Genomic DNA, 57,671 nt, shown 5'->3' on the forward strand with positions numbered 1-57,671 from the left:
GGGTTCAAGGAGAAGGCAGAGGACTAATGCGCAGCTTAGTTCTTAACTAGCAAAGTCTAAAGTTCACCTCTGCTTTCCTTTGAATAAATTTAAAGTTTTTATCAAATCCAAAGTAAAGGCAAAGTCTAAGAGCTGTAAAGTTCCTGGGCTTTGCTTTTTTTTGAAACACTTCATTTTTCAGATTTATTTTCAAAATTTCAATTTACACTTCATAATTCACAATTTACAATTCACAATTCCCTTATTTTATGTGAAAAGATTAAAATTTCCAATCGTAAAAACAATTTTACAAGTGTTTTTTAAAATAAATCCTTAAATTCGCAGGCACAAATAATCGTGAATAATTGGAAAAGAGTTTAGGAAAAATAAGGCTTAATTTCAATAGTAAAACTAAATAACCAAAAAAATGACACGAGCGTTAGCGACTGCATTTTTACAAATAACAAATAAATAAGCAAAAAATGACACGAGCGTTAGCGACTGCATTTTTACAACTAACAAATAAATTAGCAAAAATGAAATACGACGTTATTGTTTTAGGAAGTGGTCCCGGCGGATATGTAACAGCCATCAGAGCATCACAATTAGGCTTTAAAGTAGCCGTAGTTGAAAAAGAAAACTTAGGTGGTGTATGCTTAAACTGGGGATGTATCCCAACAAAAGCATTACTAAAATCGGCTCAGGTTTTTGATTATTTAAAACATGCTTCTGATTACGGATTAACAGTTTCTGAATTCGATAAAGATTTCCCGGCAGTTATCCAACGCAGCCGTGGTGTTGCAGAAGGAATGAGCAAAGGCGTTACTTTCCTGATGAAAAAAAACAAAATCGACGTTATCGAAGGTTTCGGAAAATTGAAACCGGGGAAAAAACTTGACGTTACCGATAAAGACAATAAAGTTACAGAATACAGCGCTGATCACATTATCATCGCAACAGGAGCCCGCTCTCGTGAGTTACCAAACTTACCACAGGATGGTGTAAAAGTAATTGGCTACCGTCAGGCAATGACTTTGCCAACACAGCCAAAATCTATGATCATTGTAGGTTCAGGTGCAATTGGAGTTGAGTTCGCTCATTTTTACAACTCAATGGGAACAGATGTTACGATTGTAGAATTCATGCCAAACGTTGTACCGGTAGAAGACGAAGATATCTCAAAACAATTTGAAAAATCTTTGAAAAAAGCAGGTATCAAAGTAATGACCAACTCTTCTGTAGAGAAATTAGATACTTCAGGAGCAGGTGTTAAAGCAACAGTAAAAACAGCTAAAGGAGAAGAAATCCTTGAAGCAGACATCGTACTTTCTGCAGTTGGAATCAAAACCAACATCGAAAATATCGGTTTAGAAGAAGTGGGTATTGCTGTAGACCGTGATAAAATCTTAGTAAACGCTTTCAATGCAACCAACATTCCTGGTTATTACGCCATTGGAGACGTTACTCCGGGTCAGGCTTTGGCTCACGTAGCTTCTGCTGAAGGAATCAACTGTGTAGAAAAGATCAAAGGTTTACACGTAGATCCAATCGATTACGGAAACGTTCCGGGTTGTACGTATGCAACTCCTGAAATCGCTTCTGTTGGTTTAACAGAAAAACAGGCTAAAGAAAAAGGATACGAATTAAAAATTGGTAAATTCCCATTCTCAGCTTCAGGAAAAGCAAAAGCTGCCGGAAATGCTGACGGATTCGTAAAAGTAATTTTCGATGCTAAATACGGAGAATGGTTAGGATGCCACATGATTGGTGCAGGAGTTACAGACATGATTGCGGAAGCTGTCGTAGCCCGTAAACTGGAAACTACAGGTCACGAAATCCTGAAATCGATCCACCCTCACCCAACCATGAGCGAGGCAGTTATGGAAGCGGTTGCAGATGCTTACGGCGAAGTAATTCACTTGTAAAATACCGTTTTACGGTTACATATAATTTTCAATTTAAGAAATCCGGTTTGTACAGACAGACCGGATTTTTTTATAGGCATGCCCCGCAGAAAAAGCAGGTCGGGCTATTCGCTAAATTCCCGATTAACAAAAACTACGGCTAAAAAGCCTTGTTTTTCTAAACCGGGAGATACCGCTGCTATCCCTCATGCGGGCATCCGGTTTCATGATTGAATTATTCCTTAATATTAAGAAGTTGTTCCAAGCAAGAATCCTTTTTTAAGATTTATAGGAAATTATCATATATTTGAGAACCATAAAATCTGAAACAAACCCCGAAAAATTAAAAAAATTGACAAAAAACATATATAAAGAATATTTTGAGACGCTAAAATCTTATCTGACGATTCTTGACATTGATAAAGATGAAAGAGTTGTTGGTTGTTCTGAAGAAGAAATCGATAGCCTTAAGTCTACAAAAGGAAATTTTCCGATTGTATATGAGGAATATCTTCGGAATATTGGTAAAAAATTTTTGTTTGAATTCATGGATGCTGAAGATATGGCATTTGAAGACTTAGATTATATAAATGAATTTGCAGAGGAAGTATTTGAAAATAATTCTTTAAAACCCAAAAAGGAGTTTTTAGTAATATCAGAAAGAAGAAGTGATTATATTTCTTTAATTTTTACCGGAGAAGAGAATCCTCCAGTTTGGATAATGAGTGAATATTGGGATGAAAGTGATGGAGAAAATTTATCAGTTAGAACAGAATCCTTTACCGATTTAATGAATGCATTTTTTAGAAAAACATTACAAAACCAAACAGCATCTTTTCATTTTGTTTCAAATGAAATCAAAGATTCTGAAACCTATATCAGGAATAAATACATTGCCTGGGCGAAAGGGTTAAACGAAATAGTATCAAAAATTGATCTGTATAGAACTGAAAATCATCTGGTTCGTCAGCTTAACGAATATTTACTGGATTATTACATACCAAATAAAAATACTTTTTTTGAAATTTTAAAGGAGAGGAAAACATAATAGGTTAGCAAAGAAGAAGAAGAAGAAGAAGAAAGATAAGCCTAGTAAATAACAAACTAGACTAGAAGCTAATGTAAATACTATTGAAAGAAAGGAAACACTTTTAGAAAAGTTTTTTTTATCTCTTTAAATAAAACTGCACAACAGTGGTTTGGCGCGATTGCTGGTTTTTATTTTTATGTGTTCATGAAAAACGTTTATCTTTAGCAGAAAATAATCCGTTCGCTGGCATCGAAGCTACGGAACGTTAGTAGCAAGCAGAAATTTCTCCGATGATTAACTACTCAATGAAATATGGTGTTTCTGAAACAGCACATTTATTAAATGTGGATAAAGAAACGATAAAAACTTGGGCTTATACTTTCTCAGACTATTTAAGTTCTGAAGCAAATCCTGGTAAATGAAAGATTCGACATTTTCTGATAAGTGATATTCGGGTTTTCGCTTATGTTCTAATGTATTGGGAAGATAGGCCCGACATGGAAAACATTAAATATGGTCTTAATTCTAATAGTCATTTCGAGTATGAAACGATTGACAATTTTTTAACGGGTATTACACCTTTGTTCATAGTGATGCCAGAAGACATTGACGAAACATGGAGAGGCGTGGTTTTCGGTGGTGAGTTTAAATTAGGAGATATATTCACAACGGCAGACTCGTTTAAATTAGCAGGTGATAAACTTGTTGAAATAGCCCATAAAAATTATGAAGAACGAGAACTATTCCAACCGGCAATTTATAATTATCGTCATGCGGCAGAGCTGTATATCAAAGCGATAATCGGTGAAGAAATTAATCATGACTTGCGGGACTTAGCGGAAAAGCTTAAAACGGTTTTGAAAAATGAATTTAATGTCGTTCCTCCTGAATGGTTTGAAAATATAATACAAGCTTTTCACTATTCAGACCCAAAAGGAACTGCATTTAGATACGGTCAAACTGTACCGAAAGACGAGTTATACGCTGATATGAGACACATTGCCACCTTGATGAATTGGCTTTCAGACTCATTTAGACGAATCAGAACAGAACGACTTAAACGAGCTGACATTATGTAGACAGCCTGCCGCTAACAATGTATTTATAAAATTGTGCTGGATGTCAGAGCATTCCAGTATAGATCACTATTTTACTATTGTAGTTAATTGAGACTTACGTTTTTTTAAATGCCACAATATTAGCCAAGAATGCTGAACCTTACGGAGGTTTACACTCCTCTGGCTCGTTTGCAACGAGTACCTACATAAATTTAAAGATAAATTGTAGCGTTTGTAACGCGGCTAATAAAACAACAGTTTCTTATAAACTCTTATTATAAATTTATCTGAAAAGCCGCGTTGTAAACGCTTTTTTTAATTTCCATAAGTAAACAGGTACTCGTTGCAAACGAGCACCAGATTGAAACCTGAAAAACGAAAACAAATGAACAAAACCTTTATCAACTTAAGAAAAAAAATTAAAATATATAATTTGTTTTGGTTAGTTGCTTTAATAATACTAATCATCGGATTAATCCAGACCAGTAATGAAGATACCACTTTTGATATAAATATTCATGATACCTATTTTGTAATTGCTCATATTTATGGTGCTCTGTTTTTGAGTTTAGCTTATTATCTAATGGGGCTTGGATATTGGATTGTTCAAAAAGTCATGAAGAGAAAGCTAGTTCGTGTATTGACAATAATTCATTCCGCAATCCTAAATGGAAGTTTTTTAGTTTATTGGTTAGTAATTGGGTATAGCAGAGCTTTTCCAAATACTTCTTTTCCTCTATTTGATAATTCTGAATTAATCAACCTCACACTTGTAGTACTAACAGTATTGATATTATTAATTGGACAACCAATCTATATTATAAATTTAATAATAGGTATTTTTAGAAAGAGAAAAAATCCATCCACTAAAACCTAAAACAGCGTTGAGAATTGATAAAACCAGTCGGATCTTCTCACGCCAATATTATATTCCAACAACTCCCACCATTAACAAAAAAATAGTAAAAATTTCACAGAAAAAAACTTTTCTACTGTATTAAAATTCCTATTTTTAGTCCAGTAAAAAATACCGTATGAAATTACCCTTTATAGAAATAATTGAAGCCACAACAAGCAATCCTAATTTGTTAATGTGGAAATTCCCTGATGAAGACAAAGAAATAAAAAACGGGGCGAAATTAACCGTACGCGAAAGCCAGCAGGTAATGCTGTTAAATGAAGGACAGCTCGCCGATGTATTTTCACCCGGACTTCACACTTTATCAACAGAAAACATTCCTATTTTAAGTTCCTTAAAAGGATGGAAATACGGATTTGAAAGTCCGTTTAAAGTGGATGTTTACTTTTTCAATACACACCAGTTTATAAACAATAAATGGGGAACCCCCGCTCCTATCCTGCTCCATGACCCACAATTCGGACAAATCAGGGTAAGGGCTTTTGGAAGTTTTGATATAAGGATAATTGATGTTGCTAAATTCTTCCGTCAATACGCCGGGACTTTTGAACAGCTGACCATTTTTGAACTCCAAAACCAGTTAAGGGATTTTGTAGCTCCAAAGTTTGGGGAAGTTCTGGCAAATGAAAATATTACCATTACAGATGTTGCGGGAAACATTACCCAATTGGGCCAAAAGATCGAACCGTATCTCAAACCTTATTTTCTGCAATTCGGAATTGAATTAACGCAATTTGTAATCACCAGTGTAACCTTACCAGACGAAGTTACCGCCCATTACGACAAAATCACCAATATGAATATGGTAACCGATATGGATAAATTTACCAAATTCAATACCGCAACGGCAATCGGTGAGAAAGGAACAGCAATGCACGATGCAACACAAAATGCCTTAAGCATGGGAATTCTTTTAAACCAAATCCAGCAAAACAAAGAAACCCCAAAAGAACAGCCGAAGGACGACTTAACTTCAAAATTACAAAAACTGAAATCCTTGTTTGATGCCGGTTTAATTGAAGAAGACGAATTCAAAACCAAGAAAGCCGAATTATTAAGCCAATTGTAATGGAAGATAAAAAAGTGACTTCGTTTCTGGACAAGCTGAAAGAAAAGGCGCAAAAACAAACCAATTATGGAGGTGAAACTGAAATGACCGATGCCCAGATGAGCCTGAGGGACTGCCCAAACTGCGGTGCCGGAAGAGCAAAACAAGATGGCGTAACCCATTGTGCCTATTGCGGATTTGAGTTCATACCAGTAAATCTTACTGACGGATTTTATATCAAAAAGGAAGATAATTCAATTTAAAAAACAATAAAGTGTTCGGATTTTTCAATAAACAAAACAACGAAACATCTGCAATCCCCGAATGGAATGCAGAACTTCAGGAATCAAAAGATAGATGGTTTACTTTTCTGGAAAAACTGGAAGCCAAAATGGAAGAACTCGCAACAGCTGCCATTCCGGAGCTGAAACAGCTTTTACAGGAAGATGATGATCTTTATAAAAGAACTTTTCACAGGGTGCTGGCAGGAGTTAATGGCCAGTTAAACAACATTAGGGAAAAAGCCAGAGATACATACGAACAAAAAATACATAGTTTTTATTACGACCTCAACGCTCAGGTTTCTGTTTTGAGTCCACATCATAATTTGCTTTCTGATTTTAGAGCGGGCTGCTCAGACCGACACAATGAATTTGAAAGAAAATTTGAATACTGGAGGGACCAAATCGAAAAAACACAGCAACGTGATCTCGAAATTGAGTACCAAAAAATCCTCAATGAATTTGAATCTATTAAAGATAAATTCAGCTGCAAACAATGTGGCGGAAATATAACTATTGATAAGATCTTCTTAATAGAAACCTATATTCCGTGTCCGTACTGCAAATCTCAAAATACTTTTGCGCCAAGCACACAGGCCAGAATGCTGCAAAATATTGCGCGTGGCCTTGCAGAGCAACGAACAGCCCATTTATACGAAGCTTTTGAAACTGAAAACAACAAAGAACGCGAATTGTACCATCAGCGTCATAAATTAAGCCTGAGCAAAATTCATGAAAAAGACAGTAAAGTCCTGAGTGAAAACAATGCTAAAATGGATCAGCTTGAAAACGACAGGCAAAATGCAATAGAGAATGCACCAAAATTATATCAGGCGTATTTGAGAGCTATGTATGACGAGTGGAACAAAATCACACCCGATTTAAAAGAGCACAACGAAAAAATGTATCAGAATCAATTACATTACAAATAAATTAATAACCTTAAAAACAGAAAAATGTTTAAAAAACTTTTTGGTTCCCTAACCGGAGACAACAAACAAGAAAATCAGATTGATGCGCAAACTTCAAATGATAATTATGAGAATAATTATGAAAACGAATATCAGGAAACAGAATACGATCCTGAAACTTTGCACGGAACACATTACGCTGTTGAAGATTTTGACAATGAAGTAGAAAGAAGAGCAGAAGCCTGGATTCAGGATGAACGTGAAAGTGGGGAAAATTTACAGGAAAGCGACATCAAAAGCATTTATACCAATTACAGACGACAAGTTTACCAGGAATGGAATAACTGCGATTCTGATCAAATGATCCGATTTGAACATGCCAATTCATTAAAATACAGCGGTGTTCAGACTTCCGGATTTGTAAAAGTAGAGGACAACAATCCGTTTCTTGAGCCGGTACATGGAATTTCATTGCGAGATTATACAGCCATGTGCCTGAAAATTAGTGCCGGTGTAGATTACAACGAAGTGTGCAGGGCAATGGGCATCGAATCGGTAATCTGGGAAGAATTAAATACCATCTGGCCACAGCGTATGGGCGAAGATACTTCGTTTACAGTTACCACTTTATTCGGTCAGTATTATGCAGAAAACGTTACGATTCCGCAATTAGAAAACATCAAGGCAGAAGTTTCAGAAGAAGGGCTTGCCAATCTTGAAAGAATCAAAAGAGACCGTTATTTCTATGAAGAACTTGCCGGAGCGAGACAGGCAGCTTACGAGTACGGAATCGACGGAGCGCAATGGATCCTGGATAACTACGGAATCAATCTGGCCGATTTCCAGTCGGTTGCCATGCAGTGGATGACAGAACAGAATCAAAACTGGAACTCAGAAGAGATTATGGAGTTTTCAAATTACCAGCAGGAAAAACAAAAAGAATACGCCGCAAAATTCGCCGCAGAACAAGGCGGCAATATAGCGGACGACGTAGAATTCTAAACTATTTTCAGTGCATCAATTAATCCTGTTTGCAATTGCAGGCCGGATTTTTTATGGGAATGCCTCCTCAGAAAAGCTTGTCTAATCAAGAATACTTTTTGAGGATTTATAAGAATTATTATATATTTGGTGGCAACAAAATCTGATACTTTACAGATATTGCAGTCCAATTCGCAGGACACAAATTGGATGTTTTCAGACATAAATACAATGTGGCAACAATTCTAAAAATGAACACATAATCAAAAAAATGAAAATTATATGAGAAAAAATTTCTTATTAGCTGTATTATTGAATTTAGCTTCAATTGTTACATATGCACAGGAAAAATTTAAGGAAGTAAACTTCGACGAAAAATTTAAAAAAGAAAATCAAGGAAAAGCTGAAATTAAAATCAATGAAGTGAAGGAATTAATACATATAATGATTGCAATAACTGAAGTTGGTTTAGAAAATGGTGATATGGTTGCACAAACCGGAACTTATTATAAAGATATTATTCAGGATTTCAAGCCTTTTAAAGAGGAACAGATTATCACAAAATTTGATTCTTTAATGAAAGCGAATCCGCTAAATTACATTTTTCTTTCAGGTAATGCTTTGAGTTACGATTTTAAAGGAAATAAATTAGTAGCCAATGAATATTATCTCTTTCCAGCTCAGAATGTTTCTTCTCACACTACAATCACAGTAAATCCAATTACAACTTACAAAAAAGAGATTGAGAATTTTGCAAAAAAAACAGGATTTCGCAAATTCTATAAAAAGCATAATGAATATTACAACAAAATCATTTCAGATTACAACGAATTCGCAAATCTTAAAGAACAATGGAATTGGTTAGAAAAGCAATTTTCTACAAGAGTCAATAATTATACGATAATGTGTTCACCTCTGATTAATGGGTTGAATTATACGACAAGTTATACTGACAATAATTTTAAACAAATTATGATGGTCTTGCCACCACTTGAAGAATTAACAAATATGACAGACTCTGAAAAAGTTGTATTAAATACCAGAACAATGTTTACCGAAATTGACCACAATTATGTAGGAAAACCAACGAAAGACAATATTGATAGCATAAATCAAGTTCTTGGAGATAGAGAAAAATGGGTTAATACAAAGCAGTATGGTACAGAATATTATCCAAATGCTGAACGTGTTTTCGATGAATACATGACATATGGTGTGTTTTTATTATATTGCAAAGACCATTTTGATAAAAATACAACCGCAAAGACAACTAAAAATATTATCGATTTAATGACAGAAAGAGGGTTTATAAAAATGCAGGAGTTCACAGACACTCTTTTTGATGTGAGTTCTAAAAACCCAAACAAAACAATAGAAGAATGGTATCCGGAATTTATTAAACAACTCGAAAAATAAAAAAGCTGTATCTATACCATAAGATTCAAAAATGCTTTCGTCAGGTCAAGTACCGAAAGAATCAAACAACCCATCTACAAAATCCGGTTTGCAATTTGCAGACCGGATTTTTTTATGAGCATTCGGAGCAGGAAAGTAGGTCAGGTTATTTGCTAAATCTTTGTTCGGTTTGACGCCAGAATCGGCTAAACCGAAGTTAAAAACTTAAATTACATTATTTTTAGAATTTTTTAAAATAGTGTAATTTTTTTTATCTATAGGACAACTAATAAATTATTAGAATAATCAAATAACTTTAAGCTTTGATTGATGAAAGAAGACTTTATAAAATCCATTAATGAATATCAAAATATAATTCACAAAATTTGCAGGCTATATAGAAACAGCCATGAAGACCGTGAAGATTTATTTCAGGAAATAGTGTATCAATTATGGAAATCATACCCTAAATTTAAAGGAGAATCAAAAATAAGCACCTGGATATACCGGGTTGCTTTTAATACCTCAATAGTTACATTTAGAAAAAATAAAATTTCTATTTCTAACTATAAAAATATTCCCGAAAAGTTCCATCCTACACTAGAAAATTCATATTCGGAAAACGAAGAACGCATTTTTGAACTTCTTAGTAAATTAAATAGTATTGAAAAATCTATTATCACACTTTATCTCGAAGATTACAACTATGAAGAAATTGCGACTATAATTGGGATATCAGAAAATAATGTAGGAGTCAAACTGAACAGAATCAAAAACAAATTAAAAATAAAATAATATGGACTTACAGAACTTAAAAACAAACTGGGGTAAAATGAACTATTTACCAAAAAATGATATGGAATTAGAAAAAATGACTTCAATAAAAAATCATCCTGTCTTAAAAAAAATAAAAACAAAACTTATAATTGAAACTTTGGTCATTAGCATTTTCTTACTAACCTATTACAGTGCATTCGACGGTGATCAAAAACCTCTTTACGCTAATATTCTTCTTATTTTTAGTGCCATTGCATATATTATCAACGGTTTATTAAGTTTTCAGGTAATTCAAAAACCAATTCAGGGAGAAAACTTAAGAGAATCCATTTACACTTATTATAAAAAAGTAAAGACTATTTCAAAAATTTCTTTGAGCATTACGATAGTTTACACTGCTAGTCTGTTGCTTTTTTTTGGGCTTGCAATCAATTTTAGGGGAGAAAAAAAATGGATGCTGCTATTTGGTATTATTGTGCTGATCCAACTACTATTTTTGTCATCCAGAATTTGGAAATCCTGGCTGGAAAAGTTAAAAATCGAAATCGAAAATTTCAACTAATCCACTCTAAACTTTTAATTCAGTGTACTTAAAAACCAAAAAGTGTTAGTGGTAAATTGAGTAAGAAAACAAACAAACCTGTATTAAGTCACCCCATTACTAAAACATTGTCCAAAAGAAATAATCTACAGAATCCGGTTTGCAATTGACGATTGGATTTTTATGGCATGCCCCGCAGAAAAAGCGGGTCGGGCTATACGCTAAATTCCCGGTTAACAAAAACTACGGCTAAACAGCCTTGTTTTTCTAAACCGGGAGATATCGCTGCTATCCCTCATGCGACATCCGGTTTCATGATAGAATTATTATTTAATCAGGAGTGATATTCTGGGCACAATCATTATATCCACATCCTGCTTTTATTCCGACAAAAAAACTAACGGGATTGCACAGGAAGCCGTATGCTGCAAGGAAATCATAGCGTATAATGCATAATTATAATTAGCTACTAAGCAACCTTTTAGCGAAATCTATATCTTTTAAGTAAACTATCTTAAAAATGTAACCCATGAAAAAATTTACTTTGCTATTGATTTTCGTATCACTAATTTCCTGCAGTAATGATAACAATGATGTATCTTCTAAAAATAATTTAAATGGCAAATGGAATTGGCTTATATCATCCGGAGGGTTTGGAGGTGGCGCACAAACTCCTAAAACAACAAATCAAACCCGGATTATTGAATTCTCAGGCAATACTTTAAAAACGTATAGTAATGGCAATCTGTTCCAAACTAAAAAATTTTCTATTCAGACCAAACCATCCCCTTTTGGAGGTAACCAAAAAGTAATTGTAATCGATAAAGGAAATACATTAACGAATGAGGTTTATTTTGATCAGTCTTTTGAAATTATTGGTAAAAAACTTTATTTAAGAGATGAATGTGTTGATTGTTACACACATGAATACGAGCGTATCAAATAGTCTTATAAATGATAGAAGTCTGAATTAGCCCTGATGGCAGCGGTATCTCCCGATTTAGAAAACAAGGCTTTAGCCGTAGTTTTTCTTATCGGGAATTTAGCGTACAGCAGGACAAAATATTCTGATGAAAAGGAATGTTGTGCTCCTTAAATTTATCATAAGTTGTCCGAATTGATGCTAAAATTGTCCTTTTACACCCCTAACCTATTGATTTTTAAAACTAAATTTGTTTGTAAACATTTTAAAACACACAAAATGAGCACATCTGATTTTAGTACTGTAATTCAGGTTGGACAATCTGCGGAGGAAGTTTTTAATGCCATTACAAATGTTCGTGGCTGGTGGTCGGAAGAAATTGAAGGCGATTCGGCGAAACTCAATGATGAATTTAATTATCATTACGAAGATATTCACCGATGCAGAGTCAGATTGACAGAAGTGATTCCGAACCAAAAAATCGTCTGGCTGGTAGAACAAAACTATTTTAAGTTTACCGAAGACGAAACCGAATGGACCGGTACAAAACCAACTTTTGAAATATCGGAGAAAGACGGAAAAACAACACTGAAGTTTACGCATGTTGGTCTGGTTCCGGAATACGAATGTTTTGACATCTGCAGGGATTCGTGGACCAATTACATCCAGAACAGTCTAAAAAAACTGATTACGACCGGCAAAGGTGAACCCAATGCAAGCGGAAAACCCCAGACAGAAAACGAAAGAAAACTGAGTGCAGGCGAATAATCTTTTATCTTTTAAAATACGAAAAAAATATTTTATAGCAGTAGTTTCCTATATTTGTTTACAACAAAGGTGTCCATTTTTTTAACTGACTTACCTTAACCGTAATTAAATCTTAACTTAATGAAAATTTGTGCCGCACAAACAATTCCAATTAAAGGAAACATTCAACAAAACATAGAAAAACATAAAAGTCTGATTGAAATTGCAATATCCAACCAGGCTGACATGATTATTTTTCCTGAGCTTTCATTAACAGGTTATGAACCCGGGTTGGCTGATGGTTTATCAATATCTGACTTAGAAGATGAGAGTTTGAATGATTTTCAAATTATTAGCGATCTCAATGATATAATTATTGGCGTTGGAATTCCCTTTAAAACCAACAAAGGAATTTCCATAAGCATGGTCATTTTTCAGCCAAACGATAAAAGGCAAGTTTATGCAAAGCAATATTTGCATTCTGGGGAAGAAGAGTATTTTACGAGTGGAGAAAATATTTTGCCTTTGATTAAAAATGAGGATAAAATTGCAATTGCAATATGTTATGAAACTTCGATTCCGGAACATGCTGAAAAAGCATTTAAAAACGGAGCGCACATTTACATCGCCAGCGTTTTGAATTCCGTAGAAAGTGTAGACAAAGACATAAAAAGAATATCAGAAACGGCAAAGAAATACAATATGTACGCATTGATGTCAAACTTTGCAGGTGAATCCGGCGGATACGAATGTGCAGGTAAGACTTCTATATGGAACAAACAAGGAGCCTTAACTGGACAATTGAACAGCAAAGATGAAGGTGTAATTATTATAGACACTGAAAGCGACAAAATAATTGAAAAATATCTGTAACAAAACGATGGTACAATTTTAGAAATATTCGGGTTATAAAATTAACTTTGCAGTCTATAAAACTAAAAACGTTAAAATACAGTACCATGGATATTTTGGAATTAATGAAAAAAAGATACTCTGCGAAAAAATACAATGCTGACAAAGCTATTCCGCAGGAAAAAATCGAAGCTTTGAAAGAGGTTTTATACCTGAGCCCTTCTTCTATAAATATTCAGCCATGGAAATTTACATTTGTCCAAAATACGGGAATTAAGGCACAATTAGCTGCAGTTTCGATGCACAATAAAGAAAAAGTAAATCAGGCGCAGCTGATAGTGGTTTTTAGTGTTGCCGATGATCTGGATGCTTTTCAGCAAATAGTAGATACCCAAATGCCTGAAGCCCGCAGAAACTGGTACAACCAGATTAAAGCCAGTAAGCCTGAAGCCGAATTAAAAACATGGCTGTCCCAGCAAGTATATATCGCTCTGGGAGTTGGTCTCACTGCAAGCATTGCGTTAGGTCTGGATTCTACGGCGATGGAAGGGATTGAATCTGACAAATACAAAGAAATCCTAAATATGTCGGCATTTAAACCATTGTTTGCCATGGCAGTAGGTTATGGTGCCGAAGATGATTTTAACCGAATCGAAGTAATGCCAAAATCAAGACGATTACTGGACAGTGTCATTGAGAGCATCTAAACTTTATATAAAAACATGACCACCGACATCATTGAATTAAACAATTTTATCGTCCTGATCGAACATTCTAATGCAGAGAAAACCTTTGTTCAGAAGTGTGAAATCGACGGAGATGCGGTTGGTTTTGCTTTTTATGGTTCCGGAAATGTTGAGTTAGAGATCAAACACAACAATCAGACAAAATATTTAACGAATACAACCGGACTGGCAATTTCTTTTTTTGGCAATCAAAAAGTAGAATTTGCCCATAAAATCGCTCCTGACAAACCCCTGCAGTCCATTAGTATTTTTACGAAACTTAAAAACCTGCATACGCTTTCTCAGGTCGAAAAAGAAATTTTCGAAAAACAGCTGCCTGAATTATTAAATCCGAAGGAACATTTTGTAAAAGGCCCTACCTTTTTTATGACGCTTGACATGCAGCTTGCTGTTCAGAAGATTTTCAATACCACCTACTCCGGCAATACAAGACTGTTATTCTTAAAAAGCCAGGTCAACGAATTACTTTCACATTATTTTGCCCTTTTGTCTGATGATAAAAAAGTAGAACTGAACGATAAGGACAAAGAGAAACTTTTTCAGGCAAAAGATATCGTGAGCGCACAATATTCAAAACCTCCCACTATTTCAGAATTGTCAAGACTCATCGGACTTAATAGCACCAAATTAAAAAAGAATTTTAAAGAGTTATTTGGTATTCCGATTTACAAATACATTCACGAAGAGCGCCTGAACAAGGCATATGAACTGCTTTCACAAACGGAGAAAACCGTTCAGGAAGCGGCCTGGGAAGTTGGTTACGAAAGCCTGAGTTCGTTTTCGAATGCGTTTCAGAAGAAGTTTGGTTCAAGGCCCAACGAAGTAAAAAAACAATTCCTTTCAAACAAATCTTAATTCTTTTCCGACAAATGATTTGATTATGAACTGTGCAACTTTGCTGTATCATTAATCTTAAATCATATAAAAATGGAAAATCAGAAAATTTTAGTCCTTGGCGGAAACGGAAAAACCGGACGCAGGGTAACGAAACTGTTAAAAGAAAGAAGCAACGCCGAAGTTTACATCGGATCCAGAAATGGCATCCCTCCTTTTCACTGGGAAAATCAGGAAACCTGGTCTGAGGTAATCGAAGGTATTGATACGGTTTACATCACTTTTCAGCCTGATTTGGCCATTCCGTCAGCTCCGGAAGCGATTCAGAAATTCACAACTTTGGCCACTCAAAACGGTGTTCAGAAAATAGTACTTCTTTCGGGAAGAGGCGAAAAAGAAGCGCAGGTTTGCGAAGAAATTGTAAAATCTACAGCAAAAAACTGGACGATAGTACGAGCCAGCTGGTTCAGTCAGAATTTTAGCGAAAGCATCTTTTTAGAACCTATTCTGGCAGGCTACGTAGCTATAGCAAGAGCCGAAACACCAGAGCCTTTTACCGATGCCGATGATATTGCGGCCGTAGTAACCGAAGCGCTTTTAAACGAAAAACACAACGGCAAAACATACGAGCTTACCGGTCCGAGGCTGCTCTCCTTTAAAGAAGCCGTAGCCCAAATAGCCCAGATTACAGGCAGGGAAATTCAGTTTCACCCGCTTTCTGTTGACGAATACATCAGTATGCTGCGGGAATATCAGGTTCCGGAAGACGAATTATGGCTGGTAAACTATCTTTTCAGCGAAGTTTTAGATGGCCGAAATTCCAGCATCACCAGCGATATTGAAAAAGTCTTAGGCCGAAAAGCCAAAGATTTTACCGACTACGTAAAAGAGACAGCACAAACCGGAATTTGGGATGCGCCAAAATTAGCAGAAACGCCATGAATTATTCGAGATCCATATTGGCTGGTATTATTGCATGGCTTTGCGTTGTAATTACTTTTTATGTTCTGGAACACATTCCGCTTTTTAAGGAATCAACAATCGTTCAGGCATTTATTGCCGCTTTTACCATTATATTTTATGCCTGGTTTGCCGCCTGGTTTTATTATAAAAAAGCAGCAAAAAAGTCGGGACTTCTGGCAGGAATCGTCATTACAGGCACTGCTTTGGTTCTGGATCTTTTGGTAACAGTCCCGTTTATCGAAATCCCAAAAGGAAGCAGTTATCAGGCCTTTTTCAGCAATCCTCTATTATGGATTCTGGCGGTCATTAATGTTCTTACAGTGTATGTACATCTAAAGCGAAATACAAAAGTAAACTGAAACTAAAAAATACTATTTAAGAATCCGATTTGCGATAAGCTGATCGGATTTTTTATGGCATGCCCCGCAGAAAAAGCGGGTCGGGCTATTCGCTAAATTTTTTGTTCCGTTTCTCTTCACAAAAAGATACCGCTGCTATCCCTCATGCGACAGTTGGTTTCATAATAAACTTCACTTTTCAATACAAAAAGGTTATCAAAATTAAATTTATAAACATCAATCCAAATTAAAATAAAGCAGAATATTCTTATATTTACCCCCGTATTTTAATTTAAAAAAATGAATTGGTCATCCAAATTAATCCTCCATAAAAAAGAACTCCGAATAGCAATTTACTTTGAAAAAAATGCAAAATTGATTGCGCGCATCAAACAATTTGAAGGCGCAAAATGGAGTCAAACTTTAAAAGTCTGGCATTTACCGGACAATGAACAGAACCGGATTCATTTTAAAATACCCGCTGCCTATTTATCATTACCATCAGAGGAAGGAATTTTAGCTATCCAAAAATTTAGTAATTGGCTTAATTCCAGACGTTACAGTCCCAATACTGTAAAAACATATACTGAAGCTTTAAAGTCTTTTTTGGTTTTTCATCGGCAACTTCCTGTTTCCGAAATCACAAATGATCATATCATACTATATAATAACGATTACATTTTAAAAAATAACCTTTCGGCTTCCTATCAAAATCAGATTGTGAATGCTATTAAATTATTTTTCAAAACTTTAGAAAACAAGAAAATGTATGTAGAAAACATTCATCGACCAAAAGGCGAAAAAAAATTACCTAATGTATTGAGCAAAGAAGAAGTGAAACTTATATTAAACGCTCACTTTTACATCAAACACAAAACCATGCTTTCATTAATATATAGCTGCGGATTAAGGCGCAGTGAATTATTAAACTTAAAACCTGCCGACATCGACTCCAAACGAAACATAATCCTGATAAAACAATCCAAAGGCAAAAAAGACCGCATCGTTCCCCTATCCCAAAAAATATTAGAAATGCTGCGAAGTTATTATGTATGTTATAAACCAAAAAAATGGCTTTTTGAAGGGCGAAACGAAAACGAACCCTACGATGCCCGCAGCTTATCAAACGTGCTGAAGCAAGCCCTGACAAAAAGTAATATTAAAAAACCTGTAAGCTTGCATTGGCTTAGACACAGCTATGCCACACATCTATTGGAATCAGGAACCGATCTACGCTTTATTCAGGAACTTTTGGGGCATAGCAGCAGCAGAACTACAGAAATATATACCCATGTAAGTACAAAAAGTCTACAGCAAATAAAAAGTCCGTTTGATGATTTGTAGTAAAACTTTTCTATATTAGCATCCGATAAAAAAGCCAATTTATGGCACAAAGCCAACAAAAAAGAGCATATTGAAGCCATTTTATGGCTGATATAAGTAAGTTATAGCCAATGCAAAAAACCTCGAAGAAACAAATCACAATGAAATTTAATTTAAAGTTTATTACTGATTACGGTCAATTTTATCTAAATGACAAAAATGCAACCGGAAATACTGGTTCGGAAAATTTTTGGACAAATCAAGCATTTGCAGACAAACTAGCAATTGAAGAAGGAGTTCTCGGTGTTTCAATTGGCAACGACGAAGGAAAAGTTGAATGCGAATTTGAAATTTTAAATTCAAAAAGTTTGGTTACTGATTTTACATACTTTGACCACGTTGTTGAAGCAAGTATAAAAATTCATTCAGGAATATTACAAATAATTGACTGTCCGCATTCAGAAGTTGAAATGGAAACTGAAATTGAAAATGGCGATTATCGCGTGCGTGTTTACTCAATAAATCTAGAAACTGGTTATAATGAATTTCCAGGAGATACTTATAAAATAGAAATGTGGAAAGAACCTTATTCAGAAAGAGATGTCTTGAAAAGGTTTTTAGGCTAGAATAAATGCACTGGCTATAACAGCCATTTGGCTCAATTGCTAGTTTTGTTTAAAATTGAAACAATCAATTCACGCAGAAAGTTTTATCTTAACCGAAAATAATCAACACGCTTTGACCGCAACTAAGCCAAGTGGCCAAACGTTGGTGGCAACCCAAAGGCAAAACGTACAAAATGACAAACAGAAATAAAATATTAACAATTCTGAATTTTCTAATTATTGTTTTCTGCAATCAGATATTAGCTCAAAATGCTATAACTAAGGAAATTCTTTGGACAACTGATTGGAGTCCGAATGGAAAATACATTGCAATTGGCGGAAATGTAGACACATTGAAAATTTATAATTCAAGTAATCTAAAACCATACAAATTTCTTCCTATTAAAAACACGATAACACGTATAAAATGGCATCCTACAAAAAATATAATTGCTTTAACTACACAAATCTCAGGTGACAAATCTAGTATTATTAATTTAGAGACGAATGAAAAAATTGAATTAAACGGAATTTCATCAGATGGAGCAAGAGGAATTGATTGGAACAGTACAGGCGAATATATAGCTGTTGGCGATAATAACGGACAAATATTGATTTTCAATATTAAAGGTAATTTAATTAGCACATTCAACAACGGAAACACAAAGACCATAACTGCAATTGATTGGCATCCAAAAAAAGATATTCTCATAACCGTTTCAGATAAAATACGTTTATTTGACATTAAAGGAAATCTGTTAAATTCAATAAAACATAGAAAAGAAGAAGTAATGATATTGAGTATCTCTTGGCACAATTCGGGTTCTTTTTTTGTAACAGGAGACTATGGAAATGAAAAAGACAAATCTTTACTTCAATATTGGGATAAAAATGGCAGCTTATTAAAGTCTATTGATATAAGTAAAGGTGAATACAGAAATTTGACTTGGAATTCAAAAGGGAACAGCTTAGCAACAGCAAGTGACGCATTGAGAATTTGGGACACCAAAGGAAACCTTATTTCAGAAGGTTACTCTGAAGACTACTTATGGGGTATTTCTTGGGATAAACGAGGAAACAGAATTATTACTTCAAGTTTGGAGCAAAATATAATACTATGGAATAATAAAGCAGAAAGAATATCAGCTATAGAATAAGGGCAGCCACTAACAGCCGTTTTGAAATAGCTGGAATTTAATGGGATTTCCGTTTCGCATCAAGTTTTCGTTAAGCCGAAAATTGAGCGGTTACGAACTTCCAGCCATCTCAAAGCAGCGACACGTTAGTGGTAACTTAAATCAACACTAGTCAATTCGACAAAATATGAAATTAGAAATAGGAATAGAAATTAGATACGAAATTTTACAATATTCATTATTAATAGAAGATTTTACATCGGTTTTTTTAGCCCAATTATTGGGAATAAAAGATTATAAAAAAACTAAATCACTCGGAAATCAAAGTGGAAATTTATCGTTTAATCAAAAAGTTAATTTGCTAATTGATATCGGGGCTTTAGATAGCGAAGAAAGAAGTAAGTTTTTAACTTTTATGGAAATTCGTAATCAGTTTATGCACAATATAAATGCAAAAACTTATGAAAGTTGTTTTGGTTTTCTGGAAGGCAAATCTAAATTCATCCTTAAACTTTTCCCTCAAGATTTAAGCTTACCATTAGAACAACAATTAAAAAAAGCAACTAATCAATTGGCTGATAGCGTTATTAAGTCGACTGTAATGTTGACAGAAAAAGTAGAAGAACAGATAAGAGAAAAATCAACCACTTTTATGTTGGAAAAGTTCAAGAAAAATTCTCTAGAAACTATAAGAGAAATAAAAGAAGTTTTTGATTCACTTTATACGACAAAAAAAGATGCTGGTGTAGAAACTATAAGTTTGGAAGAAATAAAGGATATTGGAACAATTTTCAGCAAAGCATATTACTCTGTAATGGTAAAAAAATTAAAAACAAAGTAAGCTACCACTAACAGCTAGAGTTTCGTTGCGGCTGCAAGCCGAACAATGAAACTCCTGTTGAACGGAACCGGAGTACCTGCCGTCAACACTATGGAGTTATCGTAAAGTTTTGAGAGATAGTTACAAGAGGCAACTGAGCCTCTTTTTTTTGGAGTAGATTTTCATTTGTTTTTCTCGTGTTTTCGGTCACTTTTGGGCATAAAATCCCTTACCCGTAAAATTAACTTTCACGGGGAATTGGGTTTTGGCATCCGCCAAGATACCAAGCAGGTGGACCTCGCTGGTCAAAAACCGCTATTGGGTGCAAATTGCCCGTTTTGCAACACGGACATTTGGGCAAAAAGGGTTTCTTTGCTACTTTTTCCAAGATCTTTACTTGGAGTTTTGCTTGCAAAAGCTTTAGCTTCCCACGCTTCCAAGTGCTGCTCAAAAAGCCATAATGACGAATCTTGACAAAGCGTTTGGGCAAAATATGCAACGAAAACCGACGGATAAACTCGCCGTGGGTCAATGTCATTTGCTTTTTGACTCCCGCCACTCGGTAATCCTTGTAATCGAAAGTCACGTTTTCGTTGTCAATGCTTTTGATTCGGTGGTTGCTGATGGCGATTTTATGGGTATATCTCCCCAGATACTCCACCACAGACTTTGTACTTCCAAAAGGCTTTTTGGCAAAAACTACCCAAGGCTTCTGCCATAAATGCTGCCGGATTTGCTCGTATTTTATGGGCTCTTTTGCTTTGAGTTTCTGGCAATATTTTGCCCTAAACACTTTCGATAAAGCTTTGACAGGAAACAGGAATTTGCCGTCCGTTCGGCTGTTTTTCCACTGTCCGTCTTTATCAACTCCTCCTCCGGGAACAATACAATGCAGATGCGGATGAAGGGCTCAACTGCTGTCCCCAGGTGTGCAAAACAGCGATCATTCCCAGTTGTATTTCTTTGGCTTTGCCAAATTTTTGAAGCGTTTCCCAAGTTGCTTCAAACAGGGTGTCATACACCATTTTTGGCTGATGCATCGCCAAGGAATTTAGGCTATCGGGCAAGGTAAAAACCACGTGGAAGTATGGCACTGGCAAGAGTTCTGTGCTTCGGGCTTCCATCCAATCCTCTCGCTTGTTACCCTGGCATTTGGGACAATGTCTGTTCCGGCAAGAGTTGTAACTAATGGTCAGATTTCCACATTCATCACACCCATCGATATGACCGCCCAAATCGGCCGTTCGACATTTTTTGATGGCAGAAAGCGTGTGCAGTTGCCAAGTATTCAAGCCGTAGTTTTCGATTTTTGAGGCAATATTTCGCAGTACATCGGCTACTTCCGGTGGCATTTCTCGAAAAGGGTATCCAGTGGACTAAAGATGCGTTGGCTCTCGAGTTGGGCAATGTGCAAATACTCCATCGTGGTCTCGATATTTTGGTGCCCCAAGAGGTCTTTGAGGGTCATAATATCCATTCCGTCTTCGAGCAGATGTGTGGCATAACTGTGCCGAAGCGTGTGCACGTGAACTTCTTTTTTCACACCCGCTGCTCTGGCCACTTGCTTCACTACCCATTGCACGCCTCGCTGGCTGTACCGACTATCAAAATCACCTCCTGCTCTTTCCATAGGTTGCCCATTAAAAAGGTAATCCTGTGGTTTTTCTGCTTCGATATATTTTTTGAGCCCTCGTATTAAATGAACCGATAAAGGAACATAGCGGTCTTTTTTACCCTTTCCTTGCACTACTTTGAGTTGCTTTCTATCGAAATCTAAATCCTGCAATCGCACACTTCGAGCTTCCATACAACGCAATCCGCAACCATAAAGCAATCCAATAAGGATTCGGTGTTTGAGTAATTTGGCATTTTGGAGCATTGCCCAAACTTCTTCCTTGCTCAAAACAACGGGTAGTTTTTTCTCGTGTTTTATGGACGGTAAACGCAAGTACTCATAAGGCAAGCCTTCTGATTTTAGAAGAAACCGAAGACCATAAACACAATGTTTGAAATAAGTTTGTGAAGGGGTTTTGGACTTTTTCTGCTGGTAAAACAAGTAATCTTGTACTTGTTCAGGATCTAAATCCGTTGGGATTTTCCCAAAATACAATGATATAGAAGCAACATGTCGAGAATAATTATTAAAAGTACTTTGACTTCTGCCCAATACCGAAATAGTACGTTCAAAACGATTGATGAGTTCCTCAAATCCTGGAACTTCTCGTTTAGCCTGGTTGAGAATTTTGTTTTCTCTTAATTCTTCAACATTCTTTTTTTTGTAGTCATATCTTACCGAATTTAATTATATTCGTAAGGTACAAAATCACGGTAAGTGCTACCGAAGGTTTAGTTCAACATGCGTTTGTCTCGATAGCTAGAATTCAATAAATATCATATTCGATTTTCCGCTCAAAAATCTTATCTTAGCTAGAAATAGCCATTCCACGCAGTCACTACTGCGCCAAGCCGCGGAACGTTAGCCGCAAAACCAAAAAATCAAAAAACCAAAAAAACTAAGAAATGATAAGGAGTAAGTCAACAATTTTAATAGATACAGAAAAAGAAAAAGTTTGGAATGCGCTAACGAAGCCTGAATTGGTTAAGCAATGGCAATATGGCAGCGATTTAATTACTGATTGGAAAGTTGGCAGCGAAATACGATTCAGAAATGTATGGGAAAACAATATTTTTGAGCAATGGGGGAAAATTATTGAAGTTGTCCCGAATAAATTAATAAAATATAGCCTGTTTTTTCCTAGACCTAACTTAGAAGACAAAAAAGAGAACTATTTTATTATGAGCTATATCATTTCGGATTTTGAACATAAAATTAAACTCGAAATCATCAAAGAAGACAATAGACCTGACGCAGTTGTTGAAAAAGAGAGTCCTGAAGAAAATCCAATTCTACAAAAGTTAAAAGAAATTGCTGAAACAAATTAAGGCCAGCGGCTAACTGAGAATTTGTGCAGTGTGCTAGTTTTCGCAAAGTTGAACTTCGTATTTCAAGAATAAAGTTCACTTGAACCGCATCTGACGCAAATATGCAAAACATTTGTCGTCATTGTAAAGAATATCATCGTAAACATCATGAACACATCAATAAAAGAATCAATTTGGAATCAATTTGGAGCAAGTATTGATATGCTAATAAATGTAATTTCAAATTGTAAAGACGACCACTTTCCTTCACAAAAGCGTTTCTATTACATTGCTTATCACAGTGCGCTATTTTTAGATTACTATTTAACTCTGCCCCCAAGTGATTTTAATCCCATTCTTACGTTCACGCAAATGAATAATGATGAAAAACCATTAGAGTCAATTGGCGATTTAATTCCGGATAAGATTTACAGTAAACAAGAACTGATAAACTACGTTGAGCGAAGTCGTGAAAAATGTAAAAACATTATTGAAGTTTGACAGATGATAAACTTAATGATAGGTTTATTGAAGGAAATGATGAAGACGACATGAACTATTCACTTTTAGAGATTTTGCTTTACAATCTGCGACATACGCAACATCATGTCGGACAACTAAATATGTTAATTCGGCAAGATCTTGATAAACATATTGAATGGTCTTTTAGAGCAGGAGACATTAAATAATTAAAATCAAAACAACTAAACTTTATCTGGGCAGATAGAATTCAGCTCAATGGCTTTAAAACTTTTTCAAGCCGCGACGTTGCACTTATCATATCCTAACACCATAGTAAACAATACTATCAAACATAAAAAAGATATTAACTCTTTTTGTATTTTTAAACTTCAGTAACATGTACACTCACGAAGTCAAAAAAATAAATCGAAAAATATGAGTTTTAGTAGCGGTTATTCAAACGTCAACGGTTTGAAGATGTATTATGAAATCTATGGTGAAGGCGAACTTCCACTTGTTTTGATCCATGGCGGCGGATCGACAATTCAGACGAACTTTGAAAAAATTATTCCTTTACTCGAAAAAAACAGAAAGGTGATTGCCGTTGAGCTGCAATCACATGGGCGAACAAATGACCGAAATTCTGACCTTACATTTGAACAAGACGCCGACGATGTGTTCACGCTCTTAAAAAATTTAAATATTAATAAAGCTGATTTTTTAGGTTTTAGTAACGGAGGGACAACAACACTTCAGATTGCGATACGTCATCCTGAAATTACGAATAAAATTATTTTAGGATCTGCACTTTCAAAACGAAACGGAGTTTTTGATTGGTTTTGGGATTTCATCTCTCAAGCCACATTAGAGAATATGCCCCAGCAATTAAAAGAAGGGTATGAGAAAGTTGCAGAAAATAAGGCCGATTTACAAATTATGCATGACAGGGACGTAAAAAGGATGATAAACTTTAAGGACATTCCCGACGAACAAATAAGAGGCATAAAAATCCCGGTTCTAATTATAATTGGAGACAAAGATGTTATTACACCAGAGCATGCATTAGAATTAAATCGTCAAATCACTGATTCTGAATTAGCTATTATACCTGGAGTTCATGGGGAATATATTGGAGAAATTACGACTCTAAAACCGGACTTTAAAGAAGATGACTTGATAGTCCCATTAATTGAAAAATTTTTGGATAAACGGAGCAACCACTAACCGAGGTCAGGCAACATGAATTTTTTGTCCAGCAGGAACATTTTTTCGTACAACTTTTGTCTTGTCGGTAGCACGCAATCCGCTTTTCCGGGAACTCGCCTCTCAAACTGTTATTCGTAACGCTATGACCTATGAATGATAAAAAAATGAAAAAACAAATCATAAATACTGACAATTCTAAAACGACCATCTTAATTCGATTGATGGTTGGGACGGTATTCCTGTCCGAAGGAATTCAGAAGTTTCTATTTGCAGACAAACTTGGAGCAGGGCGATTTGAAAAAATTGGCTTGCCTTTACCTGAAATTTTAGGCGGTTTTGTAGGCAGTTTTGAAATTGTTTGCGGAATTCTAATCCTTATAGGACTCATGACAAGACTGGCAAGTGTGCCCCTCATCATCATAATGTTGGTAGCTATGGGAACAACAAAATCGGAAGTTTTAGCTGATAAAGGTTTCTGGGAAATGATGCACGAAAGCAGAACCGACTGGGCAATGCTTTTGGGAAGTATCGTTTTGCTCATTAAGGGAAGTGGCTGTTGGTCGGTGGACAAAACTTTTAAAAAAGATGAAGCATAATGTGGATTTAAAAGATATTGCCAGTCTCTTCCTGAAACTCGGCATTATTGGTTTTGGCGGTCCTGCAGCACATATTGCCATGATGCAGGAAGAAGTCGTGACAAAGCGAAAGTGGCTGACCGAACAGCATTTCCTGGACTTAATGGGGGCAACCAACCTAATTCCAGGACCAAACAGTACCGAAATGGCAATCCATATCGGGCACGAAAAAGGCGGCTGGAAAGGGTTGCTAATTGCAGGTCTTTGTTTTATTCTGCCTGCCGTTTTTATAACCGCAATTTTTGCTTTTCTCTACAAACAATACGGGCAACTTCCAGAAGTACAACCTTTTATTTACGGGATAAAACCAGCTATAATCGCCATTATTCTGGGAGCTGTTTCTCCATTGGCAAAAAAATCGTTAAAATCGGCTCAGCTGCTAATTATTGGGTTACTTGTTTTGCTTGGGGCTTTATCCAGCGTAAACGAAATTTATTTGATGTTTGGAGCTGGTTTTATTGCTCTGTTTTTGGCATATTTTAGAAACAGAAAAGGAAATAATCTCAACAGTTTTTTTACTTTGCCAATATTACAAATCACCAGCACGACTGTAATTTCTGCAACCAGCGTCAACTTGTTTTGGATTTTTCTAAAAATCGGTGCAATACTTTACGGAAGCGGATATGTTTTATTTGCATTTCTTGATACAGAATTAGTCTCGACCGGGCTTTTAGCACGACAACAATTAATTGATGCCATTGCCGTGGGACAATTTACACCCGGACCCGTTTTTTCTTCGGTGACATTTATTGGGTATCAGATAAATGGTTGGGCAGGTGCCGTCGTTTCGACAATCGCTATATTTTTACCTTCATTTGTTTTTGTTGCATTGCTCAACCCTATCGTAAAGAAAATGCGAAACTCAAAACCATTTTCTGCATTTTTAGACGCTGTAAATGTGGCTTCTGTGGCCATAATCGCAGCCATTTGTTTTGAAATGGGCAAAGACACTATCACTGACTGGCGGACAATTTTGATTGCGGTTTTAAGTATTACAATTGCATTTGGATACAAGAAATTAAATAGTGCTTTTGTTGTTTTGGGTGGTTCATTAATCGGCTATTTATTGACACTAATATGATGCAAAGAACTCTGCAAAAAAAGTATGAACTCACAAAAGCAGTTTAACAAAATGCTAAATTCAACTGCAGTTCTTCAATAGAGCTTCTAAATATCACATCACCAATACTAAAAACCTCAGTTTTTGAATGTGCTTCTTATCCTTAGCTCCCGTATAATTGCAAAATTTATGAGCTTTCTACTTTTAATTTTGCCTGACATTTAAGCTTTGGAAATATTATGAAATTATAAAAACTTTATTTCATAACTTAGATTTCTTTTAAAGGGAAAATGCCATGACTAAGAAATCCATAGCCCGAAACTTCTTAAAGCTCGCTGCAACAGGGCATTCCCATGAAGCATTCCGCTTATATGTAAGTAAGGATTTTAAACATCATAATGCCTATTTCAAAGGTGATGCCGACACACTCATGCTGGCTATGGAAGAATCTGCAAATACCAATCCGAATAAGATTTTTAAAATTCATCATATCCTGAGTGATGGTGATATGGTCGCAGTGCATTCACATGTTCAACAAAATTCAACAGATTCAGGCGTAGCTGTTGTTCACATATTTCGGTTTGAATCAGACAAAATAATCGAGCTTTGGGATTTAGGACAGCCTATTCCAAAGAAAAGCATTAATGAAAATGGGATGTTTTAACTAACGAAAAATGGCTAAAATTAAAACTACAGAAACAGACGGCAACGTGATTGATTTTATTAACACAGTTGCAGAAGATCCTAAAAAGAATGATGCTTTTGAACTTCTTAAAATAATGCAGGAAGTAACGGGCTTCGAACCTAAAATGTGGGGACCGGGTATAATTGGTTTTGGAAATTATCATTATAAGTACGAAAGTGGACACGAAGGCGAAGCTCCATTAGCCGCTTTTTCTCCCAGAAAAGATGCGATTTCACTTTACCTCAGTTCTTCTTTCGAAAATAAAGAGGAACTTCTTTCTGAATTCGGAAAACATAAAGCCGGAAAAGGCTGTATTTATATCAAAAAATTAAGTGATATAAATACTGCTATTTTAAAACAAATGATTTCGCTTTCGGTTGACTATTTAAAAAAAATATATCCTTCAAATTAACTCTCATGATTACCACAATAAGTATTATTTTACTTGCCATTCTTTTTTATTTCTTACTGCATCCCCGATTCGGCAAAAAACCTTCTGGCGAAAGACTTGCGTTAATTAAAAAATCGCCTCAATTTAAAAATGGAAGATTCGAAAACATCAGCTTTACTCCCGAACTTGCAGAGGGTTATGGTTATTTTGAAGTCTTGTATGAGTTCTTCTTTAAAAAAGTGGATCGAAAAATTCCAACTGATACTATCCCGTCCATAAAAACCAATTTACATGAACTTTCTCCTGACCAAAATATAATGGTCTGGTTTGGTCATTCTTCTTATTTTATTCAGCTCGAAGAAAAACGTTTTTTAATCGATCCGGTTTTCAGTGGCAATGCCTCCCCCATTTATGGCAGTACAAAATCATTCAAAGGAACAGATATTTATACATCAGATGATTTTCCTGAAATTGATTATTTATTAATTACTCATGATCATTACGATCATCTTGATTATAAAACCATTATGGACTTAAAACCTAAAATAAAAACGGTGATCTGTCCGTTAGGGGTTGGTTCTCACTTTGAGTTTTGGAAATTCCGTGTCGAAAATATTATTGAGAAAGACTGGCACGAAAAAGTAGAATTAGATCAAAACTTAACACTTTATACCACACCGTCAAGACATTTTTCCGGCAGAAGTATCAATCGCTGTAATACGCTCTGGACATCATTCGTCTTAGAAACCAAAGATTTCAAAATGTATTTGGGCGGGGACAGTGGTTACGATTCTCACTATGCTGAAATTGGTAAAAAATATGGTCCATTTGACATTGCCTTAATTGACAATGGCCAATACAATGAAAAGTGGAAATACATTCACAATATGCCGGAAGATGTACTAAAAGCGATGAAAGACCTGAAAGCAAAAAGAGCATTTCCGGTGCACAATTCAAAATTCCCCTTATCACTTCATTCATGGGATGAGCCTTTGGTTAAAATAACAGAATTAAATACTGCATCAGAAAATCCGATTCCGCTAATTACACCCATGATTGGCGAATTAGTTGAACTGAAAAATCAACAACAGGAATTTCAGCAATGGTGGAAAGGTGTTAAATAGTCAAAAAAATTAAAATGTTTCCTGCCTCCAGATTAAAAATAAACCCAAAAAGCCCTTAATGACGATATCAAATTTTAATTTACAACCCGATTTTTTAGAAAATGAAACCATAAAATTAATTCCGCTTCAGGAAGATCATTTTGAGGTTTTGTATGAATTAGCATCAGACCCTTTAGTTTGGGAACAGCATCCCATTAAAGACCGGTATAAAAAAGAGGTATTTAAATCATTTTTTGAAGCAGCTGTAAATTCAAAAGGTGCTTTTTTAATTTTAGAGCGAAAAACAAACGAAGTTATCGGCACTACACGGTTCTATGATTACAATCCTGAAAAATCAAATGTGGGGATTGGTTATACTTTTATAGGTCGAAAATTCTGGGGTGGCCCTTATAATGCAGCAACAAAAAAGCTGCTGATTGATTATGCTTTTCAAACCGTTAGTTCTATCCTTTTTCATGTTGGCGCAGAAAATATCCGTTCTCAAAAAGCTGTGTTAAAATTGGGCGCAGTAAAAATAAACGAAATGTTTTTTCCTCATAATGGGATCGATTTACCTCATTTCGAATATGAATTGCGTAAAGAAAAAAATTAAAAATGATTATTTTTGCAGCTAAATACAAGTCATATGAACTAAGATCTTGCCTCTTAACTTATGATTATAACCTTTAAATCAAAAATAATGAAAAGAATAACAGTCTTTTGCGGATCCAGTTTCGGTACTGAAGAAATTTACACAAAACAAGCAGTATTATTAGGAGAAACATTAGCAAAACAAAATATAGAATTGGTTTATGGCGGTGCTAATGTAGGTTTGATGGGCGCAGTAGCTGATGGAGTCCTAAATAACGGCGGAAAAGCAATTGGCGTCCTGCCTGATTTTTTAAGATCAAAAGAAATTGCGCATCTGGGATTAACGGAACTTATTCTGGTTGAAAGCATGCACGAAAGAAAAACAAAAATGAATGATTTATGCGATGGTGTCATTGCACTGCCTGGTGGATTTGGAACCCTTGAAGAGCTTTTTGAAATGCTTACCTGGGCTCAATTAGGACTGCACAAAAAACCAATCGCAATTTTAAACATCAACGGTTTTTATGATTCCCTGATTCAACTAACTGAAAATATGGTGAGCAAAGGCTTATTGAAAGACGTGAATCAGCAGATGCTTTTAGTAAGTGATGACATTGGTGATTTACTGGATAAAATGAAGAATTACAAAGCTCCTACTGTTGGAAAATGGATTGAAAAAGAAGAAGTTTAGTCTCTTTTGGCAGGGTGATTTTCAGTTTTTAACACAATTTCCGGAATAACTTTCTTATCTTGTGGCTCCAAAAAACTGAAAATCCGTTATCCAAAATGAAATATTTAAAAGCCTATTACCTTCTATTCGCCCTTATTCTCTCTGTAAATTTAATAAATGCTCAGGATACTGATACCGGAAACTGGTTTATGTATTTTGGAAATCAGGCCATCAACAAAAAGTGGAACTGGCATAATGAAGTACAATACCGTAATTATAATTTTGCAGGAGATACTCAGCAGCTATTATTAAGAACAGGAATCGGATACAATCTTACCGAAAACAATAATAATATTTTATTAGGTTACGGTTTTATCAATTCACAAAATTATATTCCCGGAACTAACGATAAGACAGGTAATAATGAACATCGTATTTTCCAGCAGTTTATAACACGCCAAAATTTTGGAAGGATTTATTTGCAGCACCGTTATCGCGTGGAAGAACGCTTTTTAGAAGATGATTTTCAAATGCGTTTTCGTTATTTTTTGGCTTTGAATGTACCTATAAATAAACCAAAAATGGAAGATAAGGCCTTTTATTTTTCAGCATATAACGAAATTTTTATAAACGCAGAATCTCCTGTTTTTGACAGAGACCGCGTTTATGGCGCATTAGGTTATGTAATCAATAAGAATTTTAGGGTTGAAGCAGGTTTTATGAGACAAATTCAGGAAAAAACCGGACGAAACCAATTTCAGATTGCAGTTTACAATAATATACCTTTTAACAGTAGTAAATAAACTTTCAAAATCCGTAGATATGGCAACAGTAAATAATAATTTTGCAAAAGCCGAAATGCTGATCAGAAAACCCGTCTCAGAAGTTTTTCAGGCTTTTATAAATCCTGAAATTACGAGCAAATTCTGGTTTACTAAAGGATCTGAAAAATTAGAAGAAGGAAAATCGGCTGAATGGACCTGGGAAATGTATGGTTTTTCTCTTACTATTTTTACTAAAGTAATTGAAGAAGACAAACGAATTGTAATTGAATGGGGAAATAGCGGAGAAGAGACCATTGTAGAATGGATTTTTAATGCTTTGGATGAAAAAGAAACTTTTGTTAGCATCACTAATTATAATTTCAAAGGCGATGCTGATACAATACTCTCTGAAGTTCGTAATTCTACTGAAGGTTTCACATTGGTTTTAGCCGGAGCTAAAGCTTTTTTGGAGCATAACCTTCAGTTAAATTTAGTCCTGGACAGATTTCCAAAAGGTCTAAGTTAATCAACTAAATAAAGTCATGGCAGCTGTACCTACTCCTAAACCTGCAAATGTTGATGAATATATTGGAGGTTTCCCAAACAATGTTCAGGAAGTATTAGAAAAAATCCGAATGACAATTCATAAGGCAGCGCCTGATGCTAAGGAAAAAATCAGTTACTCCATGCCGGCATTTGAGCAAAACGGAATTGTGGTGTACTTTGCCGCATTTAAAAATCACATTGGTCTTTATGCTTTGCCAAGCGGTCATGAACAGTTTAAGGAAGAACTTTCAAAATACAAATCAGGCAAAGGTTCTGTACAATTTCCATTAGATCAGCCTATGCCATTTGATTTAATTACGAAAATTGTAAAATTCAGAGTACAGGAAAATCTTGAAAAAGTAAAAATAAATAATCGATTATGAATTTATCTGAACATTACAATACGCTTTTCAAAACATCATCTGAACTGATTTTATCTGAAACTTATTCTATTGATTCTAAAATTAGGGATGATTCAGATAAACGATTTGGCGTTACTTTGCTAATTCGCCCGAATGATGAAATAAAAAATAATATTCAGGCATTCCTAAAAGAAATAAAAAAAACAGAACCTGAACAATATTACTATCCAAATGCTGATATTCATATAACAGTCCTCTCTATTATTTCGTGTACTGAAGGTTTTACACTGAATCAGTTTCCTACGTCAGAATACGTTGAAATTATTGAAAAAAGCCTGGTAGATATAAATGAAATAGAGATAGACTACCGGGGCGTTACGCTATCTCCCTCAGCGATAATGGTTCAGGGTTTTCCATCTGACGATTCATTGAATATCTTTCGTAGCAAATTACGCGAAAACTTTAAAAAATCTTCCCTCCCGCAAAGTATGGACAGCCGTTACACTCTAACCGCTGCGCATTCGACAATTATGCGCTTTCAGAATAAATTACAAAATCCAAAAAAGCTTGTTGAAATTGTTGAAAAATTCAGAAATCACAATTTTGGAAAATTCACCGTCGATAAAATTGAATTAGTTTTTAACGACTGGTATCAGCGCGAAAAGAACACTGTAAATATGTGCGATCTTTATCTGAAATATTTTTAGACTCGTTTTCTTTTTAACCTTTTTTCAAAATATTCCCTAATCCTTTTCCAATCTGTTCAATCGCTTCTATACCCTTTGTCAATGGAGTCGCGGTAAAGTCTTCATAAGCATCCATTGCACTTTCTTTTCGCCCATCCTGCGGGTAAACAAGGATCAGGTTATTATCACTGAAGGATTTTTCAAACTTCTGTGGCAATTTATCAAAGATAGACTGATACGAAACAGACCCTTTTCTGGACATATTAAACACAATCAAATCTGTTGGTTTAATTTCATCCGAAATAGCTTCAAAATCTTCCCAGTCTAAAATACTTTTGAAAGCAAGTTTTGTATTTAATTTCAGGTTATTCACTATTTGCTGAATTGCCTGATAGGTTTTATATTCACCATAAATAACTATCTGGGTACTTAATTCCTGTGCTAACCTGCATATTTTCTGAATTAAAGGCTGAAATCCGATTCCCCTTTCAGAAAAAGGCGGACAAATGAAAACCAGTCTTTTCTCTTCAACAAAAGGTTTTTGAAACCTGCAGATAAAAAGGTTTTTATCAACATTATTGATGATAGAATCAACATTTTCTCCAAAAATCTTGTCGAGAAAGCCTGTTTTTCTTGGCCATCCAATGATTACAATATCAGACATAATTTCTTTGGAGGTCCTTGCTATACCACTAGCCGGATTGTGATCTATTCTTGCAATGGTATTGATCTTAATTTCAGAAGCAGATCCCTGAATAACAAATTTATCAACTGCTTTTTTATATTTTAAAATATTAATTTCGGCCTGATCATTATTAGGAACAATGGTCAATAATGTGACTGGATTGGCTGATTTTTTGTCCTTGATTAAAAGAGCAAAATCCAGTAAAGGTTCCGTTGCCGATGTTTTGGCTAAGGGAATTAAAATATGTTCATCTAAAATCTGATCTTTATGAGCATCCTGAGGAGAAATCTCTTCTTCACAAATCGCAATTTTTTTAGCGGCTTTTTCGGTGGCAAAAGAAGCAACAATGCAGGTAATCAATATTAAGATAATCGTTCCGTTTAATATATTCTCATCCAGAATATTTGCCTTAAATCCAACCAGAATGACTGCCAGTGTAGCCGCAGCATGTGCACTGCTTAATCCGAAAATAAGCTGTCTTTCCGTTTTCGTATATTTAAAAACAATCTGCGTAAAAAATGCGGCAATCCATTTTCCAAAAATAGCTACTACACTCAAAGTTGCAGCAACGATAAGAGCTGTTGGACCACTTAAAATCACGCTGATATCAACAAGCATCCCCACAGAAATCAGAAAAAACGGAATGAACAAGGCGTTCCCGATAAACTCAATCCTGTTCATTAAAGCAGAAGAGTGCGGAATTAAAGGATTTAAAGCCAAACCTGCCACGAAAGCACCAATAATAGGCTCTACTCCGGCTACTTCGGCTAAAAATGCAGCAAAGAAAACTACAGAAAGGACAAAAATATAATGCGCATGTTTTTCACTTTCCAGTTTTTTAAAGAACCATTTTGCCACTCTTGGAATCACCAAAAACATAATAGCTGAAAAAATAGCCAGCGAAATGGTTAATTTTATCCAGAAAGCCTGATTAAGATTTCCCTCACTGCTTCCCATAATGACGGCCAGAATAATCAAAACAGCTGTATCTGTCAGAATAGTCCCTCCGACAGTTATAGCAACAGCCTGGTTTTTAGCAATCCCTAATTTACTTACAATCGGATATGCCACCAGCGTGTGCGTTGCAAACATACTTGCGGTTAAAAAACTGGCGTTAAAATCATACTGCAGTAAATAATAACAAACCGGAAACCCAATAGTAAGTGGAAAAATAAAAGTAAAAAATCCGAATAATAAACTTTTGTTGCGGTTTGCTTTAAACTCATTCATATCGAGTTCAAGACCTGCAATAAACATAATATAAAGCAATCCAATAGTTGAAAACAAATCGACTGCGGAGTTTTTGGCCAGAATGTTAAGTCCGTGAGGTCCAATTACCACACCTGAAATAATCAAACCAATAATTCCCGGAATATTAATTTTTTTAAGTAAAATGGGACTTAATAAAATTATGAAAAGTATCAACGAAAAAATTAATACGGGATTGTTAAGCGGTAGTTCAAATTCTTGTATTAAATGCCTGAAAAATTCTATCATAGTGTAATTTTAGCTGCTGGGTATCCTATTGCTTTCTAAGTCAAACCAGATACTTCAAAGTTGCCGTTTATATCAATTTTTAAAAACTAAAAAGCGAGTTTTTTAGAGAAATTCCCTTTACAAAAATACCCAAAAAAGGGCTGAACTTTTTATCAAAGCCCTATATTAACTAATTAATTTTATTTCATTGATAAATTATTATTATTTAATATATTTTTTAACAAAACTGCAACATTAACAAATAAAAAAGAAACTTCTTTGCATTATTCAATTATCTTTGTTTGAATAAAATTGGAACAATGGAAGAATGTATTTCTGTTTTCGACATGCTAAAAATTGGTGTTGGGCCATCGAGTTCCCATACACTGGGTCCCTGGAGGGCAGCGGAGCGTTTTTTAAAAGAGCTGAGAGAGCAATCCATTTTAGATCAGATCACTAAAGTTAAAGTTGATCTTTACGGGTCACTTTCCCTTACAGGAAAAGGCCATGCTACCGATTTAGCAGTTATGCTGGGGCTAAGCGGTCAGGATCCCGAATATATCCCGGTAGAGAATATTTCAGGAATTATCAAAACAATTGAAACCAAAAACGAGATTGTTTTGGGCAATGAGCTTACGATTCCGTTTTATTTTCTTCAGGATATTGTTTTCAATAAAGACTTCCTTCCATTCCATGCCAACGGATTAAAATTTACAGCTTATAAAGATGATGCTGCTGAATACGAATCTACTTTTTATTCTATTGGGGGCGGTTTTGTAGTGAAAGAAGAACGCACCAATGCCATAAATAAGAGTGCCATTAAATGTGCTTTTCCGTTCATGATCGATAATGCCGATGACTTATTGAAATATACCATTCAGGAAAACAAAAAGATTTCTGAAATTGTATATGAGAATGAAAAATCGATGCGCTCTGAAGAACAAATCCATACCGAATTAATGCGAATCTGGAACACAATGCTCGAATGCATGTACATTGGCTGTCACTCAGAAGGGATTCTTCCAGGGGGACTGAACGTTCGTAGAAGAGCATTTGATATGCACCAGAATCTGATTGGTTTATCAAACTATAATGATCCGCAATCGTGGCTGGAAGAAATCAGGAAAACCGAAGTAAAATTTCGTCAGATTTTAAAATGGGTAAGCTGTTTCGCATTGGCCGTGAATGAGGTAAACGCTTCTTTAGGTCGTGTCGTTACTGCTCCTACAAACGGTAGTGCCGGTGTAATTCCGGCTGTTTTAATGTATTATTTAGTAATCGAAAACCATAATGCGGGTGAAAAAGAAATCAAGCAGTTTTTGATGGTAGCCGGAGAAATAGGAAGTTTGTTCAAACAAGGTTCTACAATTTCTGCAGCAATGGGCGGATGCCAGGCCGAAATTGGCGTTTCGTCCTCAATGGCTGCTGCTGCACTTTGCGAATTAATGGGCGGAACTCCTGCCCAGGTTTTAATGGCTGCCGAAATTGCTATGGAGCATCATTTAGGCTTAACCTGTGACCCAATTGGCGGTCTGGTTCAGATTCCGTGTATCGAAAGAAATACAATGGGCGCCATAAAAGCCATCAACGCAGCCGAACTTGCGCTTGAAACCGATTCTAAAAATGCGAAAGTACCACTGGATAAAGTAATAAATACTATGTGGGAGACAGCAAAAGATATGAATTCAAAATACAAAGAAACTTCAGAAGGCGGTTTGGCAATTGCAGTAAATATGGCCGATTGTTAGTATAATATTGCTTAATTTCGCAGAAAAATTTCGTTTTAAAGAAAATCAACTTTAAGACTATTCAAAAAAACTAAAAAAAGTATCAATGTCAGTAGCAAAAAAAGATTATAAAAGAATCACTACCAAGTCGTTAATCGAAATGAAAAGCCATGGAGAAAAAATTTCTATGCTGACGGCCTACGATTATACAATGGCAAAAATTGTTGATACTGCGGGTGTAGATGTAATTTTGGTAGGCGACTCTGCTTCAAATGTAATGGCGGGACATGAAACTACCCTTCCTATTACTTTAGATCAAATGATTTATCACGCTTCATCAGTTGTCCGTGCAGTAGAAAGAGGTCTTGTGGTGGTTGATTTACCTTTTGGAAGTTATCAGTCTGATCCTAAAGAAGCTTTGCGCTCTGCTATCCGAATCATGAAAGAAAGCGGCGGGCATGCTGTAAAACTTGAAGGCGGAAAGGAAATTAAAGAGTCTATCCGAAAAATATTAAATGCGGGAATTCCTGTAATGGGCCATTTAGGTTTAACACCTCAGTCCATTTACAAATTTGGTACTTACAGTGTTCGCGCCAAAGAAGATGAAGAAGCCGAAAAACTGATTGAAGATGCCAAAATGCTTGAAAAAGTGGGGTGTTTTGCAGTAGTGTTAGAAAAAATACCTGCTGATTTAGCAGAAAAAGTAGCCAAAAGTATTTCCATCCCAGTTATCGGAATTGGAGCCGGAGGCGGTGTTGACGGACAGGTTTTGGTTATCCATGATATGTTAGGAATGAACAATGAATTCAGCCCGCGTTTCCTTCGCCGTTATCTGAATTTATATGAAGAAATGACCACAGCAATAGGTCAGTATGCTGCTGATGTAAAATCAAAGGATTTTCCTAATGAGAAAGAACAGTATTAATTTAGCCTCACTATAAGTTTCTTACAAGAGAATCATTTGATAATATGATGAATAAAAGCATCAACTATTTACAAGAGAAGTGGGAAAACGGATTTTTACCCGGCATTGACTGTATTGTTTTTGGAGATGGAAAAATCATCATTGCCAACACTTATAAAACAATTGATTATAACACCGGGAAAAGTAAACAATACTGGTTTCCATTATGCGACACCACTATTGATAGTTTAGAAAAATATGCAGATGACATCTGGACAAAGGTCGATATCTTTAATAGCTCAATTACTCATGGAAATGAAAAAATAGTATTTGGTGATGGAAGTATGGGAAATGAGGGATTTGTTGCCTCAACAGATAAAGACAATCAATTAAAATGGGCTATCTTTTTTACATTTTCGAATCCAATATTAAAGGTCGAAATAATCAACAACGAATTAATCTGTACCTCAGAATTAGACACCAAAATTTCGATTAATCTTAATAATCTAACTCTGATTTCAATTACAGAAGCGAGTTAAATATAAAATAGAGGTAATTACAATTTAAAATAAATTTGAAAATAGTTTCCAATAAAAACAATCTGCAAATCCTGCACGAAGACAATCATATCATAGTGGTCAATAAACGTGTGGGTGATATTGTACAGGGCGATAAAACAGGTGACAAACCTTTATCTGATATTGTAAAAGAATACATCAAGGAAAAATATAATAAACCCGGCGATGTTTTTCTGGGTGTGATTCATCGTCTGGATCGCCCTACAACCGGGATTGTTGTTTTTGCCAGGACCAGCAAGGCGCTGTCACGAATGAATGAATTGTTCAGCAACCGTGAAACTAAAAAAACATATTGGGCTGTTGTAAAAAACAAACCTCAGGAACAATCAGCCAAACTCGTTCATTATCTAAAAAGAAACGAAAAGAACAATACTTCAAAAGCACATTTAAAAGAAGTTCCGGACAGCAAAGTGGCCAGTCTGGATTATAAAATTATTAAAGAGCTCCAAAATTATACTGCTTTAGAGATTAATCTTCATACCGGACGCCATCACCAAATCCGTGCCCAGTTATCGGCTATTGGCTCTCCCATAAAAGGTGATTTAAAATATGGGGCTGACAGAAGCAACCCTGATGGAGGGATTCACCTGCATGCCCGAAAATTAGTTTTCATCCATCCAGTTTCAAAAGAAAACATCACCATAACTGCGCCAACACCGGATGAAACGATCTGGAATGCTGTATGATTTTTATGATTTAATTGTCAGATTTTCAATTTATATCCGTTAACTTGCATAGCCAAAATTTAAGTTTTCACTAAAATGGACTATAAAAACGATATAAAGTACCGAAAAGAAACGCTTAAAAAATTACTTTTCAATATTCAGAAGGATGAGGATTTAATTGTGAAAGCCTTGTTTGATGATTTTAAAAAACCGGAATTTGAAGCTGTTTTAACAGAAACTAATTATGTTATTTCAGAATTAAAAAATACCATCAAAAATATTGACAAATGGGTGAAACCCGTACGTGTTTTTCCTTCCCTGCTCAATTTTCCTTCTACCGATTTCATTTATAAGGAACCTTACGGAAACGTATTAGTCATCGCTCCCTGGAATTATCCTTTTCAACTTGCTTTATGTCCCTTGATTTCTGCAGTTGCTGCCGGGAATAAAGTGGTTTTAAAGCCCTCAGAACTTACTCCGAATACAGCTGCCATCATTACCAAAATCATCGAAAAATCATTTCACATCAATCACGTGGAAGTTGTTCAGGGCGGTATTGAAGTCTCTGATCAGCTGCTGGCCAAACGATGGGATTATATTTTCTTTACCGGCAGTGTCCCGGTTGGCAAAATTGTAGCCAAAGCTGCTGCAGAACATCTCACGCCCATCACCTTAGAATTAGGTGGCAAAAATCCGTGTGTCATTGATCAGACCGCTAATTTAAAACTGGCTGCCAAGCGTATCGTCTGGGGAAAATTTATCAATGCCGGACAAACCTGTATTGCCCCGGATTACATTCTGATCCAAAAAAACATGAAAATCAATTTTATTACGTATCTGATTGAAGAGATTATCCTGGCTTATGGAAAGAAAATAAAGAATTCCCCTGATTATGCCCGGATCATCAACAGTAAAAACTGGGTACGCCTAACCGGCATGATTGCTTCAGAAAAATTAATTTTTGGAGGAGAATCGGATGCTAATGATTTTTACATTTCGCCAACTCTTATTGATGAACCTGCATTAGACAGTCTTGTCATGAAAGAAGAAATTTTTGGTCCGATATTACCGATTTTAGTTTATGAATCCGAGAATGATATTGATGCGGTAATCCGCCAATATGAAAAACCGCTTGCATTTTATATTTTCAGCGAAAATGATTCTTTTGCTAAAAAAATGATTAAACGCTATTCTTTTGGTGGCGGCTGCATCAATGATACTGTAGCTCATTTTACCAATAAACGGCTGCCTTTCGGAGGAGTAGGCCATAGCGGAATGGGTGCTTATCACGGAAAACTAAGTTTTGATGTTTTCTGCCATCACAAATCAATTGTTAAAAAAGCCAACTGGCTTGATCTCCCTATGCGTTATGCGCCTTACAAAGATAAATTAAAGGTGATTAAGAAATTATTAGACTGGATTTAAAGCACTAAAGCCTGACTTGTACTATTATACCATATTATGAAATGAAATTGATTAAAAGTACTATATTTACGTTTAAATAATACATTTATAACACTGAAGGTACGAAACAATTCCAGTCAATATGAAATCTACTCTTAATCAAATCGAAGACCTAAAAAACAATGGATATTCTTTAGATTTTTCGAATGTTTTTAACCATGCTTTTGAGAATTATAAAAAGATAGCCGTTTATGCAGGACTTATTTTATTAGTTGTTTCTATACTATGCTTTTTTCTTGGCGGCGGCATATTAGTGGCACTATACGGAGCTGAACACTTCAACAAAGAATTTTTTGAAAGTTTACAACAAAATCAGCCACAGGGAACAACAACCCTACTAATCTATACACTTGTTATTACTTTTATAACTGCGCTCATGACTCCTTTTACTGCAGGATTTTTGAAAATGGCAGACAGTGCTGACAAGGATGAGGCCTTTAATTTCTCGACGGTTTTTACGTATTACAAAGCTCCTTATTTTTCCCGCCTTTTTATTACTGCGTTATTGATTGGCCTAATCAGCGGAGGTATTTCTGTGGTATTCAATCTTATTGGAATTCCCGCTATAGATAGTATTATTGCCATCATTATTTCATTGTTTACCTCCATGACAGTCCCGCTAATCGTTTTTGGAAATTTAAATGTAACTGATGCAATACGATCCAGTATTATCATTGTTGGCAAACAGCCCCTTGTTATTGCCCTGCTATTTATAGTGGCCGGAATTGGTGCAGCAATTGGCTTTATTGGCTGCTGTATTGGTGTGGTATTTACCATTCCTATTACGTATTCTGTAAAATATGCTATATACAGTGCTATCCTGGAAATTGATAACCCGGACTCCATTGATGCCATCGGCCAGTCTAATCCGGAATAGATAGAGATTATTTAAAAAAAACAAGACCTAAATTCTATGGTATCCAGCTGTAGTTTTTTAAATTTTTTATTTTCAGGGCTGTCCCTCTCCGGAAGTGCCCTGAAATCATTTTGGACACACTATTTTTTAAAATCCAGTCCTGTTTTTTACGAAAACCCTAAATTAATCATGTTAGAGATATGCCTGATTGCTTTTATGGGTTTTCTCATTTACCAATTTTTTAATATCAAAAACAAAATTGGCTCTTTCATCGAAAAAAATAAGGAAAAAGAAGTTTCGCATAAAGAATATCAGCTATATCTTTTGTTTTTCAGTATTACTATTATTGTAATCGAAATCATTAATGAAATTTTTAAATTACGTCCCCACAGTCTTTTGTATGTCAATTTAACGATTGGCGGTTCGATTTTGTTATTTTATTATCTGGCGATTAAAATTGAATATCTGAGAAATAAAATTTCAGTCTTTTTTATTTCCATATTCATATTATTCACGGGACACATTGCACATAACATTATCATTCAGCCCCATGATATTGTTCCTATTATTGCGCTTTTAATTACTTTTTATTTTTCGTACAGCGTCCTGAGACCTATCAAAATTTACTGGTACTATACCGGGGCCCTATTTCTTTTTCATATCATCAATCTGGCTTTTGATTTCATTCCGATGAAATCTTCTGTTTTACTTCTTACCTATTCCCTAGTCATTTTTGTGATTAATCAGGTTAAATATGCTATTTTTCTGAATACCCGTGACAATTTCAGGTTTACCAATGAGATTGTGCATAAAGGAAGCTCCCTGACTATCGCTTCAAACAAAAAAGGTGAACTCATTTTCTGCAGCGAATCCATATTGGAAATCCTGGGCTACACGCCTGATGAAGTTATGGGAATGGGTTTCTGGCAGCTTACAGAAGATCCTGATTTTATTGGCGAACAATTTCTGGACCAATACCAGGACAATATTTTGTACACACGGAAATTAAAATGCAAAAATGGTGATTACAAGTACATCCAATGGAAAGACAAACGTTTTTCTGAAGACTTATTTATTGGTATAGGACAGGATATCACTGAGCAGATCAAACTTCACGATCAGTATAAAAACCTGATCCAGACTGCTGCAGATATCATTTTTGAAATCGACACTGATGGCAATTTTACTTTTATAAACGAATTTGCCTTTTCTGTTTTATATTATACCGAAAAAGAAGTCATCACTAAACATTATGCCAATTTTATCCACCCTGCTCATCGAAAAAAGGTTGCCGATTTTTATAAAAACCTTGAAGAAAAGGAATTTAATTATGATACTATTGAATTCCCTATTTTAAAGAAAAACGGCGATGCCATATGGATATCCCAAAAGGTCATCATACGCAAGAACGATATAGGAGATACTATCGGTTTTGCCGGTATCGCCAGGGATATTACCGAGCTCAAGAACAATGAAAAGGAAAAACGAATCAGGCTTGAAAAAATTGAGGCTTATACACTTTCTACCAAAAAATTATCCACTACTGATTTTAGCCATTATGAAAGCTTGCACAGCGTAATCGATTTTATTGTTGAAGAGGCTGCTGTTTCAAAAGCCAGCAGAATCAGCTTCTGGAAATATTATAACAATACCATTATCTGCAAAAACATTTACAGCCAGGACAAATCTGATGTTTATTACAAAGAGGTCATGGACAAGGCATCCTATCCTATTTATTTTGAGACGTTAGAAAACAAAACTGTCATAAACGCCAGCGATGTATTCAATAAACTGGAAACCTCTGAATTTCAGAAAGCTTATTTTATCAAAAACAAGATTCAGTCTATGCTGGATGTGCCTATTTTTTTTAATGGAAAACTTGCAGGAGTTGTATGTTTTGAGAGCACCATAAAAAAAAGGGAATGGGATAATGAGGATATTAATTATGCCCGTACTATTGCTGACGTCATCTCGCTTGCCATATCATCTCAAATGCGTTTAAAAGCCGAGCGGAAATTAGAATTCAAAAGCCAATTATTATCTGCACTGGCTCTTTGTACGGAGAAATTCTTACTGAGCAAGACAAGTGAAGAAATGTTCAAAGAAACCTATAATATCATTGGAAAAGCCGCACATGCGGATCATATTTATTATTACGAGAAAGATTTTGACACCAATACTATTAGCCAAAAATATAAATGGTCGAGAGAAGAGAATCCCAATGAAAGCATTATCCTTCAGAATTTTACAGAAGAAAATTTAAAAGAAATTATCGAAAAGGCAGAAAACAAGAAAATCCTCAATATCCTGACCCGACAACTTGGAGATACTTTTTTTAAAAATTTACTGGAAACACATCATATCAAATCAATACTGATCCTGCCTTTATATGTTGAGGATGTTTTTAGCGGATTTATCGGTTTTGATGACTGCCATACGGAACATAAGTGGTCTGAAGAAGAAATCTATATTTTTCAAACCCTTGCCAATAATATATCTTCTGCTTTGGAGCGAAACCGCAACCAGAGCAAAATTATCGAAAGCGAAGAGAAATTTAAGCTGATAACCAATAATATTCCCGGTACGGTTTACCTGTCTAAATTTGACACTTTTTCTACCAAAATATTCCTGAATGACCAAATTTTCAACCTTACCGGTTATTCAAAAACGGAATTTCTGGAACACAACCTTTCTTTTATCTCGCTTATCCATCCTGATGACAAAAAAGAAGTCATCAACAGCCAGCTTAAAAATCTACAAAGCGGAAAAGCACTGCATAACACCTACAGAATTAAGCGCAAAAGTGGAGAATACATCTGGATTGAAGAATTTGGGGATGTGATCAAAAAAGGCGATGAAATTGAATTTATTGGCGGCATCTATTTTGACATTACCAATAAAAAACAAACTGAGGATGCCATAAAAGCGAAACAGCTTGCAGAAGCTGCGAGTAAATCGAAGTCGGATTTTCTTGCCAATATGTCACACGAAATCAGAACCCCGCTCAACGGGATTATTGGTTTTACAGATCTTCTCATGAAGACCGAACTTGGGGAAATCCAGGAAAAATATATGACTACCATTAACCAGTCTGCCCATTCTTTACTGGAAATCATCAACGATATCCTTGATTTTTCTAAGATTGAAGCCGGAAAACTAGACTTGTTTATCGATTTGTACGATATCCATAAAATTGTAGGCCAGGTTTTTGACCTGATTGTGTATGAATCTAACCTAAAAAAACTGGATCTAAAACTTCATATCGCCCCGGACGTTCCCCAATACATCTGGACTGATATTGTACGACTTAAACAGATCCTGATCAACCTGTTGTCTAATGCAGTAAAATTTACCCATAAGGGTTCCATTAGGGTTGATGTTCTGGTTTTAGAAAAAAAAGAAGATGATATTTGCGTCATACGATTTTCTGTAACCGATACGGGCATCGGTATTCTAAAACAAAACAAAAATAAAATCTTTCAGGCTTTTTCGCAGGAAGACAGTTCTACCACCCGAAAATTTGGGGGAACCGGACTTGGCCTTACCATCTCGAACCACCTGCTTGCCCTTATGGAAAGCCGCCTGCAGCTTAAAAGCAAAATAAATAAGGGAAGCACTTTTTATTTTGACCTGAGCCTAAAAACGAGTGCATATAATACCAACGAAAACTACAAGGCCGATTTTAATCATTTTAATACTAAGGCAGTAGAGATTCCTGCCAATACCCATACCGCCAAATTGACTTTTATGATTGCCGAGGACAACAAGGTCAATATGCTGTTGCTTAAAACCATTATCAAAAACCTGTACAGCAATGCCAACATCCATGAGTGTGAAAATGGCTATGAAGCTTTAAAAGTATTTGAGACGATCACCCCTGACCTCATTTTTATGGACATCCAAATGCCTATCATGAACGGCTATGAAACCGCCGTAGCCATACGCAATTCCCTCAACGGGCAACAAGTTCCTATTATTGCCGTTACGGCAGGTACTGAAAAGGAAGAACGTAATAAATGCATTACTTCGGGTATGAATGATTATATCCCAAAACCAATTATGAAAGGCTCTGTAGAAGAAATCTTAACAAAATGGCTGAAATAATTCCTTATTTTTATTAGCCCATTGTTTAAAAAAAATATAAATTAGTGTTGGATAAATTCCCCAATTAACTTAAAAATATATTCTTTTATGAAATGGTTAGGAAGAAGACAAAGTGGCAATGTTGAAGACAGAAGGGGTTTCTCTGGAGGAAAAGCTGTTCTGGGAGGCGGCGTTATCGGGATTATTGTTTTACTGCTGAATGTTTTTGGAGGTGAAACCGGCAAAACTGTAGGAAGTGCTTTAGAACAACTTCAAGGCAGTCCGCAGCAAACTGAGACCGCAGCCCCGTTAAGTGCAGCCGATAAAGAAATGGGCGATTTTGTGCGTGTTGTGTTAGCTGATAATGAAGACATCTGGGGAAAAATCTTTGCCGAGAACGGCATGACTTATAAAAATCCGAAACTGGTACTTTTTAGAGAATCTGTGCAAACTGCCTGCGGTGGTGCCTCTTCGGCATCAGGACCTTTTTACTGCCCTGGCGACCAGAAAGTCTATATGGATCTTGATTTTTTTGATGAGCTTAAAACCAAGTTTGGCGCGAAAGGCGGAGATTTTGCCATTGCCTATGTTATTGCCCACGAAATAGGCCATCATGTGCAGACCCTGTTGGGCACCTCAGCTAAAATGCGGGAAGCCCAGGAAGGAAAAAGTGAAGCTGCCGCCAATAAATTATCTGTTGCACTGGAACTACAGGCTGATTTTTATGCGGGTGTATGGACCCATTATAATAAAGAACACCTGGATACCGGCGATATTGAAGAAGCCCTGAGTGCTGCGAATGCTGTTGGTGACGATGCCATCCAAAGCAAGATGCAGGGCCAGATTGTACCTGACTCCTTTACACACGGCACCTCTGAGCAACGTATGTACTGGTTTAAAAAAGGATTTACCAGTGGTGATATTCATCAGGGAAATACATTTGACGAAGTGAGATAATATTTAAACCAACCATAATTAACCAGAAAAAGCATGATCTTAAAGTCATGCTTTTTTATTTAAAACTAAAAAATCCATTTTACAAATTGCAAAATGGATTTTTGATACTTATCTATTCCTTGATTTAGAAACTAATTTTCTATAAACAGTCTATATGGAAATACATTTGAAGATTTGTTCATTAGGTTTTTCATATAGCTTTCACACAAATAATCCCACTCTGTTACTGATAAGGATTCTTTTTCTGCCTGATTGGTTTTTATATGAATATCAACAGTACGGCTAAAACCTGCTTTACTTGAAATTTCTTTTCGGGTACCTTTTTCAATTTTAACATCATGAATATAACTTTTAAAATGATTAAAACTAAATGCTTTTATATCTGCAAAAGTTACTATCCTTCCCCTTGTCAGCAGAGCATTTCTGTATTCTAAAATTCTGTCTTTATTGTTTTGTTTATTTGTCCCTCCTACTGTATTGGTAACCAGGATTGTTTCCTTACTCATAAAAAACAAATCATCTTTGGCTTCCAAAACAGTTCCGGCTTTAATGTCATTACCATCGTCTGCACAAGTTGACCAATAACTAATTGTAAATGTTTTCCCTGAAGATTCATTCTCTTTGGGTTTAATCATCAAATAAGGGTCATTATTTTTAGAAAAATTACTTTCTTTGGCTTGCTGTTCAACAGAGGCTAATAATTGATTAATCTCTATCAAAGAACTATTCATAAAATCTTTTCCTAAACCGGCAAAAGAAGAACTTTCATCTTTTAATAAGTCCAATACATTCTGAAGCAGTTCTGAAGCTGACCTGGAATCAAACCTCGAAACTCCTCCTGTACGTAATACCGCATTTCCTTCTTCGAGTACACCATCGCTAAAATCCTTAATTTCATAATGGTTTGCATACGTATCCACAACCGCATCAACATCCAGATAAATGTCGTTGCCTGTGTCTAACGCTACATACGACAAAAATCCTCCAAGAGTTTTGTTTATCACATGACGTTTTTTATTAATCACCGGAAAACAATTTGCCGTAAAAGACACGTTATCTAATATTTGAGGAATTAAAGATTCCGGAAAAACCATTTTTATCCAAATAACAGAATTTCCGTTATGCTTTGTTATATTCTCAAAAAACTTATATTCAGGATTATATTCGTTTATTTTTTTATGTTTTAATACTCCTTTCAGTGTATAGAAATTATCAAAATAAAACTCATTCACTTCCTGCATCAATTCACTCAGATGTGTATAATTGCGGTTTATGATATTTTCAATATCAAGGCTGTTTACCGGAACATTATACCCCTCTTTTACTTTAATTTCTACATCATCCTGATAGCATTTCATTTGCTTCAGATAATAATGAAACATTTCTTTTTGGTGGATATTTTTAATATCGATGTACAGCATCAAATCCTCTAAATCCAATACATCAGGATCTTTTAATTCTATTCCTAAAAACACTTCTCCGGAAGGCAAGGAATGTTTGTAATCCCTGACAGCATCTTTATAAAAAAGATTAGAAACCTCATACAGATTTCTTTCATAGGCTACATATCTAACCTCACAGGAAGATAATTTTACTTCCAGGGTTGGTGAAAGAACAATTTCTTTAGTAATAGGTGCTAAAGGGTTATAGATATTATGCAGTCTTCTACTCACCATCATTTGGTTTTGCAGAGAAACTTTCATATTGTTTTCTATTGGCAAAGCGTGCATGATTGCCCTGGCCGGTTTAGCCCCTGCAGTAACTTCAGGAAACATAATTTCCAGGACTCTTTCGACTACGCGAGTTTTAGAATCTTCCAGTTCGTGTGCTACTTTTTCTAATTCATACGATAATGCATTTAGCATCATTGATACTACAGGATCAAATGAGGTTTCCATTTCCACATCTGAAAAACCCCATGATCTGGCTGCTCTTTTTAATACCCTGTCTTTTATTCGTTCTTGTCTCATAATTTATTTTTATCTCAAACTTAGAGTCTCCAGCATTTTTATATTCTCTTTTTATTTTTTCTTTCAAATCTTCTATTCAAAATTCACAAAGCAAATCATGATTAGTTTCTTTAATTAATTTTCCTGTGTCATTATATTCTTGATCAATGCCTACCCAAAAAACATAAAATTGCAATCCTTCAAATTATAAATTTCCATTTTCATAAAAAGAGCGCATTTGTGGATATGGCGAACTATTTTTTTATCCTTTTAATAAAACCTTTTGTACTATTCGAATAAACTTGAATCTTATCTTTATTATTATCAAAATAATATCCATTAGAAGTGAACTGTGGATTTTTCATTAAGCCTTCTTAATCTTTTTTATCAAAATGCTCAATAGTATCTTTTTTTTGAGTTGCTTTAATCTCTTTTTTCCTTGACTTCTGCAGCCTCTATATCATTAAAGGTTCTCTCCCCTGTTTTAAATTAATTTTTAGTCTTAATTAAAATACTATTACTCCAGTTTTCAATTTTATATTCATAGCCGCTAATGAATTGACGTTTTGTCCATCTGTCATAGAAATCGTCTTTACATTATTCTGTCCGTCAGCGTAACCGCTTGTAGCGTTTCAATTATACTGTGTTCCAAAACATACGGATTCTGTGCATTGCTTACTTCAAAGCTTACTAAAACCTCTTCACCAATTTCCGGAATAAAGTAAAATCCTTTTCCTGATCCTGAATTTGGCTGTAGCATTCGAAGCCACTCGCTTGAATTGTTTCCGCCTGCCCAGTTGAAACGAACGTCTAAGCTCCTAAGACCTTAATCATTTATAATTTGTATTATCATTCTTTTATCCAAACAACTAGTGTCTTTACCAAAGACCAAACTTAATATGCCCATTCAATTTTCTAATGATACTATCATGATTCCATTATCTTTTTTATGATATGAATAATCAATTTTTGTTTTCCATTGTATTTTAATCCATAATTAAGTTTTTAGTATCTACAAGAGAATCTTTTATATAAAATCGTTTTTCAATTAACCTGCCTTTATCATTATATAATTTCAAAGTATCTGTGAAATACCCATCTTTAGTTTCTATTTCAAAATAAATTGTTCCATTGCTATGAAATTCTTTCCAGAGACCTGTTCCCATTTTAAAATTAGTTTCGTATCTGATTTTATTATTCTGATCAAACTGTCTGAAAACACTATCCCTTAAACCATGTTTGAAATATTCCTCACGCCAAATATCAGTTTTAATATATGTATTTCCTTTATTATCAAAACCCGCATCACCACTAATCCACTTGCCTTCTTTATAGCCGTCAATAGTCTTTCCTACCCTATGTTCACCTCCGTCTGTAAAAACATCCTCATTTAAAATATTTCCAGAGCGAACATCTTCATTTGGAAAATCTTGATACCTGTAATTATCCGCATTATTATAATTATTTACAAACTCTCTTTTCTTTTCTTCTACTAAAACAGGATGCTTTTTACATGCTACATTTTTATTACATGATAATTTATGAATAATATTACATGAAATAAGAAATACGAATAAGAAAAGGAAGATAGTGCTTTTTAAATGCCTCATTATTTTTATTAGATGATTTTTTAAAATCCTGATATCTTGATTTTCAACATTTAGAATTATCTTTCACTATACACAAGTGAATCCTTTTTGTATAAATTTCACTTATTATCAGTAGGAAAATCATCAATAATCATATTCTCTTTAAATATTAAAGAATCTTTTTTATACAACCGTTTCTCGGCTAGTTCTCCTTTTTTATTATACAACTTTAAAGTGTCAGTAAAATAGCCGTCTTTGGTATACGCTTCAAAATAAATTTTACCATTAATATGAAACTCTTTCCAAAGCCCTGTTCCCATTTTAAAAGTTGTTTCATAAATTACTTTTCCATTACCATCATATTGTTTAAAAATACTATCACGCAATCCTTTTTTGAAATATTCTTCACGCCAGATAACTCCTTTAGCATACACATTACCATTTTCATCAAAATCAGCATCACCACTCAACCACTTGCCTTCTTTGAGGCCGTTAATAATGTTACCATAACGCATACCTCCATCTTTAAAATTTTCTTGATATTTTCCATCCATTTGAGCGTAATCATTTGGAAAGTCTTTATATTTATATGAACATAAATCACAATAAATAGGAGCTGGATTATCTCTTTTTTTAACTGAAATTTCTTTTTTGCATATACATGAAATAAAAGATAAGATAATAATTAATATAAAAATATTCTTTTTCATTTCTTTTCTGAGATTGATTTTTTACTTGTACTTGGATTGCAAAACTCACATTGTATTGACATATAATTTTTAATATCATCACGCATTGTTTTAATTTGATTATGCAAATACATAACCTTAGTATTATTGTAATCCATAATATTTTTTGTTGAACCTTGTTTAAGTGTTATATAATTATAATGAATCTGATTTATAACGCTTTCATAATACTTATAATTTTGATTTAATAAATTTAAGTAATCCGTTTTTATATAATTTGCTAATGAATCTAAACGAACATATCCTAAACTATTTTTATTTGAAAGCTCTTCTTTAGCTAAATTATTCTCTGTAATTATTCTATTTGCAGTATTTATGTAGGTATCGCATACATTGATATATTGTGCTTTCGTTTGAGTTGCATTGACTGTATGTGAATCAGGATAATTTTTATATATGGTTTTTATCCTTTCTTTATCTTTATTATTTTGGAAGATAATATCCTTTTCTTTTGCTATAAGATTATCAAGAGACTTTAAAATGTCTCCTTTTAGAGAAGTAATTCCTATATGAGGGTAATAAGTATAATCTGACGATTTAGTTTTTTGTATAGTTTTCAAAATCCCTCCTTTATAATCATTATTAGGAGTTCCATCAGGTTTTTTTGGAGGTTTTCCGTTCCCCAAAATATTTTCTCTAGCATTGTTATAAGCTTCTTTTTCCTTATCTGTATAAAAAGAGTGTGGTAAACCTAACATATGCGCAATTTCGTGGGCATAATTCTCTTTTTTTTCTATCCCATTAGAATAAATAAGTAAAGCGTAATAGTCTATCGGCGTGGTTCTACTAAAAGCAACTGTTTGACTTGGAGATTCATAATCGGATAAGATTAATAATCCGCCATTATACGTCTTTGATTTACTCATAAGTTTTGTTTTGTATGCTTCAATAGTTTTATAATCTATCTCATCTTCTGTTAATATGTCTATTGGTTTTGGGGGATTATCTGTTAAAACCATTTTGTAATGTTTACCATCGGGTTCTATTCATATGATCCATCAGGTTTTAGAACTTTATCCCAATATTTTTTATTGTAGTGCTCTTTAAACATTGTTCATTTTCTATCTCTACCTGATAACCTGTTTGTAGACATTTTACTTTGAAATCAAATTACTTATTATCAGTAGGAAAATCATCAATAATCATATTTTTCTTAAATATTAATGAGTCTTTTTTGTACAAACGTTTTTCCATTAATACTCCTTCTCGATTGTATAATTTTAAGGTATCAGTAAAATAACCGTCTTTGGTATACGCTTCAAAATAAATTGTTCCATTTTCATGAAACTCTTTCCATAAACCTGTACCCATTTTAAAACTGGTTTCGTAGATAGTTTTGCCATCTTTATCAAATTGTTTAAAAACGCTATCTCTTAGACCATGCTTAAAATATTCCTTTGTAAATAATCTTTCTACTTCTTTCGTTTTTGTAATAGTATCATATTTAACAATTGCAGATAGCCAGAGACCTTCTTTGAATCCATTAAGAATCTTTCCCTCTCTAATGGAATTTCTGTATTCTACATTAGTAAACGTAGTATCTTCATAAGGAAAATCTTCATATACCTTATCATTTGTAGAATTATCATAAAATCCAACAAAATCAATATTAATAGGTTCTTCGAGTCTAGGATGCTTTAGACAAGCATATTTTTTACTACAAAGCCATTTAGGGTGTTTTGAAAAATTAGCTGTTGTGCAGGAAATGCATACTACAAAAATTACAATAACAGATATCAAAATCTTTTTCATTTATATTTTTTGTCTTAATAATTTTTATAATCTTTTCTCATAATTAATATTTGATTACTCAAATACCTCAATCTATTTATATAATAGTCCATTTGATTTAATGTACTCTTTTGTTTAAACATTATATAATTAGAATGTATTTGATTAATTATTTCTTTACTGTAATCAATATTTTGTTTTAATAAATTCACTAAATCAGTTCTAATAAACCACATTGACTGCTCTATATTTTCATAATTCTTCGAATCATTTTCTCGAAGTTCTTTTATCACTTGAGTGTTTTGAGAAATTCTTTTATTTGCACCATTTATGTTTTTGTCAAATACTTCAAAATGCTCTTTTTTAGTTTTATATGTTCTATCAGAATAATTTATTCTATCATTTGGACCAAAGCGAATATAATATGCCAAATCTGCTGTCTTTTTGGCGTTTTGACTGTCCACATAAGCTAAATTTTTTCTATTACATCGAAGAAGCGCATCAATTACATCTTGTTTTATTGCTTGTAAATTACTCCAACCGTAGTAAATGTCATTAGCAACATTTATTTCATTTAGCATTTTTATTAATCCAGCTCTGTACTTATCACTATTTGTTCCATCAGGATTTTGTTTTGGCAATCCATTTCCTAAAATGCTTTCCCTAGCAATCTTATATGATTCTTTCTCTTTAGAATCATAAAATAAATGAGGCAAACCTAACATGTGCCCAATTTCATGAGAATAAGTATCTTTAGATTCGATATTTTTAGAATATACTACTAAGCCATAATGATCTAAAGGAGATGTTCTACTAAAGGCACCTGTACCTCTTTCTTTGCACTCTCCATCAGCCAAAATAATCAATCCGCCTAAATAAGATTTAGTCTTACTTTTAAGCTTTTTTGCATATTCTTCAGCAGTAACAGAATCAACTGATTTAGTAGTCATAATTGGCTTGTTCTCTTTATCCTTTTTACCACTATCAACTTTAATATCTTCAAATAGTGTTTCTGCATTATACTTTTCCATCTCCCATGTTCCATCAGGTTTTTTCGTTCCGTATCCATTTGAATCTAATTTAGGTCTTTCTCTTTCTTCTAAATTATAATACTTTTTTGTCGTCCAGTCTTCTTTATCAAACGCATAAAAATAATCATCTAAATCAACAGTTTCCAAACCATCAAACATAGCCTGATTTTCAATTTCCACCTCATAGCCTGACTGGTTCAAAGAGTTTTCATTCAGGTATTTTTTAATATCATTATCTTTAAACTTTCTAAATAAAACTTTCGCTTTCTCATTAGGATTATCATCTGAAGAAACTAAAGCAATAACTCTTAATTTTAGTTTTAGTACCTTGTTTTCCATCATGTTTATTCCTCCTACGGGATGCGACCCTGACATTGGACTGCTATGCTTAAATTCATAGGTTTTATCTGTTCCTGCCTGCAAACATTTTACTTTGAAATCAATTTTTCCTGCCTCGGTTAATTTTTTCTTTGACGTTTTGCCTTCTTTCTCCCCTCCAATTATTTCAAATTCATAAAATTCATCGCCAGTTATGGCAATAACATCTTCATTTATTACTCCTTGTGAGAGAATAACCTCTGCACTCAATGTTATTTCCTGGTTCGGCTTTATTAAAACATACGGAATATCTACATATTTACTTATAGAGTTAAATTTATAATGGTCCTGGATAGCGTGTTTTGCCCCCATTTCATCTCCACTTTTTGCAACAATATCTCCTAAATCTGTTGGAGTTGCTCCTTTTTTATAAAAGTATTCCACCTCAGAAAAAGGTACACCTTGTATTTTCTCTATTTCTTTTGTTTCTGGATTTACATCCACCCAATCAAAGCCAAATTCACCATTGTAATCGTCATTTAATCTTACTTTTACATACAAATTTGTTATTTCTAAAGGCTTTGCTGTTTCTGGTTTGTTGCCATATGTTGTTCCGCCCTTAGCTGTAAAACTCGATTTTCCTTGTACATTCTCGATATATTCTCTGGTGTACAATTCGTATTCCTCGTAAATTTCTGTATTCTTTCCTGATGATCTGTAGATGGTCATAATTAAAACATGTTTGATTTTTCAGTTGAATTAATTTTGAACTCTCCTTCAGTATGAACATTTTTATCTTTTTCAATATTCATTTCGTGGCTTTCATGATTGTTTACAGCCTTCTTTGCTTGGGACTTTCTTTCGCCTGTTACCATTTCAAATAGCTGACCTGTAACATTTACCATATAATCTACCCCAATTGATAAGGTATGCATCAAACCTACACTCGTAGATTTATCACCTCCTGCACTTTCAGAAATATTCATTCCGGCGTTCACACTAATATTTTTGCTTGCTGATAAATTAATATCTGAAGCATTTACAGAAAAAGTTTTCGGTGCATTCACAGCAATATTTCCCTGACCATCCATTTTCCAGGTATTACCACTCGGATCTTCAATCAAAATACTTCCCTCTCCGTCGTTCAAAATAAATTTGATTCCTGAACGTGTGTGAATCGCCTTAACATTATTTTGACCGTCTGCATAACCGCTGGTAGCACTTCCATTGTATTGTGTTCCTAAAACATACGGATTCTGTGCATTGCTCCCTTCAAAACCTACTAAAACCTCTTCGTCAATTTCGGGAATAAAGTAAAATCCTTTTCCTGATCCTGAGTGTGGCTGAATCATTCGAAGCCACTCGCTTGAATTGTTTCCGCCTGCCCAGTTGAACTGTACTTTTACACGCCCTAATCCTTCCGGATCGTTGTTGTCTTTTACTTTGGCTGGCTGTGTTTCTGCCTTTGCAAATACATGTACGTCTGTAAAATGTGGTGCTGCAACATCTGCCGGAATAGCTTTGAAATTGCAGGAGTAATTTCCATGAACCTGCGAAAGGTGTGTTACTTCTGTCACAATCAATTCATGCTCTACAGTCTGGTTTATGATGCTGAAAACCTGTCCAAGTCCTAACGGAAAATAAGATATTCCGCTGTAATAAACACTATTGGCGTCGCTGCCTGCGGTCTGGAGTCTGACCATTTCCTGTATTTCTTCGCTGCTTTGGGCATTGGTGGTGTAAGCTCCATTGTTCAGGTCGCTTTGGGCAACGGTTCCCTGGTTATGTCCTACAACGGAAGAAAAACTGTCTTTGCTTCCTGAGGATGTTCTTGCTGAGGAGTTACGGATATTGGCAGCTCCATTGTAATCATACCCTCCCAAAGAAATTTTATGGGAAGCCATATTAGTCTGGATTTTAAAACCATGCAGCGAAGACCCGTTGATGAGTTTTATTTTGCTGGTTTTGGTCTGTCCGAACTGCATCCGCATTCCGTCAAAATAGAACCATTGCCCGTATCGGCTGGCCAATCGTTTCAAGAAATCAAAATTGGTCTCATTGTACTGGGCCAGGTATTTGAATTCCTGAAGGTAAGTCGATTTTATAGCATCCCTTTCATAGAATTCTCCTGGTCCTTCTGCCAAAATATCCAGCACGATATCATTCATGCCCCTTTGCTGGTAGGTCCTTGATTTTTTCATTTCGTCCAGAACAATAGTGTGGCTGATCCCTTTGACATGTAACCCTTCGGGGCTGCCATGAAGATCTACAGAGGAGAGTTCTGTTATGATTCCTTTGCTCATCAACCTGATTCCCGTAAGGCTTTTAAAGGTAAAGATAACTTCATCGCCAAGATACGTTCGCAATGCCTTTGCCTGATCTGCCGGGTTTATGATCGCCTTGCCTGTATATTGCCATACAAAAGAAAAATGATGGTGATCGGCCATCTTTTGCGACAATTCTAAATTATGATAAACGACGTTTTGGGCAAAACTCCCTATGCTGATATGTACCTGTTCTGAAAAATGTCCCATAATACTACTCTTTATTGGTTCTTTATAATTAACTTAAGGCAATCCAGTTGTTAGAAAATTTTGCATCGCCAAAAGTCAATTCTTTAGCCACTAATTCTATAGTAATTTTCATAGGCACTTCGGTAGTACTCGTAAATTGTTCGTCATAACCAATACAAAATGCTTTCGTAAACGTAAGCTCTTTCATTTTGCTCATAGCATCTCTTCTGTAAAAAATGATTTTACCATCTTTTGTTAAATCACCGTTTAACATCCAGGATAGAAAATTACTGTTTTGAGTGGCCTCAATTATCATTTTAATAATTCCGCCTTTCGCATTTCCCGTAGGTTTACTTGTATTATCAATTTCCTGTCTGAAACTTACATTAAATTCAAGGACATTATATTCTTCTCCGTCTATATTTAATTTAGATAAAAAACTCATTTGTAGATTTGTTAGGTTATTAAAAGATTTGAAATAGATTTAGTGCTGATTAAACAAAAAAGGAAGTCCCATAGCAGGACTCCCTTTAATAGTTTCAAGCTTAAAAAAGTTTGATAAAGTCCAAAGGATTATACCCAAGCATTATCAAATTCCCCTCCGCCCATCGAAATTTTGCGTGCTGAAATCATAAAAGTCTCCGTTAAAGGAGTATCACTGTTATGATCAAAGTTTTCTTTGTACTTAACCATGTAAGCCTCTGTAAACTTTAGCTCTTTTAAAGTAGCATTAGAATCACGTTTGATGAACTTTACAGAACCATCTTTTCTTTCGAAATTATTGGTCATCCACTCAAACAATTCAGTACTTCCTGTAGATTCTACTTCAAGCATAATTCTTCCTCCACGAGTTACTGTGGATGGACGCCCTGAAGCATCTGTTTCCTGAGCTAAATCATAACTCACATTCAATACTTTGTAATCCTTTCCGGCTACTGACAACGATGTTAAAAACGACATAATAAAATTTTTTTAATTATTAATTTATTTATTCATAGGACAAATATAAAAATAATTCTTACAATTAAAAATAAATTAACGCTATTTTATTTACTTTTTTTTATTTATAAGATAATGGGCCTACAAAAAAGTATCCCTTAAAATCGAAAATTCTATTGGTACTTTTTATTGTGGCATCTATTATAATGTCAACCCTCTTCTTTGCCCTGCTCATATCATCTACAAAAAAAGTTTCTTCTGACAATTCTACCCTGAGATCATTAAGTTTAATCCTGCCCTCATGTAAAAGCAAAGATTGTTTCATGGTTTTCGATATTATTTCTTTAAGCGTATTTTCATTCATAAGTAAATCAAAATCGATCTCCCATATTTTAGATCCAAAAGTTTCATCAAATTTACATTCGCCAAATGTAGTTGTAGCCAGCAAAATTATTTGTTGGGCAATAGAATGTTCAATGGATGTTTTTTCTAATTCTTTTTTCTGAATGATGGCATTAAAATCTATCGGCAGTTTATAAAAAGCTCCTTTCATATCTTCCTCAATTAAATATAAATTACCCTGTCTGTTTTTCCATTATACCCTGTTTCTATAGCTTTAGAAACTTTTTTCCTCTTAATAATACTAAGTGTTACTTTTGGTGTAAGTTTCAAAAATTTCTCCCGGTACAAAATATCACCAATAAAACGTTTGCCTTTATTTTCGTCAACAACAATAAAATAACTTGTTCCTTTTTCAATTTTGAGTGTATTGATATCTCCTGCAAAAAGCTGAATATTTTGATTCTCTTTTTGAAAAGTATACCAGAGTTCTTCGTCATTTAATTTTCTGAATTTCGAAATATCAAACACTTCTATTTCTTCTTTTAAGGGTTCGAAAGGAATATTTTCAAAAAGAAAATTCTTTGGTGCTAAAAATTTGAGTCCAAAAAAACTCCAAATTCCTTTTTTTGTGGTTTTCTCTTTAAAGAAAAAAGTATCCCGTGTAACTTTATATATTTCTTTTTCGTTGGTTTTATCATCCGTTACGATCATTTGATATGTTGGAACCTCAATTTCTATTGGAATTTCAGAACTTTCAAAGAGTGTTTTGAGATTTACTGTTCCTACTTCCTGCTCTGAAATTATAATACTTATCGAATGCTTCCTTAAAGCCGAATCTGTTCTGACAATCACATCCCCTTCTCCGCTGCCGGCGTAAAAAACAGAACCTTCGTTATCCGTAAGTCCTAATGAAAGATTTAAT

Annotated in this window: 59 protein-coding genes and 2 pseudogenes (1 of these 61 running past the window's edge); 46 read left to right on the plus strand and 15 right to left on the minus strand. The window is 34.9% G+C overall.

All coding sequences use genetic code 11. From position 1 onward, the window contains the following. The first annotated feature begins 515 nt into the window (after nt 1-515). The 23 genes from lpdA (at nt 516) to K8B81_RS15605 (ending at nt 20,131) form a co-directional block, all read left to right on the plus strand. Complete coding sequence (gene lpdA, locus K8B81_RS15500; protein WP_029762938.1) at nt 516-1,904, plus strand: dihydrolipoyl dehydrogenase; 1,389 nt, start codon at nt 516-518, stop codon at nt 1,902-1,904. Nucleotides 1,905-2,235: 331 nt separating this feature from the next. Next, nucleotides 2,236-2,931, plus strand: a complete 696-nt coding sequence (locus tag K8B81_RS15505; RefSeq protein ID WP_223682471.1) for a hypothetical protein — start codon at nt 2,236-2,238, stop codon at nt 2,929-2,931. A gap of 272 nt (nt 2,932-3,203) precedes the next feature. After that, a complete protein-coding gene (locus tag K8B81_RS21000) occupies nt 3,204-3,335 on the plus strand; it encodes a hypothetical protein (protein ID WP_262902741.1) in 132 nt (43 codons plus the stop codon). Nucleotides 3,336-3,410: 75 nt separating this feature from the next. Continuing rightward, nucleotides 3,411-3,992: a HEPN domain-containing protein gene (locus K8B81_RS15510; protein ID WP_223682472.1), complete on the plus strand. Its 582-nt coding sequence runs from the start codon at nt 3,411-3,413 to the stop codon at nt 3,990-3,992. Nucleotides 3,993-4,356: 364 nt separating this feature from the next. Then, nucleotides 4,357-4,848, plus strand: a complete 492-nt coding sequence (locus tag K8B81_RS15515; protein WP_223682473.1) for a cbb3-type cytochrome c oxidase subunit I — start codon at nt 4,357-4,359, stop codon at nt 4,846-4,848. A 157-nt stretch (nt 4,849-5,005) separates the two neighbouring features. Beyond that, entirely contained in the window at nt 5,006-5,959 is a 954-nt protein-coding gene (locus K8B81_RS15520; protein WP_223682474.1) for an SPFH domain-containing protein, read from the plus strand. Next, nucleotides 5,959-6,201 carry a hypothetical protein gene (locus K8B81_RS15525; RefSeq protein WP_223682475.1) on the plus strand — a complete coding sequence of 81 codons (243 nt, stop codon included), beginning with the start codon at nt 5,959-5,961 and terminating at the stop codon, nt 6,199-6,201. The genes K8B81_RS15520 and K8B81_RS15525 overlap by 1 nt, the downstream gene beginning before the upstream one ends. 11 nt (nt 6,202-6,212) lie before the next feature. Then, nucleotides 6,213-7,151 carry a hypothetical protein gene (locus tag K8B81_RS15530; protein WP_223682476.1) on the plus strand — a complete coding sequence of 313 codons (939 nt, stop codon included), beginning with the start codon at nt 6,213-6,215 and terminating at the stop codon, nt 7,149-7,151. A 24-nt stretch (nt 7,152-7,175) separates the two neighbouring features. After that, nucleotides 7,176-8,132, plus strand: coding sequence for a DUF6620 family protein (locus tag K8B81_RS15535; protein WP_223682477.1), 957 nt, complete (start codon nt 7,176-7,178; stop codon nt 8,130-8,132). A 261-nt stretch (nt 8,133-8,393) separates the two neighbouring features. Then, nucleotides 8,394-9,527 (plus strand): DUF4932 domain-containing protein, encoded by a 1,134-nt coding sequence (locus K8B81_RS15540; protein WP_223682478.1) that lies wholly within the window; start codon nt 8,394-8,396, stop codon nt 9,525-9,527. A 309-nt stretch (nt 9,528-9,836) separates the two neighbouring features. Further along, the gene (locus K8B81_RS15545) at nt 9,837-10,301 is read left to right on the plus strand and encodes an RNA polymerase sigma factor (RefSeq protein WP_025572586.1); all 465 of its coding nucleotides are present in this window, start codon (nt 9,837-9,839) and stop codon (nt 10,299-10,301) included. Between the two features lies 1 nt (nt 10,302). Next, complete coding sequence (locus K8B81_RS15550) at nt 10,303-10,845, plus strand: hypothetical protein (protein WP_223682479.1); 543 nt, start codon at nt 10,303-10,305, stop codon at nt 10,843-10,845. Between the two features lie 508 nt (nt 10,846-11,353). Continuing rightward, nucleotides 11,354-11,770, plus strand: coding sequence for a hypothetical protein (locus K8B81_RS15555; protein WP_223682480.1), 417 nt, complete (start codon nt 11,354-11,356; stop codon nt 11,768-11,770). Between the two features lie 255 nt (nt 11,771-12,025). Then, entirely contained in the window at nt 12,026-12,514 is a 489-nt protein-coding gene (locus tag K8B81_RS15560; RefSeq protein WP_223682481.1) for an SRPBCC family protein, read from the plus strand. 120 nt (nt 12,515-12,634) lie between these two features. After that, entirely contained in the window at nt 12,635-13,366 is a 732-nt protein-coding gene (locus tag K8B81_RS15565) for a carbon-nitrogen hydrolase family protein (RefSeq protein WP_223682482.1), read from the plus strand. A gap of 86 nt (nt 13,367-13,452) precedes the next feature. Beyond that, nucleotides 13,453-14,052, plus strand: a complete 600-nt coding sequence (locus K8B81_RS15570; protein ID WP_223682483.1) for a nitroreductase family protein — start codon at nt 13,453-13,455, stop codon at nt 14,050-14,052. A gap of 15 nt (nt 14,053-14,067) precedes the next feature. Beyond that, nucleotides 14,068-14,946, plus strand: a complete 879-nt coding sequence (locus tag K8B81_RS15575) for a helix-turn-helix domain-containing protein (RefSeq protein WP_025571202.1) — start codon at nt 14,068-14,070, stop codon at nt 14,944-14,946. A gap of 72 nt (nt 14,947-15,018) precedes the next feature. Continuing rightward, nucleotides 15,019-15,867, plus strand: a complete 849-nt coding sequence (locus tag K8B81_RS15580; RefSeq protein WP_223682484.1) for a Rossmann-fold NAD(P)-binding domain-containing protein — start codon at nt 15,019-15,021, stop codon at nt 15,865-15,867. Further along, a complete protein-coding gene (locus tag K8B81_RS15585; RefSeq protein WP_223682485.1) occupies nt 15,864-16,247 on the plus strand; it encodes a DUF5367 family protein in 384 nt (127 codons plus the stop codon). Before K8B81_RS15580 ends, K8B81_RS15585 begins: the two co-directional genes overlap by 4 nt. 279 nt (nt 16,248-16,526) lie before the next feature. Further along, a complete protein-coding gene (gene xerA, locus K8B81_RS15590) occupies nt 16,527-17,570 on the plus strand; it encodes a site-specific tyrosine recombinase/integron integrase (RefSeq protein WP_223682486.1) in 1,044 nt (347 codons plus the stop codon). Nucleotides 17,571-17,710: 140 nt separating this feature from the next. After that, a complete protein-coding gene (locus K8B81_RS15595) occupies nt 17,711-18,175 on the plus strand; it encodes a hypothetical protein (protein ID WP_223682487.1) in 465 nt (154 codons plus the stop codon). A 173-nt stretch (nt 18,176-18,348) separates the two neighbouring features. After that, a complete protein-coding gene (locus tag K8B81_RS15600; protein ID WP_223682488.1) occupies nt 18,349-19,311 on the plus strand; it encodes a WD40 repeat domain-containing protein in 963 nt (320 codons plus the stop codon). A gap of 166 nt (nt 19,312-19,477) precedes the next feature. Continuing rightward, a complete protein-coding gene (locus K8B81_RS15605; RefSeq protein ID WP_223682489.1) occupies nt 19,478-20,131 on the plus strand; it encodes a hypothetical protein in 654 nt (217 codons plus the stop codon). Nucleotides 20,132-20,351: 220 nt separating this feature from the next. Here K8B81_RS15605 and K8B81_RS15610 read toward each other — a convergent pair. Together K8B81_RS15610 and K8B81_RS15615 are read right to left on the minus strand one after the other, a co-directional pair. After that, nucleotides 20,352-21,462 (minus strand): annotated as a pseudogene (locus tag K8B81_RS15610) (IS91 family transposase). After that, nucleotides 21,447-22,277, minus strand: coding sequence for a tyrosine-type recombinase/integrase (locus K8B81_RS15615; RefSeq protein WP_262902742.1), 831 nt, complete (start codon nt 22,275-22,277; stop codon nt 21,447-21,449). The pseudogene K8B81_RS15610 and the gene K8B81_RS15615 overlap by 16 nt, the downstream one beginning before the upstream one ends. Before the next feature lie 353 nt (nt 22,278-22,630). Here K8B81_RS15615 and K8B81_RS15620 point away from each other — a divergent pair, with 353 nt between their 5' ends. From K8B81_RS15620 to K8B81_RS15690, 15 genes are all read left to right on the plus strand, one after another. Further along, nucleotides 22,631-23,053 (plus strand): SRPBCC domain-containing protein, encoded by a 423-nt coding sequence (locus tag K8B81_RS15620; RefSeq protein WP_223682490.1) that lies wholly within the window; start codon nt 22,631-22,633, stop codon nt 23,051-23,053. Nucleotides 23,054-23,200: 147 nt separating this feature from the next. Continuing rightward, nucleotides 23,201-23,533 carry a hypothetical protein gene (locus K8B81_RS15625; RefSeq protein ID WP_223682491.1) on the plus strand — a complete coding sequence of 111 codons (333 nt, stop codon included), beginning with the start codon at nt 23,201-23,203 and terminating at the stop codon, nt 23,531-23,533. A 50-nt stretch (nt 23,534-23,583) separates the two neighbouring features. Continuing rightward, nucleotides 23,584-23,721, plus strand: coding sequence for a hypothetical protein (locus K8B81_RS21100; protein ID WP_394370724.1), 138 nt, complete (start codon nt 23,584-23,586; stop codon nt 23,719-23,721). Nucleotides 23,722-23,929: 208 nt separating this feature from the next. Further along, entirely contained in the window at nt 23,930-24,718 is a 789-nt protein-coding gene (locus K8B81_RS15635) for an alpha/beta fold hydrolase (RefSeq protein ID WP_223682493.1), read from the plus strand. Nucleotides 24,719-24,864: 146 nt separating this feature from the next. After that, complete coding sequence (locus tag K8B81_RS15640) at nt 24,865-25,296, plus strand: DoxX family protein (RefSeq protein ID WP_223682494.1); 432 nt, start codon at nt 24,865-24,867, stop codon at nt 25,294-25,296. Beyond that, complete coding sequence (gene chrA, locus K8B81_RS15645; protein WP_223682495.1) at nt 25,286-26,416, plus strand: chromate efflux transporter; 1,131 nt, start codon at nt 25,286-25,288, stop codon at nt 26,414-26,416. Before K8B81_RS15640 ends, chrA begins: the two co-directional genes overlap by 11 nt. 274 nt (nt 26,417-26,690) lie before the next feature. Beyond that, nucleotides 26,691-27,059: a nuclear transport factor 2 family protein gene (locus K8B81_RS15650; protein WP_223682496.1), complete on the plus strand. Its 369-nt coding sequence runs from the start codon at nt 26,691-26,693 to the stop codon at nt 27,057-27,059. A 10-nt stretch (nt 27,060-27,069) separates the two neighbouring features. Further along, nucleotides 27,070-27,492: a DUF1801 domain-containing protein gene (locus K8B81_RS15655; RefSeq protein WP_223682497.1), complete on the plus strand. Its 423-nt coding sequence runs from the start codon at nt 27,070-27,072 to the stop codon at nt 27,490-27,492. 5 nt (nt 27,493-27,497) lie between these two features. Continuing rightward, a complete protein-coding gene (locus K8B81_RS15660; protein ID WP_223682498.1) occupies nt 27,498-28,595 on the plus strand; it encodes an MBL fold metallo-hydrolase in 1,098 nt (365 codons plus the stop codon). A gap of 58 nt (nt 28,596-28,653) precedes the next feature. Beyond that, entirely contained in the window at nt 28,654-29,187 is a 534-nt protein-coding gene (locus tag K8B81_RS15665) for a GNAT family N-acetyltransferase (protein WP_223682499.1), read from the plus strand. 87 nt (nt 29,188-29,274) lie between these two features. Then, nucleotides 29,275-29,856 carry an LOG family protein gene (locus K8B81_RS15670; protein ID WP_223682500.1) on the plus strand — a complete coding sequence of 194 codons (582 nt, stop codon included), beginning with the start codon at nt 29,275-29,277 and terminating at the stop codon, nt 29,854-29,856. Between the two features lie 95 nt (nt 29,857-29,951). Next, nucleotides 29,952-30,638 carry a DUF2490 domain-containing protein gene (locus K8B81_RS15675; RefSeq protein ID WP_223682501.1) on the plus strand — a complete coding sequence of 229 codons (687 nt, stop codon included), beginning with the start codon at nt 29,952-29,954 and terminating at the stop codon, nt 30,636-30,638. Nucleotides 30,639-30,657: 19 nt separating this feature from the next. Continuing rightward, complete coding sequence (locus K8B81_RS15680) at nt 30,658-31,125, plus strand: SRPBCC family protein (protein WP_223682502.1); 468 nt, start codon at nt 30,658-30,660, stop codon at nt 31,123-31,125. Between the two features lie 16 nt (nt 31,126-31,141). Continuing rightward, on the plus strand, nt 31,142-31,528 hold the full coding sequence (locus tag K8B81_RS15685) for an iron chaperone (protein WP_223682503.1): 387 nt from the start codon (nt 31,142-31,144) through the stop codon (nt 31,526-31,528). Then, complete coding sequence (locus K8B81_RS15690; protein ID WP_223682504.1) at nt 31,525-32,214, plus strand: 2'-5' RNA ligase family protein; 690 nt, start codon at nt 31,525-31,527, stop codon at nt 32,212-32,214. Before K8B81_RS15685 ends, K8B81_RS15690 begins: the two co-directional genes overlap by 4 nt. Nucleotides 32,215-32,227: 13 nt before the next feature. Here K8B81_RS15690 and K8B81_RS15695 read toward each other — a convergent pair whose 3' ends face one another. After that, nucleotides 32,228-34,375, minus strand: a complete 2,148-nt coding sequence (locus tag K8B81_RS15695) for a cation:proton antiporter (RefSeq protein WP_223682505.1) — start codon at nt 34,373-34,375, stop codon at nt 32,228-32,230. A gap of 299 nt (nt 34,376-34,674) precedes the next feature. Between K8B81_RS15695 and K8B81_RS15700 the strand changes: the two genes are divergently transcribed. The 8 genes from K8B81_RS15700 to ypfJ all read left to right on the plus strand — a co-directional run bounded on the left by K8B81_RS15700 (nt 34,675) and on the right by ypfJ (nt 45,588). Continuing rightward, nucleotides 34,675-36,102 carry an L-serine ammonia-lyase gene (locus tag K8B81_RS15700; protein ID WP_223682506.1) on the plus strand — a complete coding sequence of 476 codons (1,428 nt, stop codon included), beginning with the start codon at nt 34,675-34,677 and terminating at the stop codon, nt 36,100-36,102. A gap of 85 nt (nt 36,103-36,187) precedes the next feature. Continuing rightward, nucleotides 36,188-37,006 carry a 3-methyl-2-oxobutanoate hydroxymethyltransferase gene (panB, locus tag K8B81_RS15705; RefSeq protein WP_223682507.1) on the plus strand — a complete coding sequence of 273 codons (819 nt, stop codon included), beginning with the start codon at nt 36,188-36,190 and terminating at the stop codon, nt 37,004-37,006. A 44-nt stretch (nt 37,007-37,050) separates the two neighbouring features. Continuing rightward, nucleotides 37,051-37,524 carry a hypothetical protein gene (locus K8B81_RS15710; RefSeq protein ID WP_223682508.1) on the plus strand — a complete coding sequence of 158 codons (474 nt, stop codon included), beginning with the start codon at nt 37,051-37,053 and terminating at the stop codon, nt 37,522-37,524. Between the two features lie 35 nt (nt 37,525-37,559). Then, nucleotides 37,560-38,249: an RluA family pseudouridine synthase gene (locus K8B81_RS15715; protein ID WP_223682509.1), complete on the plus strand. Its 690-nt coding sequence runs from the start codon at nt 37,560-37,562 to the stop codon at nt 38,247-38,249. A gap of 75 nt (nt 38,250-38,324) precedes the next feature. Next, a complete protein-coding gene (locus K8B81_RS15720; RefSeq protein ID WP_223682510.1) occupies nt 38,325-39,653 on the plus strand; it encodes an aldehyde dehydrogenase in 1,329 nt (442 codons plus the stop codon). A gap of 121 nt (nt 39,654-39,774) precedes the next feature. Continuing rightward, on the plus strand, nt 39,775-40,569 hold the full coding sequence (locus tag K8B81_RS15725; RefSeq protein ID WP_223682511.1) for a hypothetical protein: 795 nt from the start codon (nt 39,775-39,777) through the stop codon (nt 40,567-40,569). Between the two features lie 168 nt (nt 40,570-40,737). Then, complete coding sequence (locus K8B81_RS15730) at nt 40,738-44,652, plus strand: PAS domain S-box protein (protein ID WP_223682512.1); 3,915 nt, start codon at nt 40,738-40,740, stop codon at nt 44,650-44,652. An 87-nt stretch (nt 44,653-44,739) separates the two neighbouring features. Continuing rightward, entirely contained in the window at nt 44,740-45,588 is an 849-nt protein-coding gene (gene ypfJ / locus K8B81_RS15735) for a KPN_02809 family neutral zinc metallopeptidase (RefSeq protein WP_223682513.1), read from the plus strand. 131 nt (nt 45,589-45,719) lie between these two features. Here the strand turns inward: ypfJ and K8B81_RS15740 are convergent, their stop codons facing one another. The 12 genes and pseudogenes from K8B81_RS15740 to K8B81_RS15795 form a co-directional block, all read right to left on the minus strand. Next, nucleotides 45,720-47,558, minus strand: coding sequence for a type VI secretion system baseplate subunit TssF (locus K8B81_RS15740; RefSeq protein ID WP_223682514.1), 1,839 nt, complete (start codon nt 47,556-47,558; stop codon nt 45,720-45,722). A 571-nt stretch (nt 47,559-48,129) separates the two neighbouring features. Beyond that, nucleotides 48,130-48,333 (minus strand): annotated as a pseudogene (locus K8B81_RS15745) (phage baseplate assembly protein V); the annotation flags it as partial. Nucleotides 48,334-48,523: 190 nt separating this feature from the next. Then, on the minus strand, nt 48,524-49,147 hold the full coding sequence (locus tag K8B81_RS15750; protein ID WP_223682516.1) for a toxin-antitoxin system YwqK family antitoxin: 624 nt from the start codon (nt 49,145-49,147) through the stop codon (nt 48,524-48,526). 98 nt (nt 49,148-49,245) lie between these two features. Continuing rightward, nucleotides 49,246-49,836 carry a toxin-antitoxin system YwqK family antitoxin gene (locus K8B81_RS15755; RefSeq protein ID WP_223682517.1) on the minus strand — a complete coding sequence of 197 codons (591 nt, stop codon included), beginning with the start codon at nt 49,834-49,836 and terminating at the stop codon, nt 49,246-49,248. After that, a complete protein-coding gene (locus K8B81_RS15760) occupies nt 49,833-50,834 on the minus strand; it encodes a hypothetical protein (RefSeq protein WP_223682518.1) in 1,002 nt (333 codons plus the stop codon). The genes K8B81_RS15755 and K8B81_RS15760 overlap by 4 nt, the downstream gene beginning before the upstream one ends. 151 nt (nt 50,835-50,985) lie before the next feature. Next, the gene (locus tag K8B81_RS15765; RefSeq protein WP_223682519.1) at nt 50,986-51,627 is read right to left on the minus strand and encodes a toxin-antitoxin system YwqK family antitoxin; all 642 of its coding nucleotides are present in this window, start codon (nt 51,625-51,627) and stop codon (nt 50,986-50,988) included. A 14-nt stretch (nt 51,628-51,641) separates the two neighbouring features. Beyond that, nucleotides 51,642-53,630, minus strand: coding sequence for a hypothetical protein (locus tag K8B81_RS15770; RefSeq protein WP_223682520.1), 1,989 nt, complete (start codon nt 53,628-53,630; stop codon nt 51,642-51,644). 56 nt (nt 53,631-53,686) lie between these two features. Next, nucleotides 53,687-55,489 carry a type VI secretion system Vgr family protein gene (locus K8B81_RS15775; protein WP_223682521.1) on the minus strand — a complete coding sequence of 601 codons (1,803 nt, stop codon included), beginning with the start codon at nt 55,487-55,489 and terminating at the stop codon, nt 53,687-53,689. A gap of 28 nt (nt 55,490-55,517) precedes the next feature. Beyond that, nucleotides 55,518-55,913 (minus strand): type VI secretion system tube protein TssD, encoded by a 396-nt coding sequence (tssD, locus tag K8B81_RS15780; RefSeq protein WP_223682522.1) that lies wholly within the window; start codon nt 55,911-55,913, stop codon nt 55,518-55,520. Nucleotides 55,914-56,041: 128 nt separating this feature from the next. Next, a complete protein-coding gene (gene tssD / locus K8B81_RS15785) occupies nt 56,042-56,428 on the minus strand; it encodes a type VI secretion system tube protein TssD (protein WP_110345063.1) in 387 nt (128 codons plus the stop codon). A 100-nt stretch (nt 56,429-56,528) separates the two neighbouring features. Next, nucleotides 56,529-56,960, minus strand: coding sequence for a GPW/gp25 family protein (locus K8B81_RS15790; protein ID WP_223682523.1), 432 nt, complete (start codon nt 56,958-56,960; stop codon nt 56,529-56,531). A gap of 11 nt (nt 56,961-56,971) precedes the next feature. Then, nucleotides 56,972-57,671 carry the 3' portion of a hypothetical protein gene (locus K8B81_RS15795; protein WP_223682524.1) on the minus strand. 14 nt of this gene lie beyond the right edge of the window, so 700 of the gene's 714 nt are visible here — the last part of the coding sequence; the start codon falls outside the window, past its right edge; its stop codon occupies nt 56,972-56,974.

Origin of the sequence: Flavobacterium hibisci, from assembly GCF_020026925.1 — a bacterium.
In the GTDB taxonomy this organism is placed as follows: Bacteria; Bacteroidota; Bacteroidia; order Flavobacteriales; family Flavobacteriaceae; genus Flavobacterium; species Flavobacterium hibisci.

Excerpts from the sequence above, each read along its gene's own strand:
- lpdA (WP_029762938.1), top strand. The coding sequence starts at position 516 with ATGAAATACGACGTTATTGTTTTAGGAAGTGGTCCCGGCGGATATGTA.
- K8B81_RS21000 (WP_262902741.1), top strand. The coding sequence starts at position 3,204 with ATGATTAACTACTCAATGAAATATGGTGTTTCTGAAACAGCACATTTA.
- K8B81_RS15510 (WP_223682472.1), top strand. The coding sequence starts at position 3,411 with ATGGAAAACATTAAATATGGTCTTAATTCTAATAGTCATTTCGAGTAT.
- K8B81_RS15515 (WP_223682473.1), top strand. The coding sequence starts at position 4,357 with ATGAACAAAACCTTTATCAACTTAAGAAAAAAAATTAAAATATATAAT.
- K8B81_RS15520 (WP_223682474.1), top strand. The coding sequence starts at position 5,006 with ATGAAATTACCCTTTATAGAAATAATTGAAGCCACAACAAGCAATCCT.
- K8B81_RS15525 (WP_223682475.1), top strand. The coding sequence starts at position 5,959 with ATGGAAGATAAAAAAGTGACTTCGTTTCTGGACAAGCTGAAAGAAAAG.
- K8B81_RS15535 (WP_223682477.1), top strand. The coding sequence starts at position 7,176 with ATGTTTAAAAAACTTTTTGGTTCCCTAACCGGAGACAACAAACAAGAA.
- K8B81_RS15540 (WP_223682478.1), top strand. The coding sequence starts at position 8,394 with ATGAGAAAAAATTTCTTATTAGCTGTATTATTGAATTTAGCTTCAATT.
- K8B81_RS15545 (WP_025572586.1), top strand. The coding sequence starts at position 9,837 with ATGAAAGAAGACTTTATAAAATCCATTAATGAATATCAAAATATAATT.
- K8B81_RS15550 (WP_223682479.1), top strand. The coding sequence starts at position 10,303 with ATGGACTTACAGAACTTAAAAACAAACTGGGGTAAAATGAACTATTTA.
- K8B81_RS15555 (WP_223682480.1), top strand. The coding sequence starts at position 11,354 with ATGAAAAAATTTACTTTGCTATTGATTTTCGTATCACTAATTTCCTGC.
- K8B81_RS15560 (WP_223682481.1), top strand. The coding sequence starts at position 12,026 with ATGAGCACATCTGATTTTAGTACTGTAATTCAGGTTGGACAATCTGCG.
- K8B81_RS15565 (WP_223682482.1), top strand. The coding sequence starts at position 12,635 with ATGAAAATTTGTGCCGCACAAACAATTCCAATTAAAGGAAACATTCAA.
- K8B81_RS15570 (WP_223682483.1), top strand. The coding sequence starts at position 13,453 with ATGGATATTTTGGAATTAATGAAAAAAAGATACTCTGCGAAAAAATAC.
- K8B81_RS15575 (WP_025571202.1), top strand. The coding sequence starts at position 14,068 with ATGACCACCGACATCATTGAATTAAACAATTTTATCGTCCTGATCGAA.
- K8B81_RS15580 (WP_223682484.1), top strand. The coding sequence starts at position 15,019 with ATGGAAAATCAGAAAATTTTAGTCCTTGGCGGAAACGGAAAAACCGGA.
- K8B81_RS15585 (WP_223682485.1), top strand. The coding sequence starts at position 15,864 with ATGAATTATTCGAGATCCATATTGGCTGGTATTATTGCATGGCTTTGC.
- xerA (WP_223682486.1), top strand. The coding sequence starts at position 16,527 with ATGAATTGGTCATCCAAATTAATCCTCCATAAAAAAGAACTCCGAATA.
- K8B81_RS15595 (WP_223682487.1), top strand. The coding sequence starts at position 17,711 with ATGAAATTTAATTTAAAGTTTATTACTGATTACGGTCAATTTTATCTA.
- K8B81_RS15600 (WP_223682488.1), top strand. The coding sequence starts at position 18,349 with ATGACAAACAGAAATAAAATATTAACAATTCTGAATTTTCTAATTATT.
- K8B81_RS15605 (WP_223682489.1), top strand. The coding sequence starts at position 19,478 with ATGAAATTAGAAATAGGAATAGAAATTAGATACGAAATTTTACAATAT.
- K8B81_RS15620 (WP_223682490.1), top strand. The coding sequence starts at position 22,631 with ATGATAAGGAGTAAGTCAACAATTTTAATAGATACAGAAAAAGAAAAA.
- K8B81_RS15625 (WP_223682491.1), top strand. The coding sequence starts at position 23,201 with ATGAACACATCAATAAAAGAATCAATTTGGAATCAATTTGGAGCAAGT.
- K8B81_RS21100 (WP_394370724.1), top strand. The coding sequence starts at position 23,584 with ATGAACTATTCACTTTTAGAGATTTTGCTTTACAATCTGCGACATACG.
- K8B81_RS15635 (WP_223682493.1), top strand. The coding sequence starts at position 23,930 with ATGAGTTTTAGTAGCGGTTATTCAAACGTCAACGGTTTGAAGATGTAT.
- K8B81_RS15640 (WP_223682494.1), top strand. The coding sequence starts at position 24,865 with ATGAAAAAACAAATCATAAATACTGACAATTCTAAAACGACCATCTTA.
- chrA (WP_223682495.1), top strand. The coding sequence starts at position 25,286 with ATGAAGCATAATGTGGATTTAAAAGATATTGCCAGTCTCTTCCTGAAA.
- K8B81_RS15650 (WP_223682496.1), top strand. The coding sequence starts at position 26,691 with ATGACTAAGAAATCCATAGCCCGAAACTTCTTAAAGCTCGCTGCAACA.
- K8B81_RS15655 (WP_223682497.1), top strand. The coding sequence starts at position 27,070 with ATGGCTAAAATTAAAACTACAGAAACAGACGGCAACGTGATTGATTTT.
- K8B81_RS15660 (WP_223682498.1), top strand. The coding sequence starts at position 27,498 with ATGATTACCACAATAAGTATTATTTTACTTGCCATTCTTTTTTATTTC.
- K8B81_RS15665 (WP_223682499.1), top strand. The coding sequence starts at position 28,654 with ATGACGATATCAAATTTTAATTTACAACCCGATTTTTTAGAAAATGAA.
- K8B81_RS15670 (WP_223682500.1), top strand. The coding sequence starts at position 29,275 with ATGAAAAGAATAACAGTCTTTTGCGGATCCAGTTTCGGTACTGAAGAA.
- K8B81_RS15675 (WP_223682501.1), top strand. The coding sequence starts at position 29,952 with ATGAAATATTTAAAAGCCTATTACCTTCTATTCGCCCTTATTCTCTCT.
- K8B81_RS15680 (WP_223682502.1), top strand. The coding sequence starts at position 30,658 with ATGGCAACAGTAAATAATAATTTTGCAAAAGCCGAAATGCTGATCAGA.
- K8B81_RS15685 (WP_223682503.1), top strand. The coding sequence starts at position 31,142 with ATGGCAGCTGTACCTACTCCTAAACCTGCAAATGTTGATGAATATATT.
- K8B81_RS15690 (WP_223682504.1), top strand. The coding sequence starts at position 31,525 with ATGAATTTATCTGAACATTACAATACGCTTTTCAAAACATCATCTGAA.
- K8B81_RS15695 (WP_223682505.1), bottom strand. The coding sequence starts at position 34,375 with ATGATAGAATTTTTCAGGCATTTAATACAAGAATTTGAACTACCGCTT.
- K8B81_RS15700 (WP_223682506.1), top strand. The coding sequence starts at position 34,675 with ATGGAAGAATGTATTTCTGTTTTCGACATGCTAAAAATTGGTGTTGGG.
- panB (WP_223682507.1), top strand. The coding sequence starts at position 36,188 with ATGTCAGTAGCAAAAAAAGATTATAAAAGAATCACTACCAAGTCGTTA.
- K8B81_RS15710 (WP_223682508.1), top strand. The coding sequence starts at position 37,051 with ATGATGAATAAAAGCATCAACTATTTACAAGAGAAGTGGGAAAACGGA.
- K8B81_RS15720 (WP_223682510.1), top strand. The coding sequence starts at position 38,325 with ATGGACTATAAAAACGATATAAAGTACCGAAAAGAAACGCTTAAAAAA.
- K8B81_RS15725 (WP_223682511.1), top strand. The coding sequence starts at position 39,775 with ATGAAATCTACTCTTAATCAAATCGAAGACCTAAAAAACAATGGATAT.
- K8B81_RS15730 (WP_223682512.1), top strand. The coding sequence starts at position 40,738 with ATGTTAGAGATATGCCTGATTGCTTTTATGGGTTTTCTCATTTACCAA.
- ypfJ (WP_223682513.1), top strand. The coding sequence starts at position 44,740 with ATGAAATGGTTAGGAAGAAGACAAAGTGGCAATGTTGAAGACAGAAGG.
- K8B81_RS15740 (WP_223682514.1), bottom strand. The coding sequence starts at position 47,558 with ATGAGACAAGAACGAATAAAAGACAGGGTATTAAAAAGAGCAGCCAGA.
- K8B81_RS15750 (WP_223682516.1), bottom strand. The coding sequence starts at position 49,147 with ATGAGGCATTTAAAAAGCACTATCTTCCTTTTCTTATTCGTATTTCTT.
- K8B81_RS15755 (WP_223682517.1), bottom strand. The coding sequence starts at position 49,836 with ATGAAAAAGAATATTTTTATATTAATTATTATCTTATCTTTTATTTCA.
- K8B81_RS15760 (WP_223682518.1), bottom strand. The coding sequence starts at position 50,834 with ATGGTTTTAACAGATAATCCCCCAAAACCAATAGACATATTAACAGAA.
- K8B81_RS15765 (WP_223682519.1), bottom strand. The coding sequence starts at position 51,627 with ATGAAAAAGATTTTGATATCTGTTATTGTAATTTTTGTAGTATGCATT.
- K8B81_RS15775 (WP_223682521.1), bottom strand. The coding sequence starts at position 55,489 with ATGGGACATTTTTCAGAACAGGTACATATCAGCATAGGGAGTTTTGCC.
- tssD (WP_223682522.1), bottom strand. The coding sequence starts at position 55,913 with ATGAGTTTTTTATCTAAATTAAATATAGACGGAGAAGAATATAATGTC.
- tssD (WP_110345063.1), bottom strand. The coding sequence starts at position 56,428 with ATGTCGTTTTTAACATCGTTGTCAGTAGCCGGAAAGGATTACAAAGTA.
- K8B81_RS15790 (WP_223682523.1), bottom strand. The coding sequence starts at position 56,960 with ATGAAAGGAGCTTTTTATAAACTGCCGATAGATTTTAATGCCATCATT.